Raw genomic sequence first — 57534 nt, forward strand, 5'->3', positions numbered from 1 at the left:
GCAGATACATCGCCCCCTGGGCCCCCTGCCGCTCACGCCAGGCCTTCCACAGCGCCCCTGGCAGCAGCCCCAGCCACGGTAGCGTTCCTGCAATCAGTACCGGTACGTAGTACCAGAATGGCGCTTTATGCTGGGCATTACTCTCTGCAAAGCGCTGGATATGCTCTACCCAGAAGAAATAGCGCCAGAAATCAGGCTCCTGCCGGGCAATGCTGACTGACCAGGGAAGCGAGATAGCAACGGCGCTCACCAGCGCCAGCGGCCCGAACAGCATCAGCTCTTTAAAGCGCCGCTGCCAGATCATCCACGGAACGATGGCCACGACCGGCACCGCCAGCGCCAGAAAGCCTTTCGTAAGAAAACCCATACCGCAGGCCAGGCCCAGCAGCAGCCAGCCCGCCACTTTCTTACGGCTACTGCCCCCCTCCCCGACCAGCCAGAAGCTGCACATGGCAGCCGTCAGCCAAAGGGTGATCATCGGGTCGAGCACGGCATAAGTACCGATGCTGTATACCAGCATACAGGTGAGGAAGATAACAGCCGACAGCACGGCTGTGGCCCGGTCTCGCCACAGGCGCATCGCCAGCCAGCCGATCAGCAGCGCGCTGAGTGAGACGGAAAACACGGAACCAAAACGCACGGCAAAATTGTTGTGGCCGAATAGCCACTGACTGATGTTATTGATCCAGTATCCGGCAATCGGCTTTTCGAAGTAACGCAGGTCCAGAAAGTGAGGCACCACCCAGTTTCCACTGAGCAGCATTTCACGGCTGATCTCGGCATAACGCACCTCATCCGGCTGCCACAACGAGCGAAACTCAAGAGGGATCAGATAATAGAGCACATACAGTACGGGCAGTAATAACGCATAACGGGTGGTTTTCATCCGCAATCACTCGACTGGTTGCTGGCATCCCAGCCAGCCTTCACGGCCGGGGAGACTACCCCGGACAATCTTACCCGTCGGCAGCTGCGACAGGTCCTGCGGCAGCAGTTCGCTCAACGGGCAAAAGCGAATACCCCGGCGACGCGCATCGGTCAGCAGCGCATCAAACATTTCCGCCAGCACGATCCCTTCCGCTTCCGCGTGAATGGTGTAGACCGGCACGCCGTGCTGGCGGGTGATTTCATCGAGGATAAAGGCGTTGTAGTCCTGACGGGCAACCCGCGTGCCCACCACTTCATCCCAGGTGGGTAACGTCACCGGGATCTGCACGGTGCCCGTCCGCCCGTCCGGTAGCAACGGCAGAAAAGGCGCAGAACCGCGACAGTCGCTGTTATAACGGAAGTTGAAAGGTTGTCTGGCGGCGACCACCTGACCATCGGCCCGCCAGCCCGCCGCCGCCGAACAGGTCACCGGCTGCCCTGTCAGGGCAGTCAATGCGTCCACGCCCCGACGGATTTCTTCACTCAGCTTCTCCGCTGACCATACACCTGCCCAGGTTTGCCAGGCAAAATGATCCCAGGCATGGAGGCCAATTTCATGGTGTTCAGCGGCCTGTCGGATGACGTCTGCCTGACCTACCCCAATACACCGGCCAGGCCAGGCCGTCCCCGCCAGCAGGATATCCCAGCCGTAAAGCGAGGCGGCATTTGAACGCAGCATCTTCCACAGAAAGCGCGGTTTCAGCAAACGCCAGAGATGCCGCCCCATATTGTCCGGGCCGACGCTGAAAAAAAAGCTGCCCCGGGTTTGCTGGCGCTCAAGAATGGAGAGCAGGCGCGGCACACCGTCACGGGTGCCACGCCAGGTGTCTACATCAATGCGCAGACCGACGTTGATCATTCGGTCATCTCACCCGGTTCCACGGTTTGCAGGAAGAAGTCCAGCGTGGCGTCAATAGTGAAGTTCATCGCCACCTCAGGCGTCCAGTTCAGCAGGCGCTTCGCATTACGAATAGACGGTTTACGGTGCTCCACATCCTGATACCCCTTACCATAGTAGCTGCTGCTTTCCACCTCGCGAAAACCGGCAAAGGGTGGGAAACGGTCACGCAGAGGGTGACGCTCAAAGCTTTCCAGCAGCTGTTCAGCCAGCTCTTTAATACTGGCTTCATTGTCCGGATTACCGATATTGATGATCTGGCCGTCACAGTTCTGCTGCTTATTTTCAATAATCAGGAACAGCGCTTCAATACCGTCACGAATATCGGTAAAGCAGCGTTTCTGACGTCCGCCATCGATCAGTTTTATCGGTGAACCCTCGACCAGATTCAGGATCAACTGGGTGATAGCGCGTGAACTGCCAATACGGGCGGCGTTAAGATTATCCAGTCGGGGCCCCATCCAGTTGAACGGTCGGAACAGGGTAAAGCGCAGCCCCTCTTTTTCGCCGTAAGCCCAGATAACCCGGTCCAGCAGCTGTTTAGACACAGAGTAAATCCAGCGCTGCTTATTGATAGGCCCGACCACCAGATTAGAGTGGTCTTCATCAAAGGTCGCGTCCGTGCTCATGCCATACACTTCGGAGGTCGACGGGAAGATAATCCGTTTTTTGTACTTCACACAGTCGCGAATAATTTTCAGATTCTCTTCGAAATCCAGCTCAAACACGCGCAACGGGTTACGGGTATATTCAATCGGGGTGGCAATCGCCACCAGCGGCAGAACGACATCACATTTCTTAATATGATATTCAATCCACTCTGAGTGAATGCTGATATCCCCTTCAACGAAGTGGAAACGATCGTGACCGATAAAGCGACTGATGGCGTCGGAACCAATATCCAGACCGTAAATTTCAAAGTTATCATCGGCCAGCAGACGTTCAGTCAGATGGTTACCGATAAAGCCATTTACGCCGAGGATCAGCACGCGGGTACGACGTTTTACGGCTGCCGTCGGCTGGTTATGCAGCAGTGCCCCCGCCACCAGACCCAGCGTTTGCGCAAGCTGGCTGCCCTGCATATAGACGCCGCTGTCGCTTTGCCCGGTCACCACTTCTAACGCCCCATCGGCGCAGGCCACGACAAACGGTGAGACGGAAAGCACCGTACCGGGTTTTGCGGCTGGCCAGTCCTGGCGTATCTGCGACTGCCAGAGAATAAACTTCGCACCTCCCACATAACTGAACGCACCAGGCCAGGGGTCGGTCACTGCCCGCACAAGGTTATGTACCCGTTGCGCCGGCTGATGCCAGTCAATGCGACCGTCTTCCGGTGTACGCCGTCCAACATACGTTGCCTGGCTCTCATCCTGCTGAACCTCAGTGAAATCACCGCTCCGCAGGGCGGGCAGACTGCGCGTCAGCAGCGTTTTGGCGCTCTCGCACAGCTTATAATGGAGCGTCAGCGCATTGTCTGCTGCGGTAATAGCCACCTTTTCACGAGCGATAATAGCCCCGGCATCGGCACGTTTTACCATGCGGTGCAGCGTCACACCGGTTTCCTGTTCCCCGTTCACCAGCACCCAGTTAAGGGGAGCGCGTCCACGGTATTTCGGCAGCAGCGAGGCATGAAGGTTAAACGCTCCCACGCGGGCGGCAGTCAGGATCTCGTCGTTCAGCATCTGACGATAGTGGAAGGAAAAAATCACATCCGGTTTCATCTCGCGAATGCGGTCAACCCACAGCGGATGATTCACCTCTTCAGGAGCATAAACCGGTACGCCGAGCTGCGCTGCACTGCGCGCGACCGAACCGAAAAAGTGATTTTCGTGAGGATTATCCGCATGAGTGAAAATCGCGCAGATGTCAAAACAGGCTTCAGCCAGCGCCTGGATGCCAGCGCATCCCATATCATGGTAGGCAAAAACGACGGCTTTCATGATGATTTATCCTGTGTGGAGTTGGCGTCGTGGCTCACAACGCGCTGAATAAAATAGCGGGGACGGGCTCGCACATCGTTATAGATTCGCCCGATATACTCGCCAAGCAGCCCCATACCAACAAACTGTGCGCCGACAAAAATAAACAGGACGGCAAACAGCATAAAGACCCCTTCTGCTGCCCACTCCGGGCCAAAAAACAGGCGCAGTACGATGAGCAGGAGGGAAATAGCAAAACCCGCCAGAGCAATCACGCTGCCAAAGACGCTTAACAGGCGCAGCGGCGTGGTAGTCAGGCAGGTGATCAGGTCGTACATCAGGTTAATCAGCCGCATCAGGCTGTATTTCGAATCACCAAACTCGCGTTCAGCATGGTGCACCGGGATCTCCGTCGCACGGCGGGCAAAGGTATTGGCAAGGACCGGAATAAAAGTACTGCGCTCGTGGCAATGCAGCATGGCATCGACAATGTGGCGGCGGTAGGCGCGCAGCATACAGCCGTAGTCCCCCATCGCTTTGCCGGTGGTGCGCTGGATAAGATGGTTAATCATGCGTGAGGCACACTTACGGAACCAGCTGTCCTGACGGTTCTGCCGGACGGTACCCACGACGTCAAAGCCCTGAAGGGCCGTCTCCACCAGCCGGGGGATCTCCTCCGGGGGATTTTGCAAATCGGCATCCAGCGTAATGACCAGATCGCCGGTGACGTGGCTGAAACCCGCCATAATCGCTGAATGCTGGCCGTAGTTACGGTTGAGCAGCACCGCCACAATATGGCTGCCAGGGGCTTCGGCCGCCGTGACCAGCATATCGGCAGACGCATCGCTACTGCCGTCATCCACCAGCAGGATTTCATAGTCCATCGCCAGCTGCGCACAGGCCTCATCCGTTCGACGGATCAGCTCGGGCAGGCTCTCCTGCTCGTTATAGACCGGGATCACCACGGAGACTTTGTTGATTGGTTGTTCGGTCATGTTATTTCCTCACCAGCGCATGCAGTGCCGCAATGACGCGGCTGACATCTTCATCGGTCATGCCCGGAAACAGCGGAATCGAGCAGATACGCTCTGAGTTCCACTCCGTATGCGGCAGGCTCAGGTGAGGAAAACGTTCGCGGTAATATTTTTGCGTGTGTGCGGCGCGGAAGTGCAGACCGCTACCGATCCCCTGGTCCTTCAGCGCCTGCATCAGAGCGTCGCGGTTCAGGCCACACCGTTCAGAATCAACGCGCAGAATAAACAGATGCCAGGCATGCTGATGCGGCCAGCTGGGCGGCGTAAGCGGCAGGAAGGGCGTCGTCGAAAGTTCATCAAGGTAACGCAGTGCAATCTGTTCGCGGCGGGCATTGTTCGCGGCCAGCTTATCCAGTTGCACCAGCGCAATCGCCGCATTAATGTCAGCAAGATTGTATTTGAATCCCGGGGAGATCACTTCGGCCTGCGGCGCACGGCCCTGAGTCTGACGGTCAAAGGCATCCACGCCAAGACCGTGAAACTTCAGGCTGCGCACACGATCCGCCAGCGCCGCATCGTCTGTCACCACCAGGCCGCCTTCCGCACAGCTCATATTTTTAATCGCATGGAAGGAGAATATCGCCGTTCCCCGGTCTCCGACGTGCCGCCCGCGATACGTGGTTCCTGCCGCGTGGGCCGCATCCTCGATAACGGCAATACCGTGACGCTGACCCAGCGCACGGATGGCATCAGTGTCAGCCGGAGCACCGGCATAGTGCACCGGAATAATGGCTTTGGTACGCGGTGTGATAGCTGCTTCAATCCGTTCCGGAGTCACCATCAGCGTATCGCGATCCACATCAATCATGACCGGCGTCGCCCCCAGCAACACGATCATATTTAACGTCGAAACCCAGGTCAGTGAAGGTGTGATCACTTCATCACCAGGCTGGATGCCCAGCGCCATCAGCGTGACGTGCATCCCGGCAGTGGCTGAACTTACGGCAATGGCGTGCCGGTTACCGGTCAGCTGGCAAAAAGCCGCTTCAAGCTGCTGATTTTTGGGCCCGGTGGTGATCCAGCCTGAGTGCAGAACGTCTGCGACAGCGGCCAGTTCCTCTTCCCCCATTGCCGGACGCGAGAAAGGCAAAAAGTCTGACATTGATTACATCCATTAAACAATTAATATCACGAATGATTTTTCAGAGCAGGCCAGGCGGTACGCCCACACCTGATCCTCTACGGCATTTCATCCCCTGACCACCTGTCAGAGGACAGACCTTTCTTTACGCTTTAGTTGACCAAAAAAGCGCTATAAACGCCCATTAAGCGCTCTGAAGGCGCAAAAAGAGCTTACCAACATCCATATACATAGACCTTAAATGAAAATACTTAGGGGAAGATTAAGATAATGCTACCGCTGCGGGATTAAATCAGTCTGGTTTAAGAGGGGTTTAGCTATAAGCGGCGTGGAACAAAAAACAAACTAAGAAAAAACGTAAATATAAAAATATTTTCATTATTTTGTAGCAAAACATTTTGAAGAGTGAATACAGAATCCCGACGGTGAAGTGCTACTGCCCAGACCATTCACCTCACCCCCGGTCAAATGAGGCCACCGGCATCGCCAAATCACGTGAACATGCCGGTTAACACAATTACAGGGTAAACTGGCCGTTTTACAGACCAAAGGAAGCGGATATGACCACTGACACTTTGCCGGATACGCTGCCTGATACGCTGATGGCACTGCTTAACGGCTCCCTGCCCGCCAGTCATCGGCATCAGGCCATTCGCCTGTCCAGCGTGGGCGATAACGGCTGGCCCTATGCGGCTCAGCTCAGTCTGGGCGAAATCATCGCCCGCTCACCGGGCGAACTGCTGTTTGCCATCTGGCCTGATTCCACCACCACCCGCAATCTGCAACGCGACGGGAAAATGACGCTGGCGCTGGTACTGGAGGGGGCGGTCATTGAAGTTCAGGCGCGGGCCACCCTGCGGGAGGAGACCCTGACAGACCTGGCGCTGGCGGTGTTCCGTGCAGACGTGAAGCAGGTGATCGCCCATCGCGCGCCGTACGCGACGGTCACCAGCGGCCTGACGTTCCACCTGAAGGATGAGGCCGTGGCGCTGACGCGCTGGCACGAACAGATAGCGGCACTGAAAGCACTGGCATAAAAAAGGGCGACCCTGGGGTCGCCCTTTTTACTTCTGACGTTAAGGCTTATTTGCTGTCAGGCAGCGCATACGCTTTCACGTAATCGCCCAGCTTAGTCCCAAACGAACCGTGACCACCGGCCACAATCAGCACGTACTGTTTGCCGTTCACTTCATAGGTCATTGGCGTCGCCTGGCCGCCTGCGGGCAGACGGGCTTCCCACAGCTGCTCGCCGTTAGACACGTTAAAAGCACGCAGGAAGTTATCGGCCGTTGCGGCGATAAAGAACACGTTACCGGCAGTGGTCACCGGCCCGCCCAGCATTGGCATGCCCATTTTAAACGGCAGCGGAACCGGTGAGCTGTCGCGCACGGTGCCGATACGTTTTTTCCATACAATATCGTTCGTTTTCAGGTCAACCGCAGAGATATAGCCCCATGAAGGCTGCTTGCACGGGAAGCCCAGTGGAGACAGGAACGGATTCAGCGTCACGCCGTACGGCAGGCCGTACTGAGGCTGAACACCAGACTCGGTACCCGTACCGCCTTTATCATTCTCATCTGGCTCGATCGGATTACCCGGACCACGCGGGATCAGACGCGAAACAAACGGCAGCGCCATCGGGTTAGTCACCGCCACCTGGCGATCCGTATCCACAGCAATCCCGCCCCACTCGAACATGCCCAGGTTACCCGGGAAGACCAGGGTGCCCTGCTCGGACGGTGGCGTGAATGGACCTTCGTAACGCAGCTGATGGAACATCACGCGACAAATCAGCTGATCGTAAATCGTCGCACCCCACATATCCTTTCCGGACAGGTGAGCTTTCGGACGGAAGCTCAGTTCAGAATAAGGCTGCGTTGGCGAGACATGGTCGCCCTTCGCAGCCCCACCCGGAACCTTCATTTCCGGTGCCGGCACGACTGGCTTACCGTTGGTACGGTTCAACACAAAGATATCGCCGGTTTTGGTCGGAATGTAGATGACCGGAACCTTGTTACCGTCTTTATCGTTAATATCAGCCAGCGTAGGCTGCGCCGGAACGTCCATATCCCAGAGATCGTGGTGAACCGTCTGATAGAACCAGGCCAGTTTACCAGTGGTGGCATTCAGGGCCAGCATCCCGGTGGCGAAACGCTCCATTTCCGGAGTACGGTGTCCTCCCCAGATATCCGGCGTGGACACACCGATCGGCAGATACACCAGATCCAGTTTGGCATCGTAAGACGCCGGTGCCCATGAGTTCGGTGAGTTAGGCGTATAGTTCTGCTCGCCTTCCGCAATCACGTTCGGATCTTTCGCGCCCGTGTCAAAAGCCCACAGCAGCTTGCCGGTCTTGACGTCAAAACCACGGATCACGCCCGACGGCTCTTTGGTCGAATAGTTATCGGTAACGGCACCGGCCATCACTATCGTTGTGGCGGTCACAATCGGTGGTGAGGTCGGTTCGTAAGAGCCCACTTTGTTGTAAGGCAGGTTGCTCTGCAGGTTCAGCTTGCCGTTGTCACCGAATTCCGGGCACAGCGCACCGGTTTCCGCGTCCAGCGCATACATGCTGCCATCATTAACCGGAAGCAGGATGCGGCGTGAACACAGCGCAGGCTTCTCGACCGCAGGCGTTGCCGCCGCTTCCGGCGTCTGCACATAAGAAACACCGCGACAGGTCACATGCTGGAAGGTCGGGTCCGTCTTCATCTTCGGATCGAACATCCATTTCTGCTTACCGGTTGCCGCGTCCAGAGCAAACAGCTTCTGGTGCGCAGTACACAGGTACAGGGCATCGCCGATCTTAATCGGGGTCACTTCATTGGTGATCTCACCCGGATCGCTGGCCGTCTTCAGATCACCCGTCTGGAAAGTCCAGGCTTCCTGCAGTTGACCGACGTTGGTCGCGTTAATCTGCTTCAGCGGAGAGTAACGCGTACCGCCCTGGGTACGACCATAGGCAGGCCAGTCACCCGCAGGAATACCGTCGTCAGCCGGGGCTGCAGCGGTCTGATCCTGACTCAGGGTGCCATTAATTTCCTGTGGGTCGTTAAACACCGAGTAAGCCAGAACGGCCACCACAAACACCAGCACGGCTGACAGTGCCACGCGCGGGAATGATCCGCCTGCACTCAGCGCACGCCAGATGAACGGCAGTACCAGCCACAGACCGAGGAAGAAAGTGATATCCAGACGTGGCGTCAGCGCCCAGAAGTCAGGCCCCACTTCCCACAGCGACCAGACGGTGGTGGCCAGCAGGAACAACGCATAGAGCAGCAGCGCTGCGCCACGGCGGCGGTACAGCAGGAAAGCGGTGATCAGCATAACCACACCAGCGATGATGTAGTAGAGCGAGCCACCCAGTTTAGCCAGCCAGATACCGCCAATTAACAGATACAGACCACTCAGGGTGGCAAATATCGCTGTTAACAGGATCAGTATTCTTGATGCTTTACTTTGCATAGTTTGAACCTTACCAAAATTTAAAGTCATCGATTGGGCGTGACAGCGTCAGCCCGATCTTTTCAAATACCCGTCTTGTGTTGCCTATCCATCGGGTGTTTTTCACCTGCTGTAACCAGCAGGTGGTTACTGGATTCTTTTCAGAACTGGTAAACCAGCGTTGCACCGCCGCCCCAGTTACGTCCCGGCGCCGGTTCGTAGTAACGGTTATTACCTTCGTTAACGATCACCGAGCCGACATACTGGCGGTCAAACAGGTTATCCACGCGGCCAAACAGATCGAGCGACCACTGGCTCCAGTTGAAACGGTAGCCGGTATTCAGGCTGGTCACCGCGTAGGACGGTGCCTGCGCATCGTTCGCGTCATTCGCCTGGATGTCGCTCATATAACGGATATCGGCCCCGGCGTGCCAGCCGCTTTCCGGCGCATAAGCCAGAGAGGCATAACCCATATTGCGCGCAATCCCCGGCAGGCGGTTGCCCGCCGGTGTACAGCGGGTTCCTGACGCATTGCAGGTGTCATTGCGGTAGGTGGCATCCAGCAGCGTCCACGCCAGCTTCAGATGCCAGTCCATCGCAAACTGCTGATCAAAGCCCAGCTCCAGGCCACGGCGACGGGTTTCTCCGGCATTTTTATACACCGCACGTCCCCCTTTACTGTCATCCACCACCAGCTCGTTGTCGGTATTGGTCTGGAACACGGCGGCGGTCAGCAGACCGAAGCCAATGCGGGTTTTGCTGCCCAGCTCAACGGTATCGCTGGTGGCCGGCTTCAGGCCCAGGTTCAGGCCCGTCTGTAAACCGGAGGTTGAACGGTATGACAGCTCGTTAATGGTCGGGGTTTCGAATCCGCGGCCGGCCGAAGCATAAAGGTTCCACGCCCCGGTGACGGCATAATTAAGCGACCCCATCGGCAGCAGCTTATGGTAGCGCGCGCTGCCGCTGTCATCGCCATTCACGCTGGTTATATAATAGTCGGTGGAATCAAAGTTCACCGTGCTGTAACGCAGGCCGGCATCCAGCGTCCATTTCGGCGTCAGCTGCCAGCTGGTTTGCAGATAGGGGTCGAGGTTCCACATGGTGTTCTTCTCGTTGCGACGCTGATCGCCCTTCTCACCAAACTGATTCACCCCGTTAACCCTGTTGTAGTTCTGAAAGCCCTGACGGCGTTCGGTCATGGTTTCATAATCCACTCCCGCCGTCAGCGTTACCGGCACAGAGCCGATCTGCCCGTCATGCTTCCAGCGGGTGTCTATCCCCTGGTATTTACGTTCCAGCACGATCACCCCACCGGGGTAAGTGGCAAGCTGCTGCGTGGCATAAGGAATAGACTGATATTGCGTGGTGTGACGTTCACCGTGCCAGGTGGTCAGCGTCAGCTGATCCCTGTCGCTCATTTCCCGCTGGTAGCGCAGACCGACCTGAGTCTGATCGAGGTTTTTCCGCGTATTAAAGCTATCGCCGCGCGGCGACTGGCGCGGACTGGCCTGATATTCGGCCTGCGTCAGTCCACCAGGATCGTTGGCATCGACGGAAACGCTGTTAAACATCAGCGTCAGCGTACTGACGTCGTCAAGCCGCACGCCGAGCTTCCCGTTGCCCAGGCTTTTCTGCGTGCCGCTGTGATCGCGGAAGCCGTGGGTGGTAAAGCGGGAACCGGAGAGGGTGTAATTGACATCCCCCGCCTGCGTGCCATCACCGGTAGCGCCGCTGGCTTTTACGCTGTTGCGCCAGGAACCAAAGCTGCCAAAGTAGGTGCCCGCTTCCAGCGTGGCCGGCTGGCTGCCGGTGGTGGTATCAATATTCACCACGCCACCGGAGGCATTGCCATACAGTGCAGAGTAAGGCCCGCGCAGCACTTCTACCTTGCCCACCGAGTTGATATCGATGTTTGACGTCTGCCCCTGCCCGTCGGGCATCGTGGCAGGGATGCCATCCACATACAGCCGCACGCCGCGAACGCCGTACATGGATCGGCTGCCGAAGCCGCGCACGGAGAGTTGCAAATCCTGAGCATAGTTCTGACGGTTCTGAATTTGCAGGCCCGGCACGCTGCCAAGATTTTCAGACAGATTTACCCGGGCGTTGGTGCCACGCAGGTCATCACCGTCCACCACGCTGACGGCCGCCGGGGTGTCCAGTTCGGACAGCCCTTCGCGCTGCTTTATCACCATCAGCGACGGTGCCTCGCCCGACGCGGTCACGGCGGCAGGCTGTGCAGCGTTGACAGCAACGGGTGACAGCAGGAACAGCGGTGTTAAAACAACAGCAGAAGTTTTATTAATCACAAGAATTATTCGATGTGGATAAAAGATACAAAAAATCTCACCCGGCTCCGCCCGGTAAGCGTCCGACATTCCCTGACGTAAAACGGTCTTGCCCAGCCTGGCAACCCCAAAAAGTATATAACCCCTGAGGCATTTTGCTTACGGCATGAGCAAAAACTCTCTGTGACGCGCAGCCACTCTTTTTCTCTGCCCGCGGCGCGTTACTGAGGGTACTAATGTGACGCAAGTCACAAAACGCGGGCGATTGTAGCACTCATTAATTTGCTTGCGAACTATTGTTAACGGTTTAACTAAATTGATTCACTTTAACGTTACAAAGTGAGGGGGTATTGAAAACGCAGTCGTGCAGAGATAGTGAACGCTAACTCTCAGTTAAGGCATGACAACACCATGACGGCGATGAGACGCCGGGCTATAATCATTCGCATAACACCCTATGTGGAACCTCAACCAACAGGATGTACTATGCCGTTTTCAGGACGCTGGCCGTTACCGCATTTCCCCTTACCGCAGACGATGATGCGCACTCTACTGGCGTCGGCGCTGCTGCTGTTGCTTAACGGCTGCTCATCCGGTTATCAGGGCCGTGAATGCAGTGGCGACATTCAGACCCTCAGCGGCCAGCCCCGTGGCAGCGTTCAGGCAATGATTATTGATCGTTTCAACTCCTTCTCGGTTGCCCTGCCGGATCGTCAACTCGACAGCGGCCCGCTGCTGTCCAGCGATCGCCAGCGCTATATTCCTTCCGCGACCACGGCGGATGGCTGGCTGGCACAGCGTATTTCCGATCACCGTTTCGCTGTCATTAACGCCCCGACCGACCAGGCAATCACCTTTACCTGCCCTTAACCTGCGAGTGCTTCTGCTGATGTCCATCCGTCAACTGATTACCAACCGACACACCTTTTTTGGCCGTGGGAGCGTGCAACAGCTGATCCCCCTGCTGAAGGATCCGGCGCTGCCAACCGTGCTGTTTTGCGGGCAGTCGTTTCTTAACGGCAGTGCCTGGCAGCAGATGAAGGCCGAGCTGGAGCCGCTGCTGTGTGGCATTGAGCGGGTCAGCCATGAAGCCTCCCCGGACGAGATTGACGCCTGGGTAGCCCGCTGGCGGGGCAAGGCCGCGCGGGTGCTGGCCATTGGTGGCGGAAGCGTACTGGACGCAGCAAAAGCTGTGGCCGCCCTGAGTCAGCATCCGCTGCCAACCCTGCGCTATCTGGAAAAAGTGGGCGATACCGCCGTCAGCGGGGCCACGCTGCCGCTGATTGCCGTCCCGACCACCGCCGGAACCGGTAGCGAGGTCACGCAAAATGCGGTGATCACCGATAAAACCACACTGAATGTGAAGGCTTCGCTGCGTCATGCGAACTTCGTACCGCCGGTGGCCGTGCTCGACCCGGACCTGCTGCGCGGGGCCTCTGACCGCGTGCTGGCCTGCTGCGGGATCGACGCCTTTACCCATCTGTTCGAAGCCTATCTCTCCAACAGCGGTAATGCCTTTACCCGTCAGACGGCCATCAGCGGAATGCAGGCCTTTATGCGCGGCTGGGCGGCCTTTAACCGGGATGACGCAGCGGGAGATGAGGCGCGGGAACAGATGATGATGGCGTCGTGGCTGGGTGGTCAGAGCCTGAGTATGGCCGGGCTGGGGGTGATCCACGGCATTGCCGGCGAGCTGGGTGCTATCCGGGATTACCATCATGGGGAAGTGTGTGGCCGCCTGCTGCTGCCGTTCCTGCAGATGCTGAGTGAAAGCGATCACCCTCAGCAGGTCGTACTGATGCAACAGCTGGATGCTGCGCTGTTTTCCCGGCCAGAGGGCTCGCCGGCGTTACGGCTCGCCAGCTGGCTGACCGCCAATGCGATCATGCCCTTCTGGCAGTCGCCCCCCGCCCTGAGCGCCGGAGATACCGACTGGATCCTGGCGCGATCTAACAGCAAGAACAGCCTGGTGAGCTGGAGCAGGGATCAACAGCGCTGGCTGCTGGAACAGGCCTTCTGCGTGGAAGCATAAACGTCGGGTGGTGCGGGTCTGAAACACCCCGCAGCCACGGCGTCAGTAGGCAGACAGAGTGACCGTCAGCAGGTAAGGCAAAAGGGCGGACCGCTACCGCGATCGGCCTCCTGTGTTTCCTGCTGCGCCGGTCAGCCCGTCCGGTTTAGAAGGAGCTCCAGTTATCGTCTACCGCAGCGGCGGCCGGTTTTGCCAGCCGTGCTGCCGGTGCAATGGCCGGAACTTTCTTCGCTGCCAGCTCCACCGGAACGCGGCGGTCGGCCTGAAGACGGAATGCCGATACCAGCTGATTCAGTGTGGATGCCTGCTCCTGCAACGACTGCGAGGCCGCTGAAGCTTCTTCCACCAGTGCGGCGTTCTGCTGGGTCACCGTATCCATCTGACCAATCGCCAGATGCACCTGTTCGATACCCTGGCTCTGTTCCGTGGTGGCAGCCGCCATTTCCCCGACAATATCGGCAACCTGACGAATTGACCCCTGCACTTTCGCCATATTCTCACCCACGTCTGCTGCCTGCACCGAACCGCTTTCCACCAGCTGCGCCGAGGTGGCAATCAGATCTTTGATTTCACGTGCCGCCGTGGACGAGCGCTGCGCCAGGTTGCGCACTTCGCTGGCGACCACTGCAAAACCGCGCCCCTGCTCCCCGGCACGGGCAGCTTCTACCGCCGCGTTCAGTGCCAGAATATTGGTCTGGAAGGCGATGCCTTCGATCAGCCCGGTGATATCAGAGATTTTGCTGGAGCTGGTTTTAATTTTTTCCATTGTACCGACCATCGCCGCGACAGCATTACCGCTGTGGACAGACAGGTCATTAGCGGTGCTGGCGAGCGAACTGGCCTGACGGGCATTTTCAGCGCTCTGTTTCACCGTATCGTTAAGGGTACTGATACTGGCTGAGGTCTGCTCCAGAGAGGCCGCCTGCTCTTCAGTACGCGCCGACAGATCTTCATTACCCGCAGCAATCTGGGTTGAGGCAGAACTGACCGACTGGGCGGAAGAAGTTACCGACCCCAGCACGCCGGAGACGCGGGCCATCAGGCTGTTAAACGCGGCGGCCGTTTTACCAATTTCGTCGTTGCGCGTGGCATCTGCCTGCTTGCTGAGATCAAGCGACTCGCTGACCAGCACCATCAGGTTCTGCATACCGTTCAGGCTGTTACGCACGCTGAAGATGGTTTTGATGGCCAGCAGACCCAGCACGATAATCGCCATGCCGGAGAAAATCATTACCCCCCAGAACACGTTGCCGTAGATCTCCGTATTCTCCCGACGCAGCTCATTACTGGCATCGATATTCAGTTGGATCTGAGCCTGCAGGCCTGCTGATAACTTACGGACGGCAGCCCCCACCCCGCTTTCACCCTGCAGCAGCGGCAGCGAACGGGCGTCGTCATGCGAACGAGACGCAGTGATAAATTCTGGCAGAGCAGCCTGAATCAGCGTAATGCTGTTCAGCGCATCCTGCGTCATAGCGCGATCCGTATCGCTGGAAATATCATTGGCCAGATAGTAATCGGTCAGGTTTTTTAACTGGCCGATAATCTGCTCAATTTTAGTCTCAACTGCAGGCTGTTTGCTGCTGTCGTTTTCACTCTGATGCTCATACAGCGCCAGACGCAGCTCACTGGCAGCACCGATAGTTTTATCCAGATCTTTGATGCTGGGAATGGCGTTAACCTGCACAAACTCAAAGCGCGACTGGAAGCCGCTTAATGCCGAGAGGGAATACGCTGACAGCGCGATTAACGACAGCGCCAGTAAGGTGAAAATGACGAACAGCCTTTTGGTAATGGTCATGCTGAATCCCCTGAAGATGTGCAGATGTTCTGGCCGATCTGAGTCGGCCATCAAAGCAGGGTTATCGGTCATTCAGCGGCGTAACTTTATCCATTCCCGGTTTCTTTCATATTTATTTTCTGCTGTCAGGTAACGGGCGTGCTGACCTCCGCTAACCAGCCTGGCCGCATTTCCGGTACGGAGCGCAGCAGCCGGGCGGTGTAATCATCCAGCGGATCAGTGAACACCTGCTCCAGCCGTCCCTGTCGCACCACCCGACCGTGACGCAGCACCATGACCTCATCCGCCACTGCCCTCACCACGTGCAGATCGTGGGTGATAAACAGCAGCGACACCCCGGTTTCTGCCTGTAACTTTTTCAGCAGTGCCAGCACGTCGCGTCCGACCAGCGGATCGAGGGCCGAGGTCGGTTCATCGCAGACGATAAGCGACGGTTCTACCGCCAGCGCACGGGCGATGCAGACGCGCTGTTTTTGTCCCCCGGAAAGCGCGTGCGGATAGCGCCCGGCAAACAGCGGTGACAGTCCGACTTTTTCCAGCAGTTCCGTCACCCTGGCCTCACGCTGCGGCGCGGAGAGTCCCGTCAGGCAGACCATGGCCCGCTCGATCTGCAGCCCGATGGTCAGACGCGGATTCAGCGCCGTATCAGGGTGCTGATGGATCATCTGCACCTGCTGCATCTGCTGCCGCGAACGCTGGCGTAACTGCGGCGGCAATCGCTGGCCGTTAAAGGTGATCTCGCCCTCAGACGGGGACACCAGCCCGCAGACCGCCCGGCCAAGCGTGGACTTGCCCGCCCCGGACTCGCCGATCAGCGCCAGCGTGCGCCCGCGCCCGACCGCCAGCGATACCGCGTGGATCACCGGGTCATCGTGATAGTGGATACTGATATCGCGCGCGCTGAGCAGCGGCAGTGTCGCACTGCGTGGCTCATGCGGTTCACCGTGGCTGTGTAACAGATCGCGGGTGTAGGCTTCGGCAGGCTCTGCCAGCAGGGTCGCCGTCTCTCCACTTTCCACCTCACGGCCGTGCCGCAGCACCATAATGCGCTGACTGAGCTGGGCGACCACCGCCAGATCGTGGCTGATATACAGCGCGGCCACACCAGTTAACCGGATAACCTGCTGGATGGCCTTCAGCACTTCCAGCTGGGTGGTGACATCCAGCGCGGTGGTGGGTTCATCAAAAACAATCAGCTCCGGCCCGGCGCAGATGGCCATCGCGATCATCGCCCGCTGAAGCTGACCGCCGGACACCTGGTGTGGGTAACGATGGAAAAAGGCCTCCGGCTGCGGTAGCTGCAGCTGGGCAAAGATCTCTACGGCGCGGCGGATAGCGGTCTGCCGGTTAAAGACCCGGTGGCGGAGGGCACTTTCAATCACCTGTTCGCCGATTTTTTTCGCCGGGTTAAACGCGGCGCTGGCCGACTGCGCCACATAAGCAATTTTAGCCCCGCGGATCCTGCGCCACTGACGCTCAGACAGTCCGGTGAGCGTCTGCCCGGCAAAGTGGATCTGCCCGCCGCTCAGGGTCATGCCATGACGAAAGTGGCCGAGCACCGCCTGACCGATCGTCGACTTGCCGGCCCCAGACTCCCCAATCAGTCCCAGTACCTCACCTTTGCGCAGGGTAAAGGTGATATCGTCCACCAGCACGGCATGACCGGCGGTGACACGCAGTTTTTCCACGCTTAACAGCGGCTGTTCGTTCATATTCTACTCCTGCCAGCTACGGCTATGCTGGCTTAACAGCCAGTCTGCAACGCTGTTTAACGCCAGCGCCAGCACGGCAATGGCTGCGCCGGGGATCAGGGCCGCCCATACGCCAAACAGGATGCCGTCTTTATTATCACGCGCCAGCCCGCCCCAGTCGGCGGTCGGTGGCTGAATGCCCAGCCCGAGGAATGACAGCGCCGAAAGAAACAGCAGGATAAAGATAAAGCGCAGGGCAAATTCGGCCACCAGCGTGGTAAAGGCATTCGGCAAAATTTCGCGCCACAGTACCCAGCCAAGGCGCTCACCGCGCAGGCGGGCAACTTCAATAAACTCCTGAGCGGCAATATCCAGCGCCAGGGATCGCGCCACGCGCAGCACGCGGGTCGACTCCAGAATTCCCAGTACGGCGACAATCACCGGGATGGTCTTCGGCAACATTGCCAGCACGACCAGCGCCAGGATCAGCGTGGGAATGGCCATCAGAATATCGTTGAGTCGGGAGATGAGCTGGTCAACCCAGCCCCGGTAATAACCGGCCAGAAAACCCAGCGACGTGCCGATGGAAAACGCCAGCAGCGTGGCCACCGCGCTGACGCTGAGTGAGGTCCGTGTCCCCCAGATCAGGCGTGACAGCAGATCGCGCCCGAGATTATCCGTACCCAGCCAGTTTTCGGGGGTCACACCGCTCCAGGCACTGCCCACTACCTCGCCGGGCGCATAGGGAGCCAGCCACGGTGCCAGCAGCGCGACCAGAACAAACAACACCAGTGCGGTGGCACCGGGAAGCACAGCAAGTTTCAGCCTAAACATCCACATCAGTTCCTTGTCAAACCCCGCCGGCCTGTTTCAGCACCCGCAGGGGATAAAGCATCGCTATCGGTTAGCGGCTGTGGCGCAGGCGCGGGTTGGCCAGCAAAGTGACCAGGTCGGCCAGCAGATTCAGCAGAATATAAATACCGGCCAGCAGCAGTGCACAGTCCTGGATCACCGGAATATCGCGCTTGCTGATGCTGTCCACCATGTACTGGCCGAGGCCGGGATAAACAAAGACGTTTTCGACGATCACCACGCCCACCATCAGCCAGGCGAGATTCAGCACAATCACGTTGATAATCGGCCCCCAGGTGTTGGGCAGGACATGGCGGAACAGAATGGCAGAGGGCGACAGCCCTTTCATCAGTGCAGTGTCGACATAGGCCGCATTCTGCGCGCTGACCAGCGCGGCCCGCGTCATATTGCTCATATGGCCGAGAATGGCAAAGATCAGCGTCATGCACGGCAGGGCTATCGCCAGCAGCCTGTCGCCGGGCGACATACCGTCGGCAACGCTGCTGTTACTGGGCAGCCAGAACAGGGTAATGGAGAAAACCAGGATCAGCAGATACCCCGAAAAGAATTCCGGCAGCGACACCGCCGCGCGGGTAAACAGGTTCAGCAGACGGTCAATCCAGCTTCCCTGATAGCGCGCCGAGACAAAGCCAATCGTCAGTGCCAGCGGCACCGCGACGATGGCGGTGAAAAAGGCCAGCGACAGCGTATTGGCCAGACGGTCCAGCAGCACCGGCGCTATTGCTTCCCGGCTGGTAAAACTGTGGCCGAAATCGCCGCGCAGTACCCCGCCCAGCCAACTGAGATAGCGGCTTACCGCCGGCTGATCCAGCCCCAGTTGCTGATTCAGTGCCGCCACCGCCTGCGGCGTCGCGGACTGGCCAAGGATGGCCGTCGCCGCATTGCCCGGCAGCAGTTGAATACCGGCGAAAATCAGTATCGACACCAGCCACAGCATCACCACGCCCGCCAGCAGACGCTGGCCGGTCAGTTTTAACAGGGGAAAGTGGCCCTTCCCCCGACGTTCACGGAGTTCACTCATCAGCGCTTATGCAAACCACACTTTTTCTGCCGCGCGGTTACCGCTCATGGTAAAGCCCGGAATGGCCACAAAGCCCTGAATTTTACTGCTGGCTGCATCCAGTGCATCAGCATACAGCGGGATAATTTCGCTGCCCTTCTCCACCAGCATCACCTGGATATCGTGGTAGATCTGGCGGCGTTTCTGCTCGTCCTGTTCGCCGCGTGCGGCTGTGACCAACTGGTCAAACGCCGGATCCTTCCACTGTGACTCATTCCATGGGGCATTACTGGTGAAGACCAGCGACAGGAGCGCATCTGCCGTCGGGCGCAGCGACCAGTTGGACGAGACAAACGGCTTTTTCATCCAGACATTATCCCAGAACGCATCGTCCGGCACGCGTTCGACCTTCAGTGGGATGCCCGCCCGCTCAGCGGAATTCTGATAGAGCTGTCCGGCATCCACAGCCCCCGGGAAGCCCGCTTCAGCGACAGATAACACCAGAGGGCCACTGAAGCCGGTTTTCTGCCAGTGATATTTGGCTTTTTCCGGATCATAAGGACGCTGTGGAATATCGTTGGCAAAGTACGGGCTGGAGGGGAAGATCGGGTTATCGTTTGCCACCGTACCGTAACCGCCGAGCACAGTTTTGATCATCTGTTCGCGATCGATGGCATATTTCAGCGCCAGACGACCGTCCAGGGCGTTAAACGGTGCCGCGGTTGCCAGGCCCGGGAAGGTGAAAATCTGGCTGTCGCGCGAGCGCAGCAGCCGGATGGACGGCATATTTTTCAGGCGGTCAACAATACGCGGATTCACACGGTTAATCAGATGTGCAGAGCCGCTGGCAAGGGCCGCAACACGCGCCGTGGAGTCACTCATCGCCAGCGTTTCAACCGAATCCACGTGCCCACGGGCCGGGTTCCAGTGGTTCGGGTTGCGCTTCACCAGGGCACGCACGCCGGGCTTAAAGCTTTCCAGAATAAATGCCCCGGTGCCGATCCCTTTATCAAAACTCTCATTCTCCGCAGTGATGGCAAAGTGGACATCACTCAGCAGCGCAATAAATTCGACGTTCGGCTCTTTCAGCTTAATCGTCACCTGATGGGGTGCCGTGGCTTCCAGGGATACCACCGGTTCCAGATAGCCTTTCACTGAGGAGCTGGATTTTTCATCGCGATGATGATTGAGCGAATAGACCACATCTTTTGCCGTCAGGCTGCGACCATCATGAAACTGTACGCCCTGGCGAATCGTCAGCACCCAGGTTCTGCTGCCGTCGCTGGTCTCCCAACGCTCGGCCAGAGATGGGGTGATTTTTCCGTTTTCATCGACTTCAGCCAGGCAGTTGAACAACTGGGAGCCGACAAAGTACATATAGGATTCAAACCAGAACGCCGGGTCAAGACGGTCGGTACTGGATCCGTTATCCATGCCCACAATCAGGTGGCCGCCTTTTTTTGGCGTCGCGGGCACAGTTTCCGCCGCCCAGAGAGAGTGCAGCGGCAGGCTGGAACAGGCTGCGGCGACAGAGAGAGCCCCGGTAGTTTTGATAAAGTCGCGACGATTCATGATGTTGTGTTTCCTGATTTTTATTGTTGTTTTCCGCCAACGCGGTTGAAGATCGAGTGTTTACTTCAGTGCTGATGCCAGACGTTGAATATGCTCCGGGCCAATACCGCAGCAGCCGCCAACCAGCGTCGCCCCGGCAGCCACCCACTCCTGCGCCCAGTGCAGATAACCTTCCGGATGCGTATCTTTGCGCAAACCACTCAGGCCTTCGTTCGCGCCGCCGCCGTTACTGCCATGCTCAAACGCATTCGCATACACCCCAATCCCCGCAGACGATCCCAGACGCTGCAGGGTTGCTGTCGCCTGCTCTATTGCTGACAGCATCACTTCAGGGTGACTGCAGTTAAACAGAATGTTGGCAGCCCCTAACGCCACCGCGCTGGACACGGCAGCGTCAATGCTTTCCCCGGATCGCAGGGTGCTGGCAGGCCGGGGATGATCAGGGTCATCATGTAAGCTAAATGACAGCCACAGAGGCTGAGGCTGGCCCGCCACGGCCTGCTGTATGGCGTCGGCTTCTGCAATGGAGCTGAGGGTTTCCCCCAGCCAGACATCCACATACGGGGTCTGAGCCTCCACCAGCACGCGGTGGATCTCCAGCGCGCGTCCGGCTTCAAACAGGTCGGGGCGGTAAGAGCCCAGAGCCGGTGGCAGGCTACCCGCGACCTGAACCGGGTGGGCAGCAGCATCGGCCGCCTGCCGCGCCAGCTGTCCCGCCAGCGCGGCCAGGCGCTGGCCATCCGCGGCAAAGCGTTCGTCACCAATATGGAAAGGCACGACGGCATAACTGTTGGTAGTGAGCGTGCCAGCGCCGGCAGCCACATAGCTGTCATGGACTTCCCGCACGCGTTCGGGTGCCTCATACAGGGCCAGCGCTGACCATTCAGGCTGACGGAAGGGCGCTCCCACACGGGCCAATTCGCGCCCCATTCCGCCATCGAGGATCTTAATATGCTGCGTCATTGGCCTGTTCCTGTTCAGATTTGTCTAATTGCTCCATGCTACACAAATCGATGGCTACATGTCCAGACGTCTATAAGGCGAAATGCGGGATAGTTAATATTGGCAGAGGATAATCATTGCAGACGATAGGTTGGGGGGAACTGCGCTCAGAAAGAAACAGGGTAAGGCAGATTGCCGGTGGCGGGATGCCACCGGCGGGAGTGCATTAATGGAGACCTGATAAATTGCCCAACAGGATCGCGGTGATCACCCCCGTCGCGGCGGCAATCAGCACGTAGTTGCCATCAACATAGGCCCAGTGCGCGCCGTGGGGCGGTTCATACAGCCCGCGATCGCGCCAGTCATCCACGCGATAATCGTCTCCACGGAAGCGTTCCGGGGCCGGGTGTCCGCGACGGAAGTCATGCCCGTTCCAGGCAAAATGATCGCGCTCCTGCGGGCCACCGTGACGGCGATCGTCACGATCGTCATGACGGTCAGCGTGACCGCGGTGATCCTGTCCGCGATCCTGCTGCCACTGGGGATCAGGACCGCGACCCGGGCCATCGGCAAAGGAAAGAGTGGAAAAAAGAGTGCTTGCTGTGAAAAGGCTAATCAGTAAAGTCAGTGTTGTTTTTTTCATATTGGTATCCTCGGGTTGCTCACGGCCTGCTCACTGCCGCACAACAAATATCGGGGATACTGCAACACTTCCCTATCTCACGAACTCCTAAAACCCACCGGTTAGCGCTTTTTTTTCACCATCTTAACGCAATCCTTACCCTGCCCGCTGAGCCCGCCCGGTCAGGCTTAGTTTTCCAGCTGGTAGTCGAGGGTGATCTCAGCACTGAGCAGTTTTGACACCGGGCAACCGGCTTTCGCCTGCTGAATGATGGTATCAAACGCGGCTTTCTCAATGCCCGGAAGTTTCACCTTACTTTGCAGGGCCACTTTGGTGATGGCAAATCCGCCATCTACCTTATCCAGTGACACATCGGCAGTGGTATCAATGCTTTCCGCCGTATGGCCGGCATCGCCCAGCATCAGCGAGAGCGCCATGGAGAAACAGGCAGCATGCGCCGCCCCAATCAGTTCTTCCGGGTTGGTACCGGCTTTGCCTTCAAAGCGCGTGTTAAAACCATAAGGCTGCTGGCTGAGTGCCCCACTCTCGGTTGAGATGGTGCCTTTACCCTGCTTGATATTGCCTTCCCAGTGCGCCTGTCCTTTCTTATGAATGGTCATTGTTTATCCTCCGGTTATTTAACATCAGCTACCAGTATAGACACCGTGCCAGAGACTGCGGAGAAATCGCTAACTTGCAGAATATTCCAGGCTGACAGACACTGTCAGTCCCCCTGTCAGGAGAAGACCATGTTTAAACCAGATGATTTTGTACAGTCCAAAACCGGCGGCCCCAAAATGCAGGTGCTGCGCGTCGATGGCTCAACATTGTATTGCGCCAGGGTGAATGATGCGGAGAAAAAAGAGGTCGCGGTAGCCGCTGATTCGGTCAATCTTTATCATGAAGAGGGCGATTTCGGCGTCTGCTGAGATCGTTCATTAATCAAAAGGGGCGACCGTGACAAGGTCGCCCGCTGATGAATAGCCGGAACAATTACCCGCGGCGTATCGCGGGGTAAACCGCATCTGTTTTCAAAAGAGCGTGCAATAAAATAACCGGTACGGGCTATTTCTTCAGACTCTCCCTCACCTCTTTCACCTGTCCTGCGCTCACCGCATCCGCCTTGTTACTCCAGCCCTGACGAATAAAGGTCGCCAGCTGCGCCACCTCCTCATCGCTCAGACGGCTGGCGAAGCCCGGCATCACCAATGTGGACGGCGCTTTAGCCGTAGAGGGCTGCTGCGCCCCGGCGAGAATGGTGTGGATCAGGCCAGTCGGATCACCGGCATTAACGAGTGTGCCCTGGTCCAGCTCCGGGAAGATACGCGGCGCGCCCTTTCCGGTGACGAAGTGGCAGGCCCCACAGTTATCCAGATAGAGACGCTCGCCGGTGGTCAGGTTTTTTGCCGCCGTCAGCTTCGCTTCGGTGGCACTCACCGTCCGGTCTGAGGACGGCACCGCCGGCTGGCCGCCGGTAAACTTCAGGTAAGCCGCGATTGCTTTCAAATCCGCTTCCGTCATCCACGACGTGCTGTGCTCAATCACCGAGGTCATCTCCCCGCCTACCGCGGCTTTGTCATTACGCCCGGTAGCCAGATAATCCACGGTTTCCTGTTCGGTCCATTTTGGCAGGCCCCGCAGCGACGGAACTTCCCAGCCATTCAGATTGCCGCCGGAGAGGAACGTGCTGTCGCTGCTGTCGAGTGCTTTCTCATTCATACCGATACCGCGCGGCGTGTGGCAACTGCCACAGTGGCCCAGGCTTTCCACCAGGTAAGCCCCGCGATTCACCTCTGCCGTAGCACCACCAATCGGCTGGAACGGCTTATCACTGGCAAAAGCCCAGTTCCAGAAACGCATACCCCAGCGCTGGCTGAACGGGAAACTGAGATCCGTTTCCGGTGGCTGTTCGGCGCTGGGCTTTACGCCCTGCATAAAATAGGCGTACAGCGCATGCATATCCGCATCGGAGATTTTAGCGTAATCCGGGTACGGCATGGCCGGATACAGGCGGGTACCATCCGGCAGCACGCCTTTACGCACCGCATCGGAGAACTGCTGCTCGGTATAGTCACCGATACCGTGCTGTTTATCCGGGGTAATATTTGTGGAGTAAATCGTGCCCAGACTGGATTCGATCGCCAGCCCACCGGAGAATGCCGGTTTACCCGGCACCGTATGGCAGGCACCGCAGTCGCCCAGGCGCGAAATATATTCCCCCTGCTTCACCAGGCTGTCGTCAGCCTGTGCTGACGCAGCAAACGCCCCCGCCAGCAGCACGGCGTTGGCAACCAGCAACCGTTTAAATTTCATCATCGTCATCTCCTTATGCCTGCACCATCGGGCCGGGGTTTTTCAGGTAGATCTCTTTGATCGCCTGCGCGGCCATCAGGGTAATGGCACCGATGGTATCGGTCGGGTTCGCCTGGAAGTTCTGCGGGAAGGCGTTGCCGCCCGGCACAAAGACGTTATGCACATCCCAGCTTTGCAGATATTTATTCAGCGCTGAGGTCTGCGGATTGTCCCCCATCACCGCGCCACCGACGTTGTGGGTTGACACGTATTTGGTCAGGTCAAAGTGGGCATCCATGGGCAGGAAACTTTCACTGTAACTGTCCGGATTCAGCTCTTTGGTAATATCGCTGACGATGCCTTTCAGGTGTTGCTGTAATTTCAGTTCGTTCTGTTTCCAGTCGAAAGTCATGCGCAGCAGCGGGTAGCCATAGTCATCGGTGTAGTTCGGATCAAGATCGAGATAAATATCACGATACGACATGCAGGTGGTGGTAATGCTGATCTTCATTGAATGGCCGTACCACTCTTCCATCCCCTCTTTCCAGCCCGTTCCCCAGGCAGGGGTGCCTTTCGGCAGCGCGGTGCTGATCGGCGTCCCGGTGGCCTGTGAACTGTGGATCTTGGCACCACCAATAAAGCCCAGCCCCGGGCCGTCAAAGTTGCCCGGCGAGATATCGTTAAACATCTGTCCGGTCGCCCCGGCGGTAGCAAACGGGTTAAAGTTTTTATCTTTAAAGAACAGCGTGGCGCCACCGTTGCTGAGGAAAGCGTAGTTGCGGCCAATCACCCCGTCTTCCGTGATCGGGTTATAGGGCTTACCAATGCCAGACAGCAGCATCAGGCGCACGTTGCAGAACTGGAAGCTGCTCAGAATGACGATTTTCGCCGGCTGGAAGCACTCGTTGCCATCTTTGTCGATGTAGATAACCCCTTTCGCGGTTTTCTTATCCTCGTGCAGCACCACTTTCATCACGTTGGCGTGGACTTCATAGGAGAAGTTATCCATCCGCTTCAGGGCATCCATAACCGCCGTCTGTGGTGAGGCTTTGGAATAATTCAGGCAGGGATACTTACTGCAGTAGCCGCAGTAGTTGCAGGGGGCAATCTGGTTGCCGTACGGGTTAGTCCAGGCACGGGATACACAGGCTGACGGGTTAGGGAACGGGTGATAACCCAGCTTTTTCGCCGCCTTTACAAACATCGTATTATTCAGCGTATCGTCCAGCGGAGGCAGCGGGAACGGATTCGCGCGCGGCCCCTCAAACGGATCGCCACCTTCGAGGATCTGGCCGCGCAGGTTGCCGGTCAGGCCGGACTGCCCGCAGATCATCTCAAACTTCTCGTAATAGGGTTCGATCTCTTCCCAACTGAACGGGAAGTCCATAATGCGCATGTCGTCCTGCAGCACACCCGGGCCGTAGGCCTGGTCAGCGTAAGTTTTCAGCTTGAGATCGGTTGGCGTTGGACGGATCAGCACCGCCGTCCAGTGCAGTCCGGAACCGCCCACACCGTTACCCGGGCAGAATGCACCCCATTTACGGGTCGGCAGTGCGGTCTGGCTCATGTTGTAACGCACGGTCACCGCCGCTTCGGCCGGGGTGGCCATCACTTTGTTACGCACCGCATAGGCATATTCATCCGCCGGTTTCGGGTAGGCGAACTCTTCGTAACCCCGATCGGCACCGCGCTCCAGCGCGCGGACTTTCAGCCCGGCCATCGCCAGCTCAATACTCATCAGCGAGCCAGCCCATCCCAGGCCGACAACAACAACGTCGACTTCTTCTTTATTAATTTGTGACATATTTAACCCTATCAACCCTTATCGTTCGCGTGCAGGCGTCTTAGCGGCAGCGCGAAGTCGTGGGGTGTCATTGACAAAAAAACGGACAGACACTCAGCAAACTCAGGCGCGTTCGCCCTTAATGCTGACCGGGCCTAAGGGATACGGGATGTTGTGCTGTTTCACCCATTCCAGATAGCTGGCCCGTGCGCCGGGGAAGCCAATGGCGATCCAGGCTTTCATCCCTTTATTGCCGCCGTACATCGGGTCAGAGAGATAGCCATGTTTGGCATCGGAAAGCAGACCGCTGAAGAACTGGGAGGCTTTCAGGTCAGGCTCACCGAGGTCGGCGAAGTGGATATCGTTTTTTTGCAGCTGGGTCAGGACGCTGTCTTTATCCTGCTGGTTAAGCTGATGGAAAGGCTTCTGATGGTGCTGCAGGCACCACTGATGAGTCAGTTTGATGCCGGTCTTGTAGATTTGCTGCGGACGGAAGGGGATCTGGTAACCCATGGTGGCCGGTGCCTGGGGATTAAACGGCCCTTTCATATAGATCTCATCACCCAGATCGGTATGCATCTGCTGGTCGATAAAAATCGGCACATTCGTTTCCAGTGCCCCCGGAGCTTTGCCTTTCCCTCCGGCGGGGATCAGGCTGTCACAAGCGGCCAGAATAAACTGCCATTCATCACTGCTGAAGAAGATCGGCTGGTAGTCTGCCAGTTCCGGGGCGGCCATTTCGGCAGCCTGGGCGGCAGTCAGTCCCTTAAAGACCATCTCACCCAACGGCAATGCCAACAGCGACCCGAGTAAGAACTTACGGCGGGTGGTTTCTTTTTGAAGGAGCATTTTTACGACTCTCACACACTCAGAAAATGGCATCCGCGCAGCGGATGTCATTAAGGTTAAAGAACTGTTTTTATCTGTTTACATTGCCGCAATCTTAACCATACAAAGATGTCAAAATGTAAAAATTGAAGTATTAATATTTAAAGTTAAGATCAGGTGTTTCCCCTAACATTTCATAACAATGCCATCATGAACTGCAGGGATTAAAGTGGCGCATTTAGCGGAAATTTTATCCAGACGGAATGCAGGTCGCGTGCAATACGGGCATAATTAAATTGCAAAAAATATAATCACGCATGGTAATAAAGTTAAAGAATTCTTGTTTAAGGATGAGCGAATGACAGGATTTCAGCCTTGACCTTTCATGCTCATGTCAGGGAAAAGCTGCTTTTACTGGCAGCGATCTGTCCCGATCCCATTTCACGCAAAATATCCCCTGCAGGCATTCAGTAGCATCGAGAGCTTCAACAGGTCATTTTGTGAGATGCCGATGCCAGGTATATTTGATGAATTCCCCCGCTATATTATTCAGCCGTTTTCTATTCTCGTGTCCTCTCAGGAAAAGCAGGAGATTACAGGTTATTTTTCTTTCCCGTATGAATTTAGTGGCTTCGAGGGGCATTTTCCCGGTAATCCGTTATTACCCGGGGTTGTGCAAATCTCGCTGGCTCGCTTCACCGCCATTCAGGGGGGCAGCGACGTCATTCAGCACATTAAGCGCTGTAAATTTATTTGTTCCATAAAACCGCAAGAAAAAATAACGGTAAAGGTACACCAGTCAGGCAGTCATCATTTCCAGGCTGAGGTTAGCGCAAATAATCAGATCTGTTCCCTTTTAACATTTTCATTGCAGCCGCAAAGGAACAAGCATGAAGCGTTATCCCTGGTTTAAAAACAAGCCGTGCCTTGATGGTTCGCCCTGTCCTTATCCGCTGGAATTTGCGGTAGAGCGCGTTAGCCGTTTTGAAGAAGTAGACTCGATTCATGTGGTCTGGCATGGGCATTATGCCAGCTATTTTGAGGATGCTCGTGTCGCGCTGGGCGAACACTTTGGCATAGGATACTCCACGCTGTGTCGTGAACGCACCCCCGCGCCGGTCAAACAGATGTTCGTGGACTATCATTCACCGCTGGCTTTCGCTGAACGCTGCCGGATCATTGCCCGACTGCACTGGTGTGAAGCAGCACGCATGAATATGTCTTATCAGATATTCAGCGTACCGCACCATAAAATGGTGGCTCGTGGCTACACCGTACAGATGTTTACGCTGCCAGGCGGGATGTATTTCGTCGAACAACCCGCCTTTTATGCCGCATTTTGCCAGCGCTGGAAGAGTGGATTATTGCAGACCTTATCAGCCGGTAAATAACCCCCCGTTAACGCCAATCACCTGCCCGGTGATGTAACTGGCATCATCAGACGCCAGGAAACTGACGACAGAAGCCACCTCTTCGGGCTGCCCGGTGCGACGCAGCGGGATGCTGGCAACAAGGTTATCCATCGGTAGCCCGGCGATCATTTCTGTTGCGATAAATCCCGGGGTCACCGCATTGACCAGAATATTGCGCCGCCCCAGTTCGACGGCAAGTGAACGGGTGGCACCGATAAGCCCGGCCTTCGCTGCCGAGTAGTTCACCTGGCCGGCAACACCCGTCTCTCCAGAGGTGGAAGCAATAGTGATGATGCGCCCGCGTTTTTTCCGCAGCATCGCCGCCACAATCGGTGAGGTGACGTTAAAGAAACCGCCCAGATGAACAGCCAGTACTCGCTGCCAGTCTTCTTCCGGCATCATAGCCAGCAGGCTGTCTCTGGCAAAACCTGCATTATTTACCAGCACAGAAGGCACCTGACCCTGTTCGATTAACGGTACCAGCACCTCCTGACACTGGGCGTGATCGGCGACATCGAACGGTAACAGCAGACACTGCCCCCCTGCCGCCTGAATATCGGCCTGAACATGTTCGGCGGCAGCACGATCGCAGAGATAATTCACCCACAGTATAAAACCTTCGCTCGCCAGCCGGCGCGCTATTGCTGCACCAATCCCTTTACTGGCGCCGGTGACCAGTGCTATTTCCCCGTCCCGGACCGGTAATATTGCACGCCTCTCCATTCTCTTATCTCCTTTTATTAAACCACGACGATAAACTACCTTAAATTATTCATTTTAATGATCGCATTGATAAACAATTACACTATTTCATAAGAAACAACACACCTGTTTCAACAGGTAAATCCACCTGATAAAAACAGAAATAAAATAAGCACCCACAATCAAAAATAAAAACTAATAACAGTAAATGCAAAAAGATCCTAAGAAAAATAAAATAAACCCAACCCTTTATTTATCACAAATAAAAATCACTGACGGATTATCATCCCAGCAAACAGACAAGGCTCCCCAAAAAAATAATCAACAGATGCCACATATAAGACGTTGACGGCATCAAAACGTGAAATAAATAAATTAAGGGTCATTATGTTACATCGGGTTGCAATTACAGGTTTAGGTATTATCTCCAGTATCGGTACATCAACGGAGGAAGTGACCGACGCCTTATTTAAAGGGCGTTCCGGCATTATTAACGATCCGCTGCGCACAGAAATGGGCTTTCTCTCTTCCCTGACCTCAGCCATCAGGGAGTTTACCTGGCAGCATCCGCTCAGTAGAAAACAACGGAAGTCTTTGCCTCTCTTTGCCGAATGGGCGGCCGAGGCGGCAATGTGTGCCCTGGCCGATTCAGGCCTGGCGCTTCAGGATATTCACAACGATCGCACTGGCTTAATTTTTGGCTGTGATTCCAGCACGTTAGCCGCTATTGAGCAGACCGACCGTCTCAGGGAGACGCTCAGCACCACCAGACTTGGCAGCGGGCTGGTATTCCGTTCGATGACCTCCACCATCACCATGAACCTTAACGCAATTTTAGGCACCCAGGGCGCCAGCTGGACCATTAGCGGAGCATGCGCCAGTAGCGGGCATGCAATAGGTCAGGCCGCGGATATGATCATGCTGGGACGTCAGGATCGCGTCATATGTGGCGGAGCACAGGAAATTAACTGGCAATCCATGTGTAGCTTTGACGGGCTTGGTGCCTTTTCCACGCGTATGGCCACCCCTCAGGCGGCCAGCCGTCCCTTTGCCAAAAGCCGTGACGGGCTGGTGCCGGGCGGAGGGGCCGCTGCGCTGGTACTGGAGCGTTATGATCTCGCCCGTAAGCGCAATGCGCCGATCTGGGGGGAAGTCCTCGGTTACGGTTTCTCCTCAGACGGTGAAAATATTGTCGCCCCCAGCCCCACCGGCCTGGGTCGTGCCATGAGTATGGCGCTGAACAACGCCCGCCTGCAGCCACGTGACATCTCCTATATTTGCGCACACGCCACCTCGACGCCGGTGGGAGACAGCATGGAAGCCGCTAATATTCTTCATATTTTCGGACCGAAAGGGGTTCCGGTGTCCTCGACTAAATCCATGACCGGGCATGAGCTGTGGATGAGTGGTGCCGCACAGGTCGTATACAGTTGCCTGATGGCCAGCCAGGGGTTTATGGCAGCAAATATCAACTTTGACGGGCCGGATGAAGCCTCAGAGCAGCTGGATGTGATTACCGAAACGCGCCAGCAGCCTGTCCACCATGCACTGTGCAACGCTGCCGGGTTTGGCGGCACCAATGCCAGTCTGGTGATAGGTTTCTGACCATGAAAAAGACTCAACCTACCGCTGTGGTGATTGGTGCGGGTGCTTCCGGCATGGCTTCTGCACTCCTGCTGGCCATGCATGGTTATCAGGTTTCGTTAGTGGAACGCGCCCGGCAGGTGGGTGTAACGATGCGCGGTTTTCTGAAGAGCCGCGTCTATTTTGACAGCGGCGTTCACTTCGTCGGAGAGCTGTCAGCAGACGGTATTCTGAGCGCTTACCTGCGTTATCTTGGGTTACAGCACCTGCAATGTGTCGACTTTGATCAGAATCACTTTGAAACCGTGCGCTTTTCTGATGGCCGCCAGTATTTTCTGCCAGTGGGATTTGATGCCATGGTCGCCGGCATGTGCGCTGATTTTCCGGCAGAAAAGGCCGGTATCTGTGGCTATATGGCGGAAGTCCGGCGCGCCTACAATACCTCGTCATTTCACTCACTGCAGGGTTCGCTCACTCACCAGCCCAACAATAATCCACAGTGGCATGTCTCGCTGAAAGATTTCATTGCCGGTTTTACGCAAAATCATTACCTGCAAACCATTCTGGCAGTGCCCTGTCTGTATCATGGCGTGAGTCCGGATAGTGTCTCTTTTCTGCAACATGCCCGCGTCGCCGGCAGCCATTTTAACGGGGTACGTACCTTCTCCCGGGGCGGATCCTCGCTGGTACAAGCCTTTGAACAACGGATGAAAGAGGAGAACGTGACGCTGCACTGCGGCCACAGCGTCAGGAAAATACACTGCCGTCCTGATGGCGCACTGTGTCACGTTGAGTTAAGTAACGGTGAGTCAATCGCCAGCTCAGCAGTAATCTATACCGGACATCCGCATTATCTGCCTGATATTTTACCGGAAAATGCGCTACGCCCGGCAGCCTGCCATCGCCTGAATAACTTATACGACGGGATATCTGCGCACCTGTTGTACCTGAGTGGCGATCGCCAACAGCCACCGCCCCTGCTGGACAAAAAAAACCTGCTTTACTGCCGTCACGACCGTCCATTTGAACAGGCATTTATGCCGCAGCATCGCGGGGATGAGGGGCCGTTCTATGTGATGCCGGGTCCGTCGGTGCTCAACCGCAGCAGAGCGCATCAGACCGCGGATTATGTGGCGGTCATTCCCTGTGGTGACAGTGAATATCGTTCCTTCTACGGTACCGGCGAAGGCAAACGCCCGGCAGCCTATCGGGCGCTTAAAAAACGTCGTCTGTCTGAGCTGACCCGGTCACTGCGTCAGGCCCTGCCTGAACTCGATTCGCTGCGCGTGATCGACGGTGCCACACCTGTAACCCTGCAGAAATATCTGCATACCCCCCATACCGGTATGTATGGGGCTGCACATGATATGACGCAGTTTAATCCGTCACCTACCACACGTCTGCCGGGGTTGTATCTTGCCGGACAAGCGGTAACCGGACCGGGGGTGCTCGGTGCTGTCATTTCCTCTTTCCTGGCCTGTGGATACCTGCTTGGGCATCAGAACCTGCTCCGTGGCGTGAGTTTATGCCGTTAGCGAGCCCGGCAAGCCACCGGTTATCGCCACGCCGGCGAAGCACGTCAATACGCATTACGTATGAGATAACACCCAATCCAGCATCACTATGAGGAATACTTAAATGGATAAAGCGCTACTGAAAGAAAAAATCAATCAGGTCCTGATTGAGGATTTTGAACTGGAAAAAAGTGATCTGATCCCGGAGGCCAGGCTGTATGAAGACCTCGGAATGGACAGCCTGGATGCGGTAGATATGGTGGTCAGTTTTGAGAAGATGTTCGCCATTAAAATCGGTAAAAATACCGAACTGGTGACGATTCAAACCCTGGGTGAATTGCAGAATTTCATTCTCAGAACCATTGAAGCACAGGCGGCCTGAGTGGCCCCGACAAGCGAGACAAGCAGTATGAAATTTCCCCTGCCTGCCAGAGAGGTAGTCCCGCATCGTGGAGGGATGTGCTGTATTGATACCCTGCTGGATGCAACCTCACAGAAGGTCATCGCCTGCGTCACGCTGCATCCGCAGCACCGGTTGCTGAATAACAACACCACTCTCGACCGCAGCGGATTTATTGAACTGGCCGCTCAGGCGGCCTGTGGTCTGAAAGGCATAGCCGGTGAGGAACAAACCAATGTCACTGCGCTACTTGGCGGCGTCAGTCACTTTCAGGTGTTTGAAGACGCTACGGTGAATCAGACACTGATGATTTACGTCTCCATCAGCGGGGAGATCGCAGGCATCAGCCTGCTGAATTTCCATATCGACTGCAATGAATGCCTGTTGGCCAGCGGCGAACTGAAAGTCTTCTATCAGGCAGAAAAACCAGGGGGGCAGGTCACGCCATGAACAACGCGATTTTTCATCAGGGAAGCAGCATTGCCGTTCTGCTGATCCACGGTCTGACCGGGACACCAAAAGAGATGGACTCAGTCGCACTGCGTTTACGTCGTTATGGCTTTACGGTTTCAATTCCTCTACTGCCGGGTCACTGTCACGATATCCATGCACTCCTCAGCAGCGATCGACACCAGTGGATGGCCGCCATCGCTGCTGAGTATCAGCGACTGAGAGCAGAAGGATATCAGGTATTTGCTGGCGGGCTTTCGGTTGGTGCGGCAATGGCTATTTTACTGGCTCACCAGTTTCACGACCTGCGCGGGCTGGCGCTCTACGCTATCACGCTGAAATGTAACGGCTGGGCGGTTTCATCGTTCTCTTTCATGCTGCCCGTGCTGCTGTCGATTCCGCTGTTTCGCAACCACTATCACTTCAGGGAGGCGTTTCCCTATGGGATTAAAAACGAGGAATTGCGCGAGCGAATTCTGCTCAAACTGGAGAGCGGCGACAGTTCAGCCGCCGGGCACACCAATACCCCCGGCGTCATATTACGCGAACTGCTGCGTATTGCCGGCGCAGCCAAAAAAGTGATGCCACAGGTAAAAGTACCCGCGCTGCTGGTCCACGGCCGTGAGGACGACCTGTCGGATATCAGCAACTCTCACTATGTACAGCGTCATTATGCCGGTGAAACCGTTTTGCTACAGCTGGAGCAGAGTTACCATCTGGTCACTGTCGATCAGGAGCGTCATCAGGTCGCCGATGCCACCGCTCGCTTCTTTCATCGGCAGTTGAATAAAGCGGAGCGCAACGCACTGGCAAAGTGTGCCCGAAAAAGCATTCCACCAGATAACCACTAGCCCGAGTTCCGCACAATAAGCTGAAAACCAAGGTCAACGACCGGCTCCTGCGGGCGCTGGCCTTCAATTTTATCCGCCAGCAGGGTGGCTGCGTCCTCCCCCATTTTTACCCGATCAATCGCTATCGTGGTGATCGACGGCCGGTTCGCTGCCGCGAAGGCAAGGTCACCAAAACCAATGACCGCCAGCTTCGCGGGGACGGGAAGCCCGCACGCCTCCGCTTCCATGATCACCCCCTGCGCCAGGGTATCTGAGCTGCAGAGAATGGCGTCAAACCGTTCACCCCGGGCCAGCAACTGGCGCATGCCCTGCCGGCCGGCATCAAGTGAGGTGGGTACCGGCGCATTGACGCCGCGTATGCGGCAACCCGGCTGGCCCTGCATCACATCAGAGAGCCCTTTACGCCGCTGCAGCGCACGCCGATCGCCCGCCCAAACCAGTCCAAGATTGAGATAGCCTTTTTGCAGGCAGTAGTGTCCCAGTTGCGTGCCGATCTTCTCATGAGAGAAGCCCACCAGCATATCCAGTGGCGTCGGCGTCAGATCCCAGATCTCTACGACCGGCAGGCCAGTGTTCAGAATAGTTTTTCTCAACTCGGGGCTGTGGTGAATACCGGTCAGCACCATGCCATCGGGACGTCGCGAAAGAATAGTGGCCACGATGGAGGCCTCGTTATCAGAGGAGTAGCCGGTGACGCACAGCAACATGTGATAGCCGCGCTGCGCCAGGCGATCGCTGATAGCCTGTACCGTATCGACAAACATGCTGTTATTAATCTGCGGCACCACCACCGCGATCAGACGGCTGCGCTTTGAAGCCAGTCCCCCCGCCAGCATATTGGGAATGTAGCCCGTCGCCTGAATGGCCTCCATCACCCGGGCCACTGTCGCCGGCCGCACCACCTGCGGCTTGTTAATCGCCCGGCTGACGGTCATCGGAGAGAACCCGGCTACGCGCGCAACATCCTCCAGCGTGGGATTTTTACTGACAGCCGCCTCACGTCCCTCATCACAATTTTGCATCTGCTCCCCCGACGGCTAAAATGTTTGCGCTATCATTTTGGCATAAAACCCTGCGGTGAAACAGGGATCGGTGGCCGTGTCGGGCAGCACGAGGAATATGGTACACTCAGCGGCGCACGGAAAGCTGGCTTCCCGCTTTCCCTTACCCCACTGAGTGTGAAATGCGATGAATAAAAGAGCGATTGCCCCTACCCTGATTTTTATTGCCGCGATGGCCTTTCTGGTGTGGTTTATTGCCTCTGGCGCGGCGATGCCGGGTAGCTGAGATCAGGACGCGGAGGGATCAAAAGCGACCTGTGAGCCGTCCGGCCGGTCGCGCATCTGCACGGCAAACAGCGCACGGGTGCGCATGCCATCCACACTGCGCACCGCGTGAAGGTTATCCGGCACAAATTCCCCGCCCAGAATAAACGGGATTTTCGGCAGCAGACGGTAACCCGCAGGCAGTGCACCGTGCTGATCCTGCCAGTCCTGCGCCAGCGGATAACCGGTTAATACGGAATAGTCTTCCAGAATCAGGGCACTCCAGTGCTCAAGGCTTTCGGCCATCCAGCTAAACTCGCCGGTTTCCGGTTCGAAGCTGAACACGCCGCCCTGCCGCAGGCAGAACTGCACGCCAAAGATATCTTCTGCAAAGAAAAGCGCGTCACGCGCCAGATCCTGGAAAGCCTCTATCCACAGCTCAGGCTGGTTCCACTGCTGCAGGCCGGGTTCATTTTCCACCGCCTGCCACGGGAAAATATGCAGGGCAGAGACAAAACCATAGCAGCCGTTTTTCACGGCCAGCAGCTGGCGAAGTTCTTCGACCAGCGCGGGATCTGCCGTCGTAATGATGGGCATATCCTGCGGGGCGGCGGCAGCCAGGCTGTCACTACAGAGGGAAAGAAGTTTTTCAGTTGAGGTGGTCATCATACGGCCCTGGGATATTGACGGTTAACGGGGATAAGTCGCTAAGGTTAACATCAACAACAGGCCTGGGGAAAACGCTCGACGGGTTTAGTTTTGTGCTGTGGTCGCGGGACGACAAACCATCTGGGCTTTACAGAAAATGCAGTTGGCACCATGGGGATTTTTAGCGGTGATACTGAATGGCGAAAAGCGGAACTGGCAGCCGTGACAAGACGGGCACTGATATTTAATGTTTTGAATAATAGACCTACATATTTTTATTTTAAGAGAAAATTTGGTAATGAGCCTTCAAGTTAACACAGTTTTTACATTCCGTCTGTTTTATCTTCGCGATGCAGAAAATCCTGATACAGCGTACTTAAGGCCCCCCCTGCGAAAAACTGTTGTCTGATCCACTGCGTCACCTGACCGCTGGCCGGTTCGCGGGTGACCAGCAGCAGCCTGGAGGCCGGTCGGGGATTTCTGACCTGTCGCGTCACCAGCGCCTCGCCCGCTTCCCTGACAAGGTAGTCCGGCAGAAAACCGATCCCCTCTCCCAGAATCTGGCACTGACATTTCGTCTGGAAGTCCGGCACCAGAATGACCTCCTGCCCGTGGAGCAGCCAGCCAATACGCTGATTCAGGGTCAGGGCCGTGTCCGCCACCATAATATTGGTAAAGCGTCTCAGCGCGTTTTCGCCTATCGGCTGCGGCAGGGCCGCCAGCGGATGGTCAGGCGCAATAGCGAACTGCCAGTGTATGCCCCCTATGTCGGTGCACGTAATCCCCCCGCCCTCCGGCGGGCTGTCCGGTGCGCCGATGGCGATGGTCGCCTGGTGATGGATAAAAGCATCCCAGACGCCGTTGTAAACCTCATGAGTGACGGTGACCTGACAGGTGGGAAAGGCCTTTTTTAACAGCTGTAACAGGCGCGCAGTGTGACGGGGCGTAAACAGCAGATGATTGATGCAGATGCGCACCCGCGACTCTACACCCAGGGCAATGGCATCCACCCCCTGTTTTATTGCGCGGAAATCGTCCAGCAGCGCCAGTGCCTTTTGATGAAAATAGTGACCAGACTCCGTCAGCTCAACGCGGCGGGCATGGCGCAAAAATAACGCAACCGCCAGTCCGGTCTCCATACGCTTAATCGCGTAGCTGATGGCAGAAGTGGTCACGCCCAGCTCAAGCGCGGCCTGACTGAAGCTATGGCAGCGCGCCACCGTCGTAAATACCTGCAAATTCTCTTCGTTAAATATCGAGTTCACGCGGCGTTTCCTCCTTCACTCTGTGTTGATTATTATTCAACAATAACCCGACTTAGCGTGAATTATTTTTAAACGGATATCTCCGGGTTTTACAGGCTGTTATTGTCTTTCGATGGATTATCACTCGTCTGTCAGGGAAAATTTATGCCATCTGCTCACACTGAATCCTCTTCTGCTGCCCGCGCGCTGCAGGAACGCTTTCTTGATGCCGCCCGTCAGGGTGACCTGGATGCCCTGCAGGCATGCCATGCGCAGGGCGTCGACCTCAACACCACGACCGTGCAGCGCACCAGCGCGATAACGCTGGCAGCACAGCTTCAGCACTATGACTGTGTGGCCTGGCTAATGCGCGCCGGGGCAGATATCAATCAACAGGATAATACCTGTCTGAACCCGTTTCTTATCGCCTGCCTGAATAACGACCTGAGGCTGCTACGGCTGCTGCTGCCGGCGTCACCCGATTTGAACCGCCTGACCCGTTTTGGCGGCGTCGGCCTGACGCCTGCCAGTGAGAAAGGCCACGTGCCCATCGTCCGTGAACTGCTGGCCCACACCGCGATCAACGTGAATCACACCAATTTTCTCGGCTGGACACCGCTGCTCGAGGCCATCGTGCTTAACGACGGAGGCCGTGACCAGCAGGCGATTGTTCAGCTGTTGCTGGATAACGGTGCCAGCCCGCATCTGACCGATAAATACGGAAAAACCCCGTTACAGCTGGCGCGTTCGCTCGGCTATGACGCGATTGCCACACAGCTTATTCAGGCAGGAGCCCACGATGACTAATTCCGACCCGCAACGTCGTACCTTTCTCAGCCACGGCAGCAAACTGCTCGGTGCCTGCGTCCTGCTGGGCGCTGGCAGCCCGCTTGCCCTTGCTGCAGGCAATCCCTCTCCTGTCAGACAGGAAAAGACCCTGTCGACCCTCAGCGCCCGCCATTACTACCTGAATAATGTGCTGCTGGAGACCGGCTTTGACTATCAGGACGGGGTCGCCGTTGCGACGCGGACGGCACTGTACTGCCTGGAGATTAACGACGGCAAAATCGTCGCCCTGCGTGCCAGCAACCAGCGGCCGGATGCCAGCCTGCCGCACGCTGACGCGGGGGGAAAACTGCTGCTGCCCGCGATGCGGGATATGCATATTCATCTGGATAAGACTTTCTATGGTGGCCCATGGCGCGTGCAGTCCCGCCCGGCAGGCACCACCATTAAGCAGATGATCGCGCTGGAACATCAGCTCCTGCCTGAGCTGGCACCGCATACCCGGGAACGGGCCAATAAGCTGATCGACCTTGTGCAGTCGAAAGGCTCCAGCGTGGCACGCAGCCACTGCAATATTGAACCCGTTTCCGGCCTGAAGAATCTGGAAAACCTGATGGCCGTGCTGGAGCAGCGCCGCAGCGGCTTCAGTTGTGAGATCGTCGCCTTTCCGCAGCACGGGCTGTTGCTGTCAAAATCTGAACCGCTGATGCGTGAAGCCATGCAGGCGGGTGCCCACTACGTCGGCGGGCTCGATCCCACCAGCGTGGACGGCAATATGGAAAAATCCCTCGATACGATGTTCCAGATTGCCGTTGACTATAACAAGGGCGTGGATATCCATCTGCATGAAACCACTCCGGCGGGCGTCGCCGCCATCCGCTATATGATTGACCGGGTGGAGCAGACTCCGCAGTTGAAGGGAAAACTGACCATCAGCCACGCGTTTGCGCTGGCCACGCTCACTCCGCAGCAGGTGGAAGAAACTGCGCAGCGCATGGCGGCACAGCAAATCAGCATTGCCTCGACGGTGCCGATTGGCACGCTGCATATGCCCCTGAAACAGCTTCAGGATAACGGCGTTATGGTGATGACCGGCACCGACAGCGTCATTGACCACTGGTCGCCGTATGGGCTCGGCGATATGCTGGAAAAAGCCAATCTGTACGCCCAGCTGTATGTGCGTCCGGGAGAACTTCCGCTGTCGCGGGCACTGGCCATTGCCACCGGCAACCGTCTGCCGCTCAACGACCGGGGGGAGCGCGTGTGGCCCATGGAGCAGGATGAAGCCAGCTTCGTGCTGGTTGACGCCTCCTGCTCGGCAGAGGCCGTGGCGCGTATCTCGCCGCGCACCGCCACCTTCCATCGCGGAAATCTGGTCTGGGGGACGCTGAACAGGGTGTAATCCGCTGACAGACAAAAGTTTACACGAGTAACCATTGTCAAACGCGACTGTCTGGTTAAGATAGTCGCACTTAACAAATGGGGCGGGTGATGACAACTCGGCAACGCAAAGCAACGGGCTTCCTGATCCTCGCCTGTCTGGTCATACTGATTTGTATGGCACAGCGCGTGGCGAGCCTGCACGCCCTGCCCCCGCAATCCGTGGCGGCCAGCCTCAGCGTTGCCCCTCCGGACAGCAACGAAAGTGCCCCGCTGACGCCCTGTGAGATAAGCGCCAAAACCCTGCTGGTGGTGCCCCCTCTGCTGTTCGACGGTGCCGTCCCTGCGCCCGATATCCTGCTGGCGGTATTAGCGCTACTGTGCGCCCTGCCATTCAGGTTTCCCCCGGTACGCGCCCGCCGCGCACCGCTGCTACGCATCCATCTGATCAACTGCAATTTCCGCGAATGACAGACCGCTTCCCCCGGTTCTGACTTTTTCATTTACGGAGAAATACTATGTTTACGCTTATCAGGAGCGTTGTCCTCCTGCTGCTTTTTTGGCTGCCCGGGCTTCAAGCGGCCGACAGCGGCTGGCTGCAAAACCCTCAAAATCGTCACGCGGAGGTGCGCCTGCGTGCCGACGCCTCACAACCCGACCGTACCCGACTTCTGCTGGATATTCGCCTGCAGGACGGCTGGAAAACCTACTGGCGTTCACCGGGTGAAGGAGGCATTGCTCCCGCCATTCGCTGGCAGGATGGCATCACGGGCGCACGCTGGTTCTGGCCCGTTCCACAGCGCTTTGACGTCGCGGGGATCAGCACTCAGGGCTATCATCAGCAGGTATCACTGCCGATTGAACTGCCTGCCCCGGCCCCCGCTCACCTTGCCGGGACGCTGACACTATCGACCTGCAGTAACGTCTGCATCCTCACGGATTACCCCTTCAGCCTGCAGATGTCGGCGTCCGCAGACCCGGCATTCGACCATGACTATGCCCGGGCCATGGGCACAGTGCCGATTGAACACGGCCTGACGGATCGTATTACCGCCAGTTACCGGCAGGGTGAATTGCAGATTGTGGCCGACCGTCAGGATGGCTGGCAGCAGCCGGCGATGTTCCTTGACGGACTTGCCGGAAGCAGTTTCGGCGAGCCACGTTTTACTCTGAACGGATCTCAGCTGGTCGCCCACGTGCCGGTCAGCGATGAGTGGGGGGAGAGTGCACCGGACCTCAAGGGTAAAACCCTGTCGCTGGTGCTGGCAGACGGCGGTCTGGCGCAGCAAATCAGCCTGCCGGTGGCAGCAAATACCACGCCACCTGCCGCGACCCTGCCGCTGTGGCAGATGCTGTTGATGGCGCTGGCCGGGGGCTTTATTCTCAACCTGATGCCCTGCGTGCTGCCGGTGCTGGGCATGAAGCTGGGCAGTATTATCAGCGCCCCTCAGCGCGACCGCCGCAGCGTGCGGCTACAGTTCCTCGCCTCCAGCGCCGGCATTGTCGCCTCATTCATGGTGCTGGCCCTGCTGATGACGGCGCTGCGCCTGACGGATCGTGCCCTTGGCTGGGGCATCCAGTTCCAGAACCCGTGGTTTATCGGCTTTATGGTGCTGGTGACACTGCTGTTCAGCGCCAGTCTGTTCGGACTGCTGCATCTTCGCCTGCCTTCAACACTCAATACCCGCCTGGCAACCCACGCCGGGCACGGTCTGAGCGGACATTTCTGGCAGGGCGCCTTTGCCACTCTGCTGGCCACGCCCTGCTCTGCCCCGTTTCTTGGCACCGCGGTGGCTTTCGCACTGGCCGCCTCCCTGCCACTGCTGTGGGTGATGTTTGTTGCGCTTGGCATTGGCATGAGCCTGCCCTGGCTGCTGATCGCGGCCTGGCCTGCACTGGCACTGAAGTTACCGCGCCCCGGCCGCTGGATGAACGTGCTGCGCATCCTGCTGGGCTTACTGATGCTGGCGTCCTGTTTCTGGCTGGTTAGCCTGCTGGTCAACCATATTGGTGCTATCGCCACGCTGACTGTGGCAGCCGTTATCATGCTGATACTGCTGGTCACCCTGATAAAACAGTGTGGTATCAAACTGGCGGCGATGGTCACCGCGCTCCTGCTGGCGTGTGCGGGCGGCGTGCTGCTGACCGGTGTCATCAGTACCACACCGGGTAAAAAAGCATTGCAGGATCGCGTTAACTGGCAACCCTTGTCAGAACAGGCCATCCGCCAGGCGCTGGACGCCAATAAGCGGGTATTTATTGACGTTACTGCCGACTGGTGTGTGACCTGTAAAGCCAACAAATACAACGTACTGCTGCGGGAAGATGTGCAGCAGGCCCTGATGGCTGAAGACGTGGTAGCACTGCGCGGTGACTGGAGCCGGCCTTCCGAGTCCATCACTCGCTTTCTGCAACAGCGCGGCAGCGTTGCCGTGCCGTTTAATCAAATTTATGGACCGGGAATTCCTCAGGGCGTGGTGCTTTCACCGCTGCTTGACCGTCCCACCCTGCTGAAAACCCTGAATGATGCCAAAGGAAATGAACCATGAAAAAATCCCTGATCGCCCTGCTACTGGTTGCCACTCCGCTGTGGGCTGCTGCCCCCTTTACCCCGGAACAGGAGGCACGTATTCAGCAGTTGATCCGCGAAACGCTGGTGGAAAATCCGCAGATCCTGGCGGAAGCCGCCGATGCTTACGATAAACAGGCGCAGAAGCAGCAGGCAGACGTCACCGGCCAGGTCATCGCGCAGAACCACGCCGCACTGTATGAGGATGCCGGTTCGCCCCGCCTGGGAGCAAAAGACGCGAAGCTGACACTGGTCGCGTTTACTGATTACAACTGCCCGTACTGTAAGCAGTTCGATTTACTGCTGGAAAAGATCGTGCAACAGTACCCGGACGTCGCCGTGGTGATTAAACCCCTGCCTTACCGTTCAGAAAGCTCGCTCACCGCCGCCCGTGAGGTACTGACGCTGTGGCGGCAGCAGCCGGATCGCTGGCTGGCACTTCATCAGCGCCTGATGGCGAAAAAAGGCTACCACGATGACGCCAGTATCAAAGCGGCGGAACAGAAGCTGAACATCACTCTCGCACAGCCGGACAGACAGAGCCTGGAAACGGTCAACACCAATCTTAAACTGGCGCAGCACCTTGGCATCGAGGGTACACCGGCCACACTGATTGGCAACCGCCTGCTGCCTGGCGCGGTCTCCTATGAGCAACTGGAAAGCCTGGTGAAACAGCAGCTGGCGCAGACGCCATGAGCCGTATGAAGCGCTGGACGCGCGATCTGCTGGTACTGTTCCTGTTGATGGCGGGGGTAATGTGGGTGATGGATCAGTGGCGTGGCCCCCGTGCCCCTGTGGCTTTTGCTGACCAGCCACTCCATACCCTCGACGGGCAGGAGGTCACGCTGAACACCCTGAGTCAGGATCGCCCTTTGCTGGTCTATTTCTGGGCCAGCTGGTGCGGTATCTGTCGCTTTACCACCCCGGTGGTCGCAGAGATGGCCCGGGAGGGTAGCAACGTGATCGGTATTGCGCTGCGCTCCGGAGATAATGAAAACGTGCAGCGCTATTTGCAGGTCAAGCAGTATCAGATGCCACTGGTTAACGATCCGGAAGGCCGGCTGTCGGCTCACTGGCAGGTCAGCGTCACCCCGACGCTGGTGATCATTGATAAAGGCCAGGTGGTGAGCACCACCACCGGCTTTACCAGCGGCTGGGGGATGAAGCTCAGGCTGTGGTGGGCTGGCCGCTAATCCTCATGGCGGAGGGAAAGGCCCCCTCCGCCCCACCAGGCACCGGGCGATAATGCGCGGTGCCCTCTTTTTGCTATGCTTCTCCGTAAGATAATCTTACAGATCCTCGCTCACATAAGGCAGACCCTATCATGACATCTCCACAGGCTTTGATTATTGGCGCTTCACGCGGCATCGGTTCCGGACTGGCGACGACCCTGGCCGATCGCGGCTGGCAGGTGACGGCAACCACGCGTAAAGATTCCCCGGCCAGTGCCGCCGCTATTCGCTGGCTGACGCTGGACATTAACCTGCCGGAACAGCGCGATGCGCTGAAGGACGAACTGGCAGACCAGCGGTTTGACGTGATTTTTATTAATGCGGGCGTTTATGGCCCGGACCATCAGATGCTGTCGCGCACCAGTGACGACGAACTGCTGGCGCTGTTTAAGACCAACGCTTTCTCACCGGTGCGCTGCGCGGAAATGCTGTTGCCACTGGTTAAACCACGCAGCGGCATCCTGGCGCTGATGACCTCGCAGCTGGCCAGCCTGAATGAAAACCCGGATGCCACCTACCCGCTGTATGCCGCCAGTAAAGGGGCATTGAATATGCTGGCACGCGGCCTGTCGGTGCAGCCCGAAGCCCAGGATAAAACGCTGCTCTGCGTGCACCCCGGCTGGGTCCAGACCGATATGGGCGGCAAAAGCGCCCCCCTGACGGTGGCGCAGAGCGCGGGCGGCATTGCCGACCAGCTGGAAGCCTGGCGCGGTAAGGGCGGCCATCACTATATTGATTACAGCGGTAAGTTACTGGCCTGGTAACGGCGCTTCAGCATCAACCAGCAGCAGCGTTCCGCGACTGCCGGGCAGCACCCGATGCGGGCTGCCCGGCGGTATCACAAAATAGTCCCCGTTTTTCAGCACCACGCCCTGTCCGTCTATTTCCAGCGTCATCTGCCCCTCGATCACCACCAGCAGCTCGGCAAAATGCTCATGCACTTCCTCAGGTATCCCTTCTTTGCCCATGCGGATCAGCTTCACATTCGCCTGTCCGATCTGACTGAGAATGACCGACCTCCAGGTGTGCGGTAGCGCCGCTGCCCCGGTTAATAATGATGTTGCCTTCAGCACAATCCCTTCCTTTTTAGCGCCTTTATAATAAGCGCTATTGATACCTGAAAGACGGCACCAGCGGATCTAAGATAATCCTCTAAGCTTTTGCAGCAGCTCGCTATCTGCCAGGCCCGGTTTATCGCAAACTCTTTTCTTTTTGCCCGGTTTCACAATGTTTTCCTCTGGTCTGCAGTGATAGACTCAGCAACGCGGAACAGAGGGATAATGCTCCCTGCGAACCACGCCGATAAAAAATAATAACGACGCGTTAATGCTCTCTGCTATGACAGCTTTTGCACGATTTATCCTCCACCTTACGCCCCGGGAAATCTGACCTATGAAGGAAAATTTGATTGAGCGCATCTCGACTGCGCTGGGCTCGGAAAAAACCCTCGAAGGATTTGTGCGTCAATTGCTGGAAATGCTGGAGCTGGTGACCGAGATGGAGTCCACCTATCTCACGCGGATCGACGAAGCGGGTAACGAACAGCATATCCTGTATGCGCGTAACAGCAGAAAAATGCAGATCCCTGAAGGACTGACGGTGCCGTGGCAGGATACGCTGTGTAAGCGCGCCCTGGACGAGGGGCGGCGTTACACCTGTGAGGTACCTGATATCTGGGGGGATTCTGACGCGGCCAGGGCGCTGGGGATCACCACGTACGTCAGTACCCCGGTTGTTATGGGCGACGGCACACTGTTCGGGACGCTGTGCGCGGCCAGCGCCCGCAGGCAGCCACTGTCTCAGCGCGGCGAACAGGTTCTTCAGCTGTTTGCCGAGCTTATTTCACAGTATCTTCGCAAAGAGCAGCTTTTAGAGGAGTTGCAGGAAGCGAACGCCACGCTGACCGCCGCCAGCTTCACCGACGAGCTCACCGGACTGCCCAATCGCCGCGCGGTGTTTGCCCGCCTGCCCGCGCTGTTTAACCATGCGCGCAATGATACCCATCACCTGCTGGTCGCGTTTATTGACCTGGACGGCTTTAAGGAAATTAATGACCGCTACGGGCACCAGACCGGGGATGAATTCCTGCGGGCTATCGGCCGGCGGCTGAAAGCAGTGACACAACAAGACGACGTGCTGGGGCGTCTGGGCGGCGACGAATTTATCCTTGCCACTACTGTTACCTCGCAGGATGACACCGCTGCCGCCACGCTGAAGCAGCGCATCTCGGCGATCCTGAGCGGTAGCTATCAGCTTTCTGTCGCGAAGATAGAGTATGCCGGTGCCAGCATTGGCCTGGTCAGCGTGGACCCGGCCCTGAGTACGCCGGACAGTGCGGTGCGGGATGCCGATGCCGCCATGTATCAGGATAAAGACCGACGCAAACAGAATCTGGCCTGCGGTCAGGGACTTTAGTGACATGGGTGGTGAACTGACTAAAGTTTCAGGCAAAAGGACCGATGTAAGTAGCACTCATCCTGAACTGCACGGAACGACCATGTACCTGATCAAACCCACAGAGCTGATTCTGCTGTCACTGACCCTGGCATACTGTCTGGCCACTTATCTCTGGTTCTAGCGCTCAAGGGATGAGGCCTCCGCTAACCTGATGGTATAATTCTTCTGCCCCGGCAAAAACGTAACCGGCCCCTGTGTCGGTTTTTATGTGGCTTTTTACAGACAAAAACCTCGCAGAATACGAAATAAATGCGGCTATCGTTCCAATTTTTATCGCCTTAAGCCAAATAAATAGATTGCTTTACTGAAATTTATGACAGCATACGGACCCGCTTAACCCATTCACACGAAGTGGCCAATTTTGCCCGAGGCATCGGTATGCGGCTGGCAGCGATCGGTTTAGCTCATGACTAAGGCAATCCGCCCTATGGTCATCAGGGCGAGGCCGCTATGCGGGCCTGGTTTATCCGCCACCTTGCCCCACTGGTCAACAAGCAAGACACCTTCTACAACGATTTCTTTCAGTTTGACGGCAACTCACAGACCTTTCGTCTGGTGACAAAGTTACAGATCCTCAACGATCAGTACGGACTGAATCTCACCTACGCAACGCTGGCCGCCCTGATAAAATACCCCCGTTCCTCCTGTTGCAAGAATCAAACCCCATGGACGAAACACGGTTTTTTTTATTCTGAAGCCGGCGTGGTTGAAGAGGTGTGGGAAAAAACCGGGCTCAAAGAAGGGGTGCGTCATCCACTGACCTACCTGATGGAGGCCTGCGACGATATCGCTTATTCCGTACTGGATGCTGAAGATACCGTGAAGAAAGGACTTGCCTCCTATCACGATCTCATCAGCTTTCTTCAGTGCTGGCATCAAGGTGATGAGGTGATTGACGCGCTGATAAGCCAGACGGAATTAAAAAATCGCCAATGGAACACGCATACCAATGGGCTCTCTCCCGCTGAACTTAACGATATGAGTATGCAAATGTTCCGGGTCTATGCCGTCAGTGCCCTGATCAATGCGGCCGTTGACGCTTTCAGGGATTATCACCACGTGCTTATGCAGCCTTGTTGTACCTTTGAGGACTTAATGAGGGTCAGCCGGGGCCATCAGCTATGTGAAGCGCTGAAAGAGTTCGACAGAACGCGGGGCTATCGGCATCGTTCCGTTCTGGAACTGGAGCTGAAGGGTTCGAACTATATTCAGGGACTGATGGATATGCTGTGGCTCGGCATTCACGGGCATAAAACACCGACAGAAAAAAAAGAAGATAATAAGCGTGCCCAGTGCGAAGCCGGTTTTACCCCTCTGCCTACATATCGCTCAGACACCCCTTTTGGCCGTTACGCCTATGGGCGCATCTCAGAAAATTACCGGCGTATCTTTGAAGATCCCCATAATCCGCTGCCCCGGCTGTACAAAGAAGCACAGCTGCTCACCGATGCGGTTGCAGGGATGACGGACAGTTATTTGATGGCCCTTCATGATGAGTTAAAATCGCTCTATGAATACGAATGTCGTCAAGAGCCAGAAGCATCTTAAACGCCGTATCGAACGCTTTTTCCTTTGCCGCAGTGAAGGTCAGACTGCCAGGATGCTCATCGACGCGCTGGCAGCGCACAGCCGCGCATGGATTTTCGGCGGGATGATCCGCGATATCGGGCTTTTTGGCCGCAAAGGATTTACCTCTGATATTGATATCGTGGTCGACAGCAACCGCGAGAGCTTATTACAGCTTCTCTCTACCCTGGGTGTGTCACAGCCTGCAATGACCCGATTTGGTGGCATCCGTTTTCGCTATCACGCGATGGAGTATGATATCTGGTGCCTGTCCGACACCTGGGCTTTTAGAGAAAATCTGATCCCACTGGAAGATGCAAACAGCCTGTTTAAAACAACGCTGATGACGTGGGATGCGATCCTCTATGACGTTAACAAACGTCAGGTGATCAGCCCGGACAACTATCTGGACGATCTGAACGATCGCCGTCTGGAACTGGTTTTCGGCCAAACACCCAATGAAACCGGTTCACTGATTAAAATCCTTCGTACTATCTACAACAAACGCGTAGAAGTGCTGGGGCCTGAGCTTTGTCAGTATCTCGCTCAACGACTTGGGCAGGTTGAGTTCGAGCTGCTGTGGCGCTATGAGAGGACACATTACCGCACAAACTCGTTCAGCGCCGACCAGATTACCGAACTGATACGCTACCTGGATCGGGCCAGCCCGACGGGCGATCTGAAGATAAACATCAATGAAAGAGAATGTCAGCTGGCGTTTCATTTTAACGATAACCCAGGGAAAGGATGAGAGGTGCTGATTATCTTTGATATGACTCAACATTTCCTCTCAGAGTTGTGCTAATATCCTTTCCGCTCTGCGGCCATCGTATAATGGTATTACCTCAGCTTCCCAAGCTGATGACACGGGTTCGATTCCCGTTGGCCGCTCCAGCTCCCCTCTCTCAGTCCCGTTTCCTTCCTTAAGCAAAATTTCCCGTAAAACTTTTTGATCCGATGCCGATAACCGTTATCAGGAAAAATGAGGGTCGGGCAGGATCATGCTAAGTCTAAAAACCAATGTGTCAGCGCTTGTCGTGCAGCAGCATTCCCTGAAAACCAGCTCTGCCCTTGATGAGTCTATCCGTCGCCTCTCCTCCGGGATGCGCATCAACAGTGCCCGCGACGACTCGGCGGGACAGGCAATTGCTAACCGCCTGACCAGCCAGCAGAAAGGCCTCGCCCAGGCGCAGCGTAACGCTGCCGACGGCCTGTCGCTTGCTGAAACCGCTGAAGGCGCACTGAGTGAAATTAACGATCGCTTACAGCGCATCCGCGAACTGACCGTTCAGGGGGTGAGTGAAACCTATTCTCAGACCGACAGTGATGCGATTCAGGCCGAGATTAATCTCAACCTGAAAGAGATCGACCGACTGAACAGCACCGCCAGCTTTAACGGCATCAGCCTGTTGAACGGTAGCGCGGGAAAAGTGGGCTTACAGGTGGGGGCGTACGATAATAATAAAATCGACCTCGACTTAACGCGCGGGTTCAGCGTTGAACAACTCGGGTTAAAAGACCTGATTATTCGCGGTATCAGCGGCGCGGTCTCACCGGTCAATACCCTCACCGGCATTGCCAATAATATTGCGCTGAACAGCGGAGCGGTGTCGGTCAGCTATAACACCAACGGAACACTGACCTCTCCGCAACTGGTCAGAAGCAACGCCAGCAATCAGCTCTACATACAGGGAACGGCTGCTGACGGCACGGCGGCGTTTTATCCGGCATCCTACGCCGCCACCTGGACAACCGCGACGGCCAGCGGCACAGTCGCTGTCGGCACCACCAGCATGACGCCCCTCTACAGCGCCGTCGATGAGATTGCCGCCCGCCCTCTGCCGTCGGTTAACTTCCTGGACGACAGCGGCAACGCCCTGGCCGCCAGCCCGCCGCCCACTCTCACGGAGAGTAACGGCCAGTATTATATTGAGCAGAACAATGTCTATTACGCTGCCGGGATCCGCTTTAGCACCAGCGGGAATGTCACGGCGCAGATAACGCAGGCCACCGGTCAGCCGGACACCGATTTTTCCCCCCTGCCGGCCCAGGTAACGCAGACGCCCGCCATCGATATCAGCGCGGCGACGGTGACCTTTACCGATGCTGGCGGCAGCCCCGTCGCAGGCAATGATGCCCGTCTGGTCCAGTCCGGCGGGCAGTACCTGATGGAAGTGGCGGACGGCAGCGGTCACTATCAGTATTTCAATGCCAGCGTCAGCGCCAGCAGCGACGGGACGAACAACACATTAAGCGTGACGGCCAGCAGCACCGCCAGCCAGAACAGCTTTACGGCCGTGTCGACCGTCACGGGAACCTCCATCGTGACCCTCGACCCGGCCAATGTTGAAACCCGCTACAGTGATGCCGCTGGCAACACATTCAGCGATGTGCTGCGCCTGGACGCCAGCGGCAACTATTATATGGACGTGCGCGGCGCGACTGTCGATAAAACGGCCACACTGGTTCATCAGGATGACGGCAGCAATACGCTGCTGTTAAAAACGCTGCAGGGCGTGGGAGACGTACAGATTTACTTCGCCACCACGATGGCCGCCGTCACGGATGCTTCCACCAACAATACCCAGATGAGCATTGCGGAGGTCGGGTCTGAAATTCGCCTCCGTAACCCGGACGATCCGCTGGCCACCCTTGACCGTGCTATCAGTCGCGTGGACAGCCAGCGATCGCTGCTCGGTGCCGCCGCTAACCGCCTGATGTCGGTACAGAACGTGCAGGCCACCACGACCACTCATCTCGCCACCTCACGATCGCGTATTGAAGATGCCGATTATGCCGCCGAGGTTTCCGCGCTGACCCGCGCGCAAATCCTGCAGCAGTCGAGCGCATCGCTGATGTCGAAAGTGATGACAATGACGCCGCAGATGATTATGTCGTTACTGGAGGGGTAATTCATGCTACCAGCGCGGAGAAAGGAGTCCCCGCGCCCTCCTCAGGTTTTACTCACCGTCCAGGTTTTGACTTTATCGTTTTGCAGGCGAACCGTCAGGGTTCTGCCTTCGGTGGTACTGCCGGTTTTCGCCTGGCTCCACGTCCACATCAGTATCGACTGCCCCTGCGGAAAAGGCGTGTCTGAAGAAGGCTCACCAAACAGCGCGATCAGATCCTGCTTTGTCGTCACATCATGATGGATACTGGCCAACTGGGCATCATCGAAATTATTGCCCACTGATGCGGTGCATCCGGTCAGCAGCGCCAGCATCAGGCACCCGACTATTTTTTTATTCATGGCTGGCACCTCTGCCGTTATGATTATTCTGCTGCATAAACTACAGCATAAATTCCGAAAATGGTGACGCCTTTTCATTGACTCAGGATACGACGACCCGTTTGCTGAACATGGTGTTGAGCGCCAGCGCGAGCAGCCCTGCACCAACGACGATCAGAAACAGATATCCCAGCCAGTGGAACAGCCAGATCCCCGCCACGCCACCCAGTAAAAACGCCAGGATGGTATAAAAGTGCAGCCGAAGGCGTTCCAGATACTGCGGGGCATTCTGCGGTGACTCTTTCCGGCGCAGCACGTCAAACAGCATAGCCAGTTCAATACCAATATCGGTTGCCGTGCCGGAAACATGAGTGGTTCTGACCCGCGCATTAGAGATCCGGGTGACCACCGCATTTTGCAGCCCCATCAGAAAGCTCAGACTGAGGATCAGCAACGCCCCCGGTGATGCCAGCGGCAGCCAGCCAGCCACCGCGCCCAGCAGCACCAGTGCCAGTCCCTCTATAAAAATGTTCACGGCATAAATAGTACTGATGGCTCTTCTGCGGCCCGCATTAATAATCAGGGTCGACACAGCCGAACCGGCGATAAATAACAAAACAATGGCCAGAAAGAAGATGCCCGCCGTCAGATTAGCCTTCGCCAGATGATCCGACAACGAAGAGATATTGCCCGTCATATTGGCCGAAAAAAAACCGACACTTTCAAAGGCTGCCGTATTCAGCGCCCCGGCCACGGCGGCCAGCGTACAGGCCAGACGGCTATCCGTATTGAAAGTTCTTGCCGCATCGGTACTGATCAACATGTCGCTAACTCAACAAAAACGCACAATACGCTATGATCCCCCTGTTCAGGCTGACTGGCAACAGGTGCATTGCGGTATTGTCCATATTCCGTGAACGGCGCTTTTGTTCCATACAAACGCTATTAGTTAGGAGACACTATTATTATTGCATTACCAGAGTAGGCTCCCGGTTTCGCGCCCGTTATCGTCAAATCAGATCTAACCATCAGTCTTGGCCCCGGAACTAACCCTACTGACACCCAAGTGCTGACACCAGGCCCCAGAACTAGCCTGTTTCCCCCCTCGATGGTGACATTTGGAGATGGACCGCATGATACGTCTGTATAAATGGTTATTTGATCGCTAGCGTTAGGACCAAGAGTCCCGTGTTGCAGATCTCGCAGCGGTCCGACGCTGCAGGATTCTTCCGGCGCAGGGGGTTGCACACAATTACGAGCGCCTGTATTAGCAACGATCCCGGCGTTAAATGTTCCCCATGGCGTGGCGAGTCCCGCCCCTGTCAGCACACCGGCCATCGCACATTCCGCCCCCGGACCAGCCCCATTATGGAAGCCCCAACTCGATCCGAACGAACACTGGGTGACATCATCGATGTCCCAGTGAAAGGTATCTGCAAACCTGCACCCGGCGGACATACTTGGTCGGTGCGCCGAATTGTCCTCCCATGCGCACATTGTGAACGGCTTGCCGTTCCCGCCGAACGAACAGTGGATACCGACAAACTTCAGAATTGAGTCTGTGGGTCTGTAAGGGACGGAAGGTTCTCCCTGTTCCACCATCCCAACCCTTCCTGCATACATAACACCAGATGAACACGGCCCCTCCGACGACCCCTGGCATTGCGTGATGCGCGCTTCAGTAACTGTTGGCCATAGTATGGCCCTGGCCGGAGTCGGTGCTGCAAAATAGAGTAATAAGCTCAGTCCGGTCAACAGGGCCAGATGACAGGCTTTATAAGCCCGGTCATTTTTGTGGCTTGTTTTTTTAAAACACAGGTTCATTTTTTCACCATTTGGAATATCAGATACACCGGGCAGAACGAACATCTACTTTGTATCGTTGGTGCCGGATGGGATTAATTGATTCCGCTGTCACAGACAATCAAAATAATTCCCCAGTATCCTGCGTGCTTCTAATATCCCCCCGCCTCGTACGTCTGCATCCGTAACTCAGTCTCTGACGGTGACAGTTTTGTATCCGGGCATGCTGGTATTAAAAGCCCATGTGATATCGGTACTGATCAAAATGTTGAAAATTCTACAAAAAAAACACTAATTTAAGGCATTAATGGGCGGTGAAAACGCCAGGCAATGGGTTGGACCATCTTAAGAAAAGCACTGTTGCGCCTTGCGATTCTGCTGCATATCGCAAGGCACCCCAAAATGCTTTCAATGCATTAAGACACTCAGGTAGTGCCCATACGCGGTTAACGGCGCTTTTGTTCCATGCAAAACGCTATCAGTCGGGAGACACCATTATTACAGCATTAGCTGAGTAGGCTCCCGGTTTCGCGCCCGTTATCGTCAAATCAGATTGAACCGTCAGTCTTTGATTCTCAACCCATGCTGTCAACGTCGTACTGACGCCAGGTCCCAGATTTAGCGTCGCGCCACCCACAATGGTCACCTTTGGAGACAGACCGCATGAAACATTAGTATAAGTCGTTCTTATATCGTTATCGGTTGGACCAAGAGCCCCATGCTCCAGGGTTTGCAGCGTGCCGACGCTGCAGCCTACTTCCGGCGCCAGAGGTTGCGAGCAATTACGGGAGCCAGAATTGGCTACGTCCAGGGCATGCAGCGCTCCCCACGGGGTGTAAAGCAGCACAGATGACTGGCTCTGTGCGCCGACCATCACACACTCCCCCCCCGGGCCGGCCCCACCATGCGGTCCCCAAGTCGTTCCGAACGAGCACTGGCTGATATCCTTGATGTCCCAGTGGTCTTTATCTACAAACTTGCATCCATAGGCCAAATCTGGACGATGCGATAAATTGTCAGCCCATGAGCACTGACTGAACGGCACGCCGTTCCCGCCGGCCTCGCAGTGGATACCAACAATTCGCACACCTGACGACAGCGGGGGCCTGGGGGCGGTAGGTTTCCCCTGTTCCAGAAAAATGATCTTTCCCGAATAATAAACATCTTCCGAACACGGCTGCTGCCACGTATCCCTGCATTCCGTGATGTGCACGTCAGTTGTAACCGGCCATAGTATGGCCCGGGCTGGAATCGGAGCTGCAAAATAGAGTAATAAGCTCAGTACAATTAACAGAACCAGATGACTGGTTTTATAAGATTGGTCATTTTCATGATCTATTTTTTTAAAGTATGGACTCACTTCTGTCACCATTGTGGAATATTAAAAGATCGAACAATTCGAGCACCCACCTCGTATCGTTGGTGCCGGATGGGATTAATTAATTCCGCTGCCACAGACAATCTAAATAATTTCCCAGCATCCTGTCCTGCGCGCTCCTAATGTCGATATTGCTTCGTACGTCCGCATCCCAACTCAGTCTCTGTCGGTGACAGTTTCTGTATCCGGGCATGCTCGTAAAACCGCGTGCGTCGTGCATGATGGTGGGAGCCTGTTGAACTGCCGCACGCAAAGAAAGCATAAACGTCAGATATTGACTTTGAAGGTCGCATGACGACGGTTGTATAGCCTGGGCGAAGCGTCTTGCCTGGCTACTGCGCACTTATTCATATTCAAGTCTAAAGGTAGCCACCGCGCTGAACGGCCCACCCGCAATGGTTCGCTTGGCGATCGCCTCCGGTTCACCCTGCACATAAGCCTGGAACATCAGAACATTGCTGCCGCTGTCCAGCGGATAAATTTGTCCTTCTTTATTTAGCGCCAATGGCTGCCCCGCCTGGTTTTCCAGGCCGATAGCAATACCGGATGCCATACTGCCGCTGTTAACAGCCAGCAGCCCCTTCAGATTAGGATTTTCCGCACCGCTAAAGACTATCATCACTATTTTAGACAGGCTCAGATCGCACTGCGACAGTCGAATATTAAACTTCTGACTGGGCGTTCGTTTATTAATGTACAGGTAATTAGCAAAGACAGGGTCAAAGTTCATCTGTACGCTCTCGTCACCCTGTGCGATTACGCAAGGTTCCGCTACCAGCGCACCGTGCAGGCGAACATTGTAAGCCTGCGCCATGCTGCTAAATACCAGCAACGATGTAATCGGTAACGCAAAAGTCAGTCCTTTTACCCAGTTCATTGATAAACCACCCTCAATGTAGCCGTAGCTTCAAACGGCCCCTCTGTTAATGTCGCACCTTGCCGTTTCACCGGCACGGCCTCAAGCCGCGGTTTACTGAGGATGCTGATAGGGAGCGGTTTGTTCAGGGTAAAGGGAATGCCATTTTGCTTAATCTGGATAGCCAGATCGGTAATACCGGTAACGACCGCCGCCCGATCATAATCTGCTGGTGTGCCGACTATCTCCAGCGTCATTCCCTTATCGTCTGCGCCGGATTCACAGGTAATCTGGTAGTTCATCGGCTGCAGGTAGTTCTCCCCGTTGACTTTGTTAATCCCTACCCGATTGCCAAAGTCAACATCAATAGCGTCATCCTTGCTGTTTTTTATGGTGCAGGCAGGAGGATCAATTAAAGTGCCAGTGAACATCATATTCTTCGCAGCCTGCCCCGCAGGACTCAGCACGCCACAAATCAGCAGCAAGACAGCACCTGAGTAGCTTTTCATTGATAATCCACCTTCATCGTGGCACCAGCGGAAAACGGTCCGCTAGTCAGGATGGCACCGGGGCGTTTTACCGGCACCGCCTCAAGATTTGGCACATTCTGATAGTTGAAATTCAGCCAGCGATTGATGGGCATAGGCTCACCATTACTTAACACTTCAATACCAAAGTCAGTTTTTGCGGTTCCCAGTACAGAGGCATCAAACGCAGCACCGGCCCCCTCAATCATCATCTTTAACGCATTCGACGAAGCGCCATCGCACTGTAATGAATAGGTGATCTTCCTTTTTTTATAGTTGCCGTCGACTTTGTTCGTTATCACGTCGTCACCAAACGGCACTTCAATTAAACCACCTTTATTGATGGTGCACGCCGGCGCTACAACCTGCACCTCGACTCTCACTTTGGTACTGGCAGCCCTCGCCTGAAAGGCGGCTCCCACGACAGCCAGTGCCAGGCAGATCACATACAACGCCGGTTTCCGTCTGCATAACCTCACAGTGCCCATGGCCCCCGCCTTAGTCATAGTTAAGCCTGAAATCAACATGAGCTGAATAAGCTCCAGCCTGCAGCGGTGCGCGCGTACGTTCCGGTGTGACAATATAGTCCAGTGAGTCTTGTCCTGCGGCCAGCAGCAGCGGTGCCCCACGGCTGCCCAGCCGAATATCACGTCCGAGAGAGTCAGCCATACGCAACGCGACGCCAGATGCCCCGCGTACCGCGATTAGCTGTGGGTTATCTGCGTCTGCTGGTGCGACAAAAGTGAACGACACGGCCGGCTGGTAAGCAGCCCATAGCAGATTTCCATTATGCTCGTCGCGATTGTTCGCGGGGCTGCGTACGCAGTCCCGCAGGTGTAGCGTTATGGCAACCGGCGTCCCCTGTGCACCTATTGTCGCCATACGCGCTGTCCCTGTTTCCCCCAGCCATACATCCTGATAAGCCGATGACATCTCTAACCGGCAAGCACTCTCAGTCAGCGCGCCGCGTATATTCAACACACCATTAGCACCATCGACATCCCAGTTATCCGCTGCATGGGTTTCCGGGAGCATCGCCATCACGTAGCCAAACACCAACGGGATTACCAGCACCGCCATTCCTTTAACCAACAGGTCATGCCGCTGAGGACAAGACAGGAAATCCTTCCTTTGATTTCGTTGTTGCATGCTCCGTTCCCTCTGTTAAGGTAGTAATCAACCCTTTTTTCCCGGTTTCACTTTGCATTCGGTTCCGCCACAATCGAACTGCAACTGTGGACGTCCGCCGTAATCATTGACATAGATCAGCACTGGCGCATTACCCAGAATGGACGCGCTAACGTTCAATACCTCTTTCGCCTTTGGCGCTATCATCAGCGGTTCAAACCCCTTAACGCTGGCCCCACCTGGCTTTGTGGTGGCATCGATAAGCGTCACGTAATACGGCGTCGGATTGTTAACCAGGTATTTGCCACCCTGCTTGATCAGCGTCAGCTTTTCCTGCCAGGGCGCAGCACCTTCGGTATCACTTAACGCATCAGGCCGATAAAACAATTTGATGCGCGTCTGCAATGCCAGCTGCAATGTGTTAGGTTTTTCACTCTTTGGCGGGATCTCACGCAGGTTGAAATAGAACAGCGTCTCGCGGTCCTGAGCCAGAAGATTGACGTTAGATAAGGCCTGAATCTTAATCTGGCTTTTAGCGCCGGGTTCCAGACGCTGCAAGGGCGGCAACACCATCAGTGGCGTAGTGATTTTATTCCCTTGGGCATCTTCAACCCATCCCTGCGCCAGATAAGGCAGTTGCTTATTTTCGTTACTGATGTTCAGGCTGACAGATTTATCAGCACCGCTAAACACCACCCGGGTTCGATCCAGGGCAATCGCTGCCTGAGCCTGCTGTACGCACAATACGCCTGTCAGCAGGGCACCTGTCAGGGGTAAAAAGTTCTTGTTCATTACGTTCATCGTTGATTACTCGCTATCTGAGTTCTTTCAATTCAGTAAGGTGGCCAGGGCAAGTGGAAGTCAGCTCGCCCCGGCACAGTGGCTAAAATTTTGTTTCTGGCGCGAACATCAATCTGCCTCTTTACCTGTCGGCAGCAGACGGCATGGCAGCAAGAGAGCTGACGTATCGCTGCGCGGTATCTGTGCGGGTAGCGTAACCACACACTGCACCTGTCCACTCCAGCGTACGGTCATCTCTTCTTCAGGGTTAATACCGCTCAGATATACGCTACCGTCGTCGCCAATGATGCCAACGTTCTGCTTTTTAGGGTTTTGTACCGTGGCGCCGAACGGAGGCGTGGTGCCATCAGCCAGGCGGATAACCGCCATGGCTTTCTCACCGGCGATCACCTCAAATTTGCGATAGCCAATGGCCCCCTCGGTCAGGGTCGCCTGCACCACGGAGCGCGTCGCCTCAGCATTTTCAGGAAGTTCGTTGACGTCGATGCTGATTTTATTGCGGTAGTAGCTGTTGACGTCGGTTACTACCGCTTTGCCGAAGCGGTTACTGCGTGTCACTGGGCCATAACCGCTAATCGGAATATCCGCCACACCGTCGGTATCAAGCAGTAAGCGGGTTCCGCCAATCATGCCTGAACGGTGCAGCGCAGCCCCTTCGAGGGTGGCCGTTGCTCCCCCCTGTAGCGATAACCCCACAGACGAATAACGCCCTTCCTGGTAACTGG

General features: G+C 56.2%; 54 protein-coding genes, 1 tRNA gene and 1 pseudogene (2 of these 56 only partly in view). 24 read left to right on the forward strand and 32 right to left on the reverse strand.

Annotated features, from left to right (window positions below):
- The 5 genes in view from arnT to arnB are tightly spaced (at most 6 nt apart) and all read right to left on the reverse strand, a layout consistent with a single transcriptional unit that may run on beyond the window.
- A protein-coding gene (gene arnT, locus K6L24_RS15605; protein ID WP_062745252.1) for a lipid IV(A) 4-amino-4-deoxy-L-arabinosyltransferase crosses the window boundary here: on the reverse strand, window positions 1-886 show its 5' portion. The gene continues 776 nt to the left of window position 1, outside the view; only the first 886 of its 1662 coding nucleotides appear in the window; the start codon lies at window positions 884-886; its stop codon lies off the left edge, out of view.
- A 6-nt stretch (window positions 887-892) separates the two neighbouring features.
- Window positions 893-1786 (reverse strand): 4-deoxy-4-formamido-L-arabinose-phosphoundecaprenol deformylase, encoded by an 894-nt coding sequence (gene arnD / locus K6L24_RS15610; RefSeq protein WP_187510026.1) that lies wholly within the window; start codon window positions 1784-1786, stop codon window positions 893-895.
- The gene (gene arnA, locus K6L24_RS15615) at window positions 1783-3765 is read right to left on the reverse strand and encodes a bifunctional UDP-4-amino-4-deoxy-L-arabinose formyltransferase/UDP-glucuronic acid oxidase ArnA (protein ID WP_222681631.1); all 1983 of its coding nucleotides are present in this window, start codon (window positions 3763-3765) and stop codon (window positions 1783-1785) included. The genes arnD and arnA overlap by 4 nt, the downstream gene beginning before the upstream one ends.
- Entirely contained in the window at window positions 3762-4739 is a 978-nt protein-coding gene (arnC, locus tag K6L24_RS15620) for an undecaprenyl-phosphate 4-deoxy-4-formamido-L-arabinose transferase (protein ID WP_222681632.1), read from the reverse strand. Before arnC ends, arnA begins: the two co-directional genes overlap by 4 nt.
- Window position 4740: 1 nt before the next feature.
- Complete coding sequence (gene arnB, locus K6L24_RS15625; RefSeq protein ID WP_118664481.1) at window positions 4741-5880, reverse strand: UDP-4-amino-4-deoxy-L-arabinose aminotransferase; 1140 nt, start codon at window positions 5878-5880, stop codon at window positions 4741-4743.
- A gap of 539 nt (window positions 5881-6419) precedes the next feature.
- On the opposite strand from arnB, the gene K6L24_RS15630 reads away from it, so the two are divergent.
- Complete coding sequence (locus K6L24_RS15630) at window positions 6420-6896, forward strand: pyridoxamine 5'-phosphate oxidase family protein (RefSeq protein WP_118664482.1); 477 nt, start codon at window positions 6420-6422, stop codon at window positions 6894-6896.
- A gap of 46 nt (window positions 6897-6942) precedes the next feature.
- Here K6L24_RS15630 and K6L24_RS15635 read toward each other — a convergent pair whose 3' ends face one another.
- Together K6L24_RS15635 and pqqU are read right to left on the reverse strand one after the other, a co-directional pair.
- The gene (locus tag K6L24_RS15635) at window positions 6943-9324 is read right to left on the reverse strand and encodes a glucose/quinate/shikimate family membrane-bound PQQ-dependent dehydrogenase (RefSeq protein WP_222681633.1); all 2382 of its coding nucleotides are present in this window, start codon (window positions 9322-9324) and stop codon (window positions 6943-6945) included.
- A gap of 140 nt (window positions 9325-9464) precedes the next feature.
- Window positions 9465-11612 carry a TonB-dependent receptor PqqU gene (gene pqqU / locus K6L24_RS15640; RefSeq protein WP_222681634.1) on the reverse strand — a complete coding sequence of 716 codons (2148 nt, stop codon included), beginning with the start codon at window positions 11610-11612 and terminating at the stop codon, window positions 9465-9467.
- Window positions 11613-12077: 465 nt separating this feature from the next.
- Between pqqU and K6L24_RS15645 the strand changes: the two genes are divergently transcribed.
- Complete coding sequence (locus K6L24_RS15645) at window positions 12078-12461, forward strand: hypothetical protein (protein ID WP_062745234.1); 384 nt, start codon at window positions 12078-12080, stop codon at window positions 12459-12461.
- Window positions 12462-12480: 19 nt separating this feature from the next.
- Window positions 12481-13623 (forward strand): iron-containing alcohol dehydrogenase, encoded by a 1143-nt coding sequence (locus K6L24_RS15650; RefSeq protein WP_062745386.1) that lies wholly within the window; start codon window positions 12481-12483, stop codon window positions 13621-13623.
- A 145-nt stretch (window positions 13624-13768) separates the two neighbouring features.
- Here the strand turns inward: K6L24_RS15650 and K6L24_RS15655 are convergent, their stop codons facing one another.
- The 8 genes from K6L24_RS15655 to K6L24_RS15690 all read right to left on the reverse strand — a co-directional run bounded on the left by K6L24_RS15655 (window position 13769) and on the right by K6L24_RS15690 (window position 22744).
- Window positions 13769-15424: a methyl-accepting chemotaxis protein gene (locus tag K6L24_RS15655; RefSeq protein ID WP_222681635.1), complete on the reverse strand. Its 1656-nt coding sequence runs from the start codon at window positions 15422-15424 to the stop codon at window positions 13769-13771.
- A gap of 125 nt (window positions 15425-15549) precedes the next feature.
- Window positions 15550-17136, reverse strand: a complete 1587-nt coding sequence (locus tag K6L24_RS15660; protein ID WP_191927249.1) for an ABC transporter ATP-binding protein — start codon at window positions 17134-17136, stop codon at window positions 15550-15552.
- Between the two features lie 3 nt (window positions 17137-17139).
- Window positions 17140-17949 carry an ABC transporter permease gene (locus tag K6L24_RS15665; protein WP_062745384.1) on the reverse strand — a complete coding sequence of 270 codons (810 nt, stop codon included), beginning with the start codon at window positions 17947-17949 and terminating at the stop codon, window positions 17140-17142.
- A 70-nt stretch (window positions 17950-18019) separates the two neighbouring features.
- Window positions 18020-19009: an ABC transporter permease gene (locus K6L24_RS15670; RefSeq protein WP_222681636.1), complete on the reverse strand. Its 990-nt coding sequence runs from the start codon at window positions 19007-19009 to the stop codon at window positions 18020-18022.
- A gap of 6 nt (window positions 19010-19015) precedes the next feature.
- A complete protein-coding gene (locus K6L24_RS15675) occupies window positions 19016-20560 on the reverse strand; it encodes an ABC transporter substrate-binding protein (protein WP_222681637.1) in 1545 nt (514 codons plus the stop codon).
- A gap of 60 nt (window positions 20561-20620) precedes the next feature.
- Window positions 20621-21523, reverse strand: a complete 903-nt coding sequence (locus K6L24_RS15680; protein WP_118664486.1) for a homocysteine S-methyltransferase family protein — start codon at window positions 21521-21523, stop codon at window positions 20621-20623.
- Between the two features lie 205 nt (window positions 21524-21728).
- Window positions 21729-22145, reverse strand: coding sequence for an RcnB family protein (locus K6L24_RS15685; RefSeq protein WP_062745216.1), 417 nt, complete (start codon window positions 22143-22145; stop codon window positions 21729-21731).
- 167 nt (window positions 22146-22312) lie between these two features.
- A complete protein-coding gene (locus K6L24_RS15690) occupies window positions 22313-22744 on the reverse strand; it encodes an OsmC family protein (RefSeq protein ID WP_062745214.1) in 432 nt (143 codons plus the stop codon).
- 129 nt (window positions 22745-22873) lie between these two features.
- On the opposite strand from K6L24_RS15690, the gene K6L24_RS15695 reads away from it, so the two are divergent.
- A complete protein-coding gene (locus tag K6L24_RS15695) occupies window positions 22874-23053 on the forward strand; it encodes a hypothetical protein (RefSeq protein ID WP_062745212.1) in 180 nt (59 codons plus the stop codon).
- 136 nt (window positions 23054-23189) lie between these two features.
- Here the strand turns inward: K6L24_RS15695 and K6L24_RS15700 are convergent, their stop codons facing one another.
- The 3 genes from K6L24_RS15700 to K6L24_RS15710 all read right to left on the reverse strand — a co-directional run bounded on the left by K6L24_RS15700 (window position 23190) and on the right by K6L24_RS15710 (window position 27048).
- Complete coding sequence (locus K6L24_RS15700) at window positions 23190-24446, reverse strand: c-type cytochrome (protein WP_413453365.1); 1257 nt, start codon at window positions 24444-24446, stop codon at window positions 23190-23192.
- Window positions 24447-24450: 4 nt separating this feature from the next.
- Window positions 24451-26220: a GMC family oxidoreductase gene (locus K6L24_RS15705; RefSeq protein ID WP_118664488.1), complete on the reverse strand. Its 1770-nt coding sequence runs from the start codon at window positions 26218-26220 to the stop codon at window positions 24451-24453.
- A 102-nt stretch (window positions 26221-26322) separates the two neighbouring features.
- Window positions 26323-27048, reverse strand: coding sequence for a gluconate 2-dehydrogenase subunit 3 family protein (locus tag K6L24_RS15710; RefSeq protein WP_062745205.1), 726 nt, complete (start codon window positions 27046-27048; stop codon window positions 26323-26325).
- Window positions 27049-27538: 490 nt separating this feature from the next.
- Between K6L24_RS15710 and K6L24_RS15715 the strand changes: the two genes are divergently transcribed.
- Entirely contained in the window at window positions 27539-27940 is a 402-nt protein-coding gene (locus tag K6L24_RS15715; RefSeq protein WP_137268675.1) for an ApeI family dehydratase, read from the forward strand.
- Window positions 27918-28418, forward strand: coding sequence for an acyl-CoA thioesterase (locus K6L24_RS15720; protein ID WP_137268676.1), 501 nt, complete (start codon window positions 27918-27920; stop codon window positions 28416-28418). The genes K6L24_RS15715 and K6L24_RS15720 overlap by 23 nt, the downstream gene beginning before the upstream one ends.
- Here K6L24_RS15720 and fabG read toward each other — a convergent pair.
- A complete protein-coding gene (fabG, locus tag K6L24_RS15725; protein ID WP_187510016.1) occupies window positions 28404-29162 on the reverse strand; it encodes a 3-oxoacyl-ACP reductase FabG in 759 nt (252 codons plus the stop codon). The genes K6L24_RS15720 and fabG overlap by 15 nt on opposite strands.
- 366 nt (window positions 29163-29528) lie before the next feature.
- Here fabG and K6L24_RS15730 point away from each other — a divergent pair, with 366 nt between their 5' ends.
- From K6L24_RS15730 to K6L24_RS15750, 5 genes are all read left to right on the forward strand, one after another.
- A complete protein-coding gene (locus tag K6L24_RS15730) occupies window positions 29529-30746 on the forward strand; it encodes a beta-ketoacyl-[acyl-carrier-protein] synthase family protein (protein ID WP_062745197.1) in 1218 nt (405 codons plus the stop codon).
- A 2-nt stretch (window positions 30747-30748) separates the two neighbouring features.
- Complete coding sequence (locus K6L24_RS15735; protein WP_137268678.1) at window positions 30749-32260, forward strand: phytoene desaturase family protein; 1512 nt, start codon at window positions 30749-30751, stop codon at window positions 32258-32260.
- A 103-nt stretch (window positions 32261-32363) separates the two neighbouring features.
- The gene (locus tag K6L24_RS15740; RefSeq protein WP_062745192.1) at window positions 32364-32621 is read left to right on the forward strand and encodes a phosphopantetheine-binding protein; all 258 of its coding nucleotides are present in this window, start codon (window positions 32364-32366) and stop codon (window positions 32619-32621) included.
- Between the two features lie 27 nt (window positions 32622-32648).
- The gene (locus K6L24_RS15745) at window positions 32649-33089 is read left to right on the forward strand and encodes an ApeP family dehydratase (protein WP_222681638.1); all 441 of its coding nucleotides are present in this window, start codon (window positions 32649-32651) and stop codon (window positions 33087-33089) included.
- Complete coding sequence (locus K6L24_RS15750; protein ID WP_161975946.1) at window positions 33086-33940, forward strand: alpha/beta hydrolase; 855 nt, start codon at window positions 33086-33088, stop codon at window positions 33938-33940. Before K6L24_RS15745 ends, K6L24_RS15750 begins: the two co-directional genes overlap by 4 nt.
- Here the strand turns inward: K6L24_RS15750 and K6L24_RS15755 are convergent.
- A complete protein-coding gene (locus tag K6L24_RS15755; protein WP_062745186.1) occupies window positions 33937-34962 on the reverse strand; it encodes a LacI family DNA-binding transcriptional regulator in 1026 nt (341 codons plus the stop codon). The genes K6L24_RS15750 and K6L24_RS15755 overlap by 4 nt on opposite strands.
- Before the next feature lie 166 nt (window positions 34963-35128).
- Between K6L24_RS15755 and K6L24_RS15760 the strand changes: the two genes are divergently transcribed.
- Window positions 35129-35227 (forward strand): YoaK family small membrane protein, encoded by a 99-nt coding sequence (locus tag K6L24_RS15760; RefSeq protein WP_137268681.1) that lies wholly within the window; start codon window positions 35129-35131, stop codon window positions 35225-35227.
- A gap of 2 nt (window positions 35228-35229) precedes the next feature.
- Here K6L24_RS15760 and K6L24_RS15765 read toward each other — a convergent pair whose 3' ends face one another.
- The 3 genes from K6L24_RS15765 to K6L24_RS15770 form a co-directional block, all read right to left on the reverse strand.
- Window positions 35230-35871: an SMI1/KNR4 family protein gene (locus tag K6L24_RS15765; RefSeq protein WP_062745183.1), complete on the reverse strand. Its 642-nt coding sequence runs from the start codon at window positions 35869-35871 to the stop codon at window positions 35230-35232.
- 87 nt (window positions 35872-35958) lie between these two features.
- Entirely contained in the window at window positions 35959-36153 is a 195-nt protein-coding gene (gene ymcF, locus K6L24_RS22485) for a cold shock small protein YmcF (RefSeq protein WP_420897370.1), read from the reverse strand.
- 23 nt (window positions 36154-36176) lie between these two features.
- Complete coding sequence (locus K6L24_RS15770; RefSeq protein ID WP_222681639.1) at window positions 36177-37118, reverse strand: LysR substrate-binding domain-containing protein; 942 nt, start codon at window positions 37116-37118, stop codon at window positions 36177-36179.
- Window positions 37119-37262: 144 nt separating this feature from the next.
- On the opposite strand from K6L24_RS15770, the gene K6L24_RS15775 reads away from it, so the two are divergent.
- From K6L24_RS15775 to K6L24_RS15805, 7 genes are all read left to right on the forward strand, one after another.
- Window positions 37263-37904, forward strand: a complete 642-nt coding sequence (locus K6L24_RS15775) for an ankyrin repeat domain-containing protein (protein WP_137268683.1) — start codon at window positions 37263-37265, stop codon at window positions 37902-37904.
- Entirely contained in the window at window positions 37897-39285 is a 1389-nt protein-coding gene (locus K6L24_RS15780) for an amidohydrolase family protein (RefSeq protein ID WP_137268684.1), read from the forward strand. Before K6L24_RS15775 ends, K6L24_RS15780 begins: the two co-directional genes overlap by 8 nt.
- Window positions 39286-39374: 89 nt before the next feature.
- A complete protein-coding gene (locus K6L24_RS15785; protein WP_062745171.1) occupies window positions 39375-39734 on the forward strand; it encodes a hypothetical protein in 360 nt (119 codons plus the stop codon).
- Between the two features lie 47 nt (window positions 39735-39781).
- On the forward strand, window positions 39782-41812 hold the full coding sequence (locus K6L24_RS15790) for a protein-disulfide reductase DsbD family protein (protein WP_222681640.1): 2031 nt from the start codon (window positions 39782-39784) through the stop codon (window positions 41810-41812).
- On the forward strand, window positions 41809-42528 hold the full coding sequence (locus K6L24_RS15795) for a DsbA family protein (protein WP_062745169.1): 720 nt from the start codon (window positions 41809-41811) through the stop codon (window positions 42526-42528). Before K6L24_RS15790 ends, K6L24_RS15795 begins: the two co-directional genes overlap by 4 nt.
- Window positions 42525-43025 carry a protein disulfide oxidoreductase gene (locus tag K6L24_RS15800; protein WP_062745168.1) on the forward strand — a complete coding sequence of 167 codons (501 nt, stop codon included), beginning with the start codon at window positions 42525-42527 and terminating at the stop codon, window positions 43023-43025. Before K6L24_RS15795 ends, K6L24_RS15800 begins: the two co-directional genes overlap by 4 nt.
- 128 nt (window positions 43026-43153) lie before the next feature.
- Entirely contained in the window at window positions 43154-43828 is a 675-nt protein-coding gene (locus K6L24_RS15805; protein WP_425333074.1) for an SDR family oxidoreductase, read from the forward strand.
- Here the strand turns inward: K6L24_RS15805 and K6L24_RS15810 are convergent.
- A complete protein-coding gene (locus K6L24_RS15810) occupies window positions 43814-44137 on the reverse strand; it encodes a cupin domain-containing protein (RefSeq protein WP_245006690.1) in 324 nt (107 codons plus the stop codon). The two genes, K6L24_RS15805 and K6L24_RS15810, sit on opposite strands and share 15 nt — an antisense overlap.
- Before the next feature lie 319 nt (window positions 44138-44456).
- Between K6L24_RS15810 and K6L24_RS15815 the strand changes: the two genes are divergently transcribed.
- The 5 genes and pseudogenes from K6L24_RS15815 (at window position 44457) to K6L24_RS15835 (ending at window position 49999) form a co-directional block, all read left to right on the forward strand.
- Complete coding sequence (locus K6L24_RS15815; protein WP_062745166.1) at window positions 44457-45479, forward strand: sensor domain-containing diguanylate cyclase; 1023 nt, start codon at window positions 44457-44459, stop codon at window positions 45477-45479.
- A 468-nt stretch (window positions 45480-45947) separates the two neighbouring features.
- A pseudogene (gene dgt, locus K6L24_RS15820) lies at window positions 45948-47069 on the forward strand (dGTP triphosphohydrolase); the annotation flags it as partial.
- The gene (locus K6L24_RS15825) at window positions 47032-47838 is read left to right on the forward strand and encodes a hypothetical protein (protein WP_222681642.1); all 807 of its coding nucleotides are present in this window, start codon (window positions 47032-47034) and stop codon (window positions 47836-47838) included. The pseudogene dgt and the gene K6L24_RS15825, both read left to right, overlap by 38 nt.
- Window positions 47839-47907: 69 nt before the next feature.
- Window positions 47908-47981, forward strand: a tRNA-Gly gene (locus K6L24_RS15830).
- Between the two features lie 107 nt (window positions 47982-48088).
- Window positions 48089-49999, forward strand: a complete 1911-nt coding sequence (locus tag K6L24_RS15835) for a flagellin N-terminal helical domain-containing protein (RefSeq protein ID WP_222681643.1) — start codon at window positions 48089-48091, stop codon at window positions 49997-49999.
- 41 nt (window positions 50000-50040) lie between these two features.
- Here K6L24_RS15835 and K6L24_RS15840 read toward each other — a convergent pair whose 3' ends face one another.
- The 8 genes from K6L24_RS15840 to K6L24_RS15875 form a co-directional block, all read right to left on the reverse strand.
- Complete coding sequence (locus K6L24_RS15840) at window positions 50041-50337, reverse strand: hypothetical protein (RefSeq protein WP_062745163.1); 297 nt, start codon at window positions 50335-50337, stop codon at window positions 50041-50043.
- 82 nt (window positions 50338-50419) lie between these two features.
- On the reverse strand, window positions 50420-51139 hold the full coding sequence (locus K6L24_RS15845) for a YoaK family protein (protein WP_062745162.1): 720 nt from the start codon (window positions 51137-51139) through the stop codon (window positions 50420-50422).
- Window positions 51140-53840: 2701 nt separating this feature from the next.
- Window positions 53841-54374 (reverse strand): fimbrial protein, encoded by a 534-nt coding sequence (locus tag K6L24_RS15850; RefSeq protein ID WP_062745156.1) that lies wholly within the window; start codon window positions 54372-54374, stop codon window positions 53841-53843.
- Window positions 54371-54862 (reverse strand): fimbrial protein, encoded by a 492-nt coding sequence (locus tag K6L24_RS15855; protein WP_062745154.1) that lies wholly within the window; start codon window positions 54860-54862, stop codon window positions 54371-54373. The genes K6L24_RS15850 and K6L24_RS15855 overlap by 4 nt, the downstream gene beginning before the upstream one ends.
- The gene (locus K6L24_RS15860; protein WP_240043752.1) at window positions 54859-55407 is read right to left on the reverse strand and encodes a fimbrial protein; all 549 of its coding nucleotides are present in this window, start codon (window positions 55405-55407) and stop codon (window positions 54859-54861) included. Before K6L24_RS15860 ends, K6L24_RS15855 begins: the two co-directional genes overlap by 4 nt.
- Complete coding sequence (locus K6L24_RS15865) at window positions 55379-56029, reverse strand: fimbrial protein (protein ID WP_062745151.1); 651 nt, start codon at window positions 56027-56029, stop codon at window positions 55379-55381. Before K6L24_RS15865 ends, K6L24_RS15860 begins: the two co-directional genes overlap by 29 nt.
- Before the next feature lie 27 nt (window positions 56030-56056).
- A complete protein-coding gene (locus K6L24_RS15870; RefSeq protein WP_118664502.1) occupies window positions 56057-56800 on the reverse strand; it encodes a fimbria/pilus periplasmic chaperone in 744 nt (247 codons plus the stop codon).
- 117 nt (window positions 56801-56917) lie between these two features.
- A protein-coding gene (locus K6L24_RS15875; protein WP_157076011.1) for an outer membrane usher protein crosses the window boundary here: on the reverse strand, window positions 56918-57534 show its end. 1921 nt of this gene lie beyond the right edge of the window; only the last 617 of its 2538 coding nucleotides appear in the window; its start codon lies off the right edge, out of view — the gene reads right to left on this strand; its stop codon occupies window positions 56918-56920.

Origin of the sequence: Erwinia persicina (genome assembly GCF_019844095.1) — a bacterium.
GTDB classification, from domain to species: Bacteria; Pseudomonadota; Gammaproteobacteria; order Enterobacterales; family Enterobacteriaceae; genus Erwinia; species Erwinia persicina.

Bases quoted from the DNA above. Each gene is read 5' to 3' on its own strand.
- K6L24_RS15630 (WP_118664482.1), top strand. From the start codon at position 6,420: ATGACCACTGACACTTTGCCGGATACGCTGCCTGATACGCTGATGGCA.
- K6L24_RS15690 (WP_062745214.1), bottom strand. From the start codon at position 22,744: ATGACCATTCATAAGAAAGGACAGGCGCACTGGGAAGGCAATATCAAG.
- K6L24_RS15695 (WP_062745212.1), top strand. From the start codon at position 22,874: ATGTTTAAACCAGATGATTTTGTACAGTCCAAAACCGGCGGCCCCAAA.
- K6L24_RS15790 (WP_222681640.1), top strand. From the start codon at position 39,782: ATGTTTACGCTTATCAGGAGCGTTGTCCTCCTGCTGCTTTTTTGGCTG.
- K6L24_RS15705 (WP_118664488.1), bottom strand. From the start codon at position 26,220: ATGTCACAAATTAATAAAGAAGAAGTCGACGTTGTTGTTGTCGGCCTG.
- K6L24_RS15825 (WP_222681642.1), top strand. From the start codon at position 47,032: ATGAATACGAATGTCGTCAAGAGCCAGAAGCATCTTAAACGCCGTATC.
- K6L24_RS15835 (WP_222681643.1), top strand. From the start codon at position 48,089: ATGCTAAGTCTAAAAACCAATGTGTCAGCGCTTGTCGTGCAGCAGCAT.
- K6L24_RS15650 (WP_062745386.1), top strand. From the start codon at position 12,481: ATGTCCATCCGTCAACTGATTACCAACCGACACACCTTTTTTGGCCGT.
- K6L24_RS15750 (WP_161975946.1), top strand. From the start codon at position 33,086: ATGAACAACGCGATTTTTCATCAGGGAAGCAGCATTGCCGTTCTGCTG.
- K6L24_RS15855 (WP_062745154.1), bottom strand. From the start codon at position 54,862: ATGAAAAGCTACTCAGGTGCTGTCTTGCTGCTGATTTGTGGCGTGCTG.
- K6L24_RS15795 (WP_062745169.1), top strand. From the start codon at position 41,809: ATGAAAAAATCCCTGATCGCCCTGCTACTGGTTGCCACTCCGCTGTGG.
- K6L24_RS15720 (WP_137268676.1), top strand. From the start codon at position 27,918: ATGAAGCGTTATCCCTGGTTTAAAAACAAGCCGTGCCTTGATGGTTCG.
- arnD (WP_187510026.1), bottom strand. From the start codon at position 1,786: ATGATCAACGTCGGTCTGCGCATTGATGTAGACACCTGGCGTGGCACC.
- K6L24_RS15735 (WP_137268678.1), top strand. From the start codon at position 30,749: ATGAAAAAGACTCAACCTACCGCTGTGGTGATTGGTGCGGGTGCTTCC.
- K6L24_RS15675 (WP_222681637.1), bottom strand. From the start codon at position 20,560: ATGAATCGTCGCGACTTTATCAAAACTACCGGGGCTCTCTCTGTCGCC.
- K6L24_RS15775 (WP_137268683.1), top strand. From the start codon at position 37,263: ATGCCATCTGCTCACACTGAATCCTCTTCTGCTGCCCGCGCGCTGCAG.
- K6L24_RS15685 (WP_062745216.1), bottom strand. From the start codon at position 22,145: ATGAAAAAAACAACACTGACTTTACTGATTAGCCTTTTCACAGCAAGC.
- K6L24_RS15715 (WP_137268675.1), top strand. From the start codon at position 27,539: ATGCCAGGTATATTTGATGAATTCCCCCGCTATATTATTCAGCCGTTT.
- K6L24_RS15815 (WP_062745166.1), top strand. From the start codon at position 44,457: ATGAAGGAAAATTTGATTGAGCGCATCTCGACTGCGCTGGGCTCGGAA.
- fabG (WP_187510016.1), bottom strand. From the start codon at position 29,162: ATGGAGAGGCGTGCAATATTACCGGTCCGGGACGGGGAAATAGCACTG.
- K6L24_RS15760 (WP_137268681.1), top strand. From the start codon at position 35,129: ATGAATAAAAGAGCGATTGCCCCTACCCTGATTTTTATTGCCGCGATG.
- arnA (WP_222681631.1), bottom strand. From the start codon at position 3,765: ATGAAAGCCGTCGTTTTTGCCTACCATGATATGGGATGCGCTGGCATC.
- K6L24_RS15785 (WP_062745171.1), top strand. From the start codon at position 39,375: ATGACAACTCGGCAACGCAAAGCAACGGGCTTCCTGATCCTCGCCTGT.
- K6L24_RS15765 (WP_062745183.1), bottom strand. From the start codon at position 35,871: ATGACCACCTCAACTGAAAAACTTCTTTCCCTCTGTAGTGACAGCCTG.
- K6L24_RS15730 (WP_062745197.1), top strand. From the start codon at position 29,529: ATGTTACATCGGGTTGCAATTACAGGTTTAGGTATTATCTCCAGTATC.
- K6L24_RS15660 (WP_191927249.1), bottom strand. From the start codon at position 17,136: ATGAACGAACAGCCGCTGTTAAGCGTGGAAAAACTGCGTGTCACCGCC.
- K6L24_RS15700 (WP_413453365.1), bottom strand. From the start codon at position 24,446: ATGACGATGATGAAATTTAAACGGTTGCTGGTTGCCAACGCCGTGCTG.
- K6L24_RS15860 (WP_240043752.1), bottom strand. From the start codon at position 55,407: ATGTTGATTTCAGGCTTAACTATGACTAAGGCGGGGGCCATGGGCACT.
- K6L24_RS15670 (WP_222681636.1), bottom strand. From the start codon at position 19,009: ATGAGTGAACTCCGTGAACGTCGGGGGAAGGGCCACTTTCCCCTGTTA.
- K6L24_RS15710 (WP_062745205.1), bottom strand. From the start codon at position 27,048: ATGCTCCTTCAAAAAGAAACCACCCGCCGTAAGTTCTTACTCGGGTCG.
- K6L24_RS15680 (WP_118664486.1), bottom strand. From the start codon at position 21,523: ATGACGCAGCATATTAAGATCCTCGATGGCGGAATGGGGCGCGAATTG.
- K6L24_RS15645 (WP_062745234.1), top strand. From the start codon at position 12,078: ATGCCGTTTTCAGGACGCTGGCCGTTACCGCATTTCCCCTTACCGCAG.
- K6L24_RS15845 (WP_062745162.1), bottom strand. From the start codon at position 51,139: ATGTTGATCAGTACCGATGCGGCAAGAACTTTCAATACGGATAGCCGT.
- K6L24_RS15840 (WP_062745163.1), bottom strand. From the start codon at position 50,337: ATGAATAAAAAAATAGTCGGGTGCCTGATGCTGGCGCTGCTGACCGGA.
- K6L24_RS15665 (WP_062745384.1), bottom strand. From the start codon at position 17,949: ATGTTTAGGCTGAAACTTGCTGTGCTTCCCGGTGCCACCGCACTGGTG.
- arnC (WP_222681632.1), bottom strand. From the start codon at position 4,739: ATGACCGAACAACCAATCAACAAAGTCTCCGTGGTGATCCCGGTCTAT.
- arnB (WP_118664481.1), bottom strand. From the start codon at position 5,880: ATGTCAGACTTTTTGCCTTTCTCGCGTCCGGCAATGGGGGAAGAGGAA.
- K6L24_RS15780 (WP_137268684.1), top strand. From the start codon at position 37,897: ATGACTAATTCCGACCCGCAACGTCGTACCTTTCTCAGCCACGGCAGC.
- K6L24_RS15800 (WP_062745168.1), top strand. From the start codon at position 42,525: ATGAGCCGTATGAAGCGCTGGACGCGCGATCTGCTGGTACTGTTCCTG.
- K6L24_RS15740 (WP_062745192.1), top strand. From the start codon at position 32,364: ATGGATAAAGCGCTACTGAAAGAAAAAATCAATCAGGTCCTGATTGAG.
- K6L24_RS15745 (WP_222681638.1), top strand. From the start codon at position 32,649: ATGAAATTTCCCCTGCCTGCCAGAGAGGTAGTCCCGCATCGTGGAGGG.
- K6L24_RS15865 (WP_062745151.1), bottom strand. From the start codon at position 56,029: ATGCAACAACGAAATCAAAGGAAGGATTTCCTGTCTTGTCCTCAGCGG.
- K6L24_RS15870 (WP_118664502.1), bottom strand. From the start codon at position 56,800: ATGAACAAGAACTTTTTACCCCTGACAGGTGCCCTGCTGACAGGCGTA.
- K6L24_RS15635 (WP_222681633.1), bottom strand. From the start codon at position 9,324: ATGCAAAGTAAAGCATCAAGAATACTGATCCTGTTAACAGCGATATTT.
- K6L24_RS15655 (WP_222681635.1), bottom strand. From the start codon at position 15,424: ATGACCATTACCAAAAGGCTGTTCGTCATTTTCACCTTACTGGCGCTG.
- K6L24_RS15755 (WP_062745186.1), bottom strand. From the start codon at position 34,962: ATGCAAAATTGTGATGAGGGACGTGAGGCGGCTGTCAGTAAAAATCCC.
- K6L24_RS15850 (WP_062745156.1), bottom strand. From the start codon at position 54,374: ATGAACTGGGTAAAAGGACTGACTTTTGCGTTACCGATTACATCGTTG.